General features: G+C 63.8%; 47 protein-coding genes, 1 tRNA gene and 1 pseudogene (2 of these 49 running past the window's edge). 16 read left to right on the top strand and 33 right to left on the bottom strand.

All coding sequences use genetic code 11. From position 1 onward, the window contains the following. The 10 genes and pseudogenes from eno to BLV45_RS06185 all read right to left on the bottom strand — a co-directional run. On the bottom strand, nt 1-924 hold the 5' portion of the coding sequence (gene eno / locus BLV45_RS06230; protein WP_090530388.1) for a phosphopyruvate hydratase. It extends 360 nt beyond the left edge of the window; the window shows 924 of its 1284 coding nt (coding positions 1-924); the start codon lies at nt 922-924; its stop codon lies beyond the left edge, outside the window. Between the two features lie 138 nt (nt 925-1062). Then, complete coding sequence (gene kdsA, locus BLV45_RS06225) at nt 1063-1917, bottom strand: 3-deoxy-8-phosphooctulonate synthase (protein ID WP_090530385.1); 855 nt, start codon at nt 1915-1917, stop codon at nt 1063-1065. After that, nucleotides 1914-3575, bottom strand: a complete 1662-nt coding sequence (locus BLV45_RS06220; protein WP_090530382.1) for a CTP synthase — start codon at nt 3573-3575, stop codon at nt 1914-1916. The genes kdsA and BLV45_RS06220 overlap by 4 nt, the downstream gene beginning before the upstream one ends. Before the next feature lie 177 nt (nt 3576-3752). Further along, nucleotides 3753-4556 carry an alpha/beta fold hydrolase gene (locus BLV45_RS06215; protein ID WP_090530379.1) on the bottom strand — a complete coding sequence of 268 codons (804 nt, stop codon included), beginning with the start codon at nt 4554-4556 and terminating at the stop codon, nt 3753-3755. A 121-nt stretch (nt 4557-4677) separates the two neighbouring features. Then, nucleotides 4678-7203 carry a DNA internalization-related competence protein ComEC/Rec2 gene (locus tag BLV45_RS06210; protein ID WP_090530376.1) on the bottom strand — a complete coding sequence of 842 codons (2526 nt, stop codon included), beginning with the start codon at nt 7201-7203 and terminating at the stop codon, nt 4678-4680. A gap of 87 nt (nt 7204-7290) precedes the next feature. Beyond that, nucleotides 7291-8079 carry a TatD family hydrolase gene (locus tag BLV45_RS06205; RefSeq protein WP_090530373.1) on the bottom strand — a complete coding sequence of 263 codons (789 nt, stop codon included), beginning with the start codon at nt 8077-8079 and terminating at the stop codon, nt 7291-7293. Nucleotides 8080-8153: 74 nt separating this feature from the next. Next, nucleotides 8154-8903 carry a lipoprotein-releasing ABC transporter ATP-binding protein LolD gene (lolD, locus tag BLV45_RS06200; protein WP_090530370.1) on the bottom strand — a complete coding sequence of 250 codons (750 nt, stop codon included), beginning with the start codon at nt 8901-8903 and terminating at the stop codon, nt 8154-8156. Then, the gene (locus BLV45_RS06195; protein ID WP_090530367.1) at nt 8896-10149 is read right to left on the bottom strand and encodes a lipoprotein-releasing ABC transporter permease subunit; all 1254 of its coding nucleotides are present in this window, start codon (nt 10147-10149) and stop codon (nt 8896-8898) included. Before BLV45_RS06195 ends, lolD begins: the two co-directional genes overlap by 8 nt. Nucleotides 10150-10499: 350 nt before the next feature. Next, complete coding sequence (locus BLV45_RS06190) at nt 10500-10901, bottom strand: type II toxin-antitoxin system HicB family antitoxin (protein ID WP_090530364.1); 402 nt, start codon at nt 10899-10901, stop codon at nt 10500-10502. Between the two features lie 55 nt (nt 10902-10956). Then, nucleotides 10957-11138: pseudogene (locus tag BLV45_RS06185) on the bottom strand (type II toxin-antitoxin system HicA family toxin). 150 nt (nt 11139-11288) lie between these two features. Here BLV45_RS06185 and BLV45_RS06180 point away from each other — a divergent pair. The 5 genes from BLV45_RS06180 to BLV45_RS06160 all read left to right on the top strand — a co-directional run bounded on the left by BLV45_RS06180 (nt 11289) and on the right by BLV45_RS06160 (nt 18066). Next, a complete protein-coding gene (locus tag BLV45_RS06180) occupies nt 11289-12374 on the top strand; it encodes a regulator (protein ID WP_090530361.1) in 1086 nt (361 codons plus the stop codon). 28 nt (nt 12375-12402) lie between these two features. Beyond that, nucleotides 12403-14109 carry a single-stranded-DNA-specific exonuclease RecJ gene (recJ, locus tag BLV45_RS06175; protein ID WP_090530359.1) on the top strand — a complete coding sequence of 569 codons (1707 nt, stop codon included), beginning with the start codon at nt 12403-12405 and terminating at the stop codon, nt 14107-14109. A 152-nt stretch (nt 14110-14261) separates the two neighbouring features. Continuing rightward, nucleotides 14262-15366, top strand: a protein-coding gene (gene prfB / locus BLV45_RS06170; protein ID WP_143130391.1) for a peptide chain release factor 2 whose coding sequence is annotated in 2 segments (ribosomal slippage) — nt 14262-14342 and nt 14344-15366 — 1104 coding nt in all. Because the reading frame shifts where the segments join, the coding sequence is not laid out codon by codon here. 188 nt (nt 15367-15554) lie between these two features. Next, nucleotides 15555-17084 (top strand): lysine--tRNA ligase, encoded by a 1530-nt coding sequence (gene lysS, locus BLV45_RS06165; protein ID WP_090530355.1) that lies wholly within the window; start codon nt 15555-15557, stop codon nt 17082-17084. Between the two features lie 277 nt (nt 17085-17361). Further along, the gene (locus tag BLV45_RS06160) at nt 17362-18066 is read left to right on the top strand and encodes a glycine zipper 2TM domain-containing protein (protein ID WP_090530352.1); all 705 of its coding nucleotides are present in this window, start codon (nt 17362-17364) and stop codon (nt 18064-18066) included. 116 nt (nt 18067-18182) lie between these two features. Here the strand turns inward: BLV45_RS06160 and iscX are convergent, their stop codons facing one another. From iscX to BLV45_RS06110, 10 genes are all read right to left on the bottom strand, one after another. Then, on the bottom strand, nt 18183-18380 hold the full coding sequence (iscX, locus tag BLV45_RS06155) for a Fe-S cluster assembly protein IscX (RefSeq protein ID WP_090530349.1): 198 nt from the start codon (nt 18378-18380) through the stop codon (nt 18183-18185). Nucleotides 18381-18396: 16 nt separating this feature from the next. Next, nucleotides 18397-18738: an ISC system 2Fe-2S type ferredoxin gene (gene fdx / locus BLV45_RS06150; RefSeq protein ID WP_090530346.1), complete on the bottom strand. Its 342-nt coding sequence runs from the start codon at nt 18736-18738 to the stop codon at nt 18397-18399. 116 nt (nt 18739-18854) lie between these two features. Next, nucleotides 18855-20726: a Fe-S protein assembly chaperone HscA gene (gene hscA, locus BLV45_RS06145; protein WP_090530343.1), complete on the bottom strand. Its 1872-nt coding sequence runs from the start codon at nt 20724-20726 to the stop codon at nt 18855-18857. Nucleotides 20727-20797: 71 nt separating this feature from the next. Continuing rightward, nucleotides 20798-21325, bottom strand: coding sequence for a Fe-S protein assembly co-chaperone HscB (hscB, locus tag BLV45_RS06140; RefSeq protein ID WP_090530340.1), 528 nt, complete (start codon nt 21323-21325; stop codon nt 20798-20800). A 146-nt stretch (nt 21326-21471) separates the two neighbouring features. Next, the gene (iscA, locus tag BLV45_RS06135) at nt 21472-21795 is read right to left on the bottom strand and encodes an iron-sulfur cluster assembly protein IscA (protein WP_090530336.1); all 324 of its coding nucleotides are present in this window, start codon (nt 21793-21795) and stop codon (nt 21472-21474) included. 193 nt (nt 21796-21988) lie between these two features. Then, nucleotides 21989-22405: a Fe-S cluster assembly scaffold IscU gene (gene iscU, locus BLV45_RS06130; protein WP_090530333.1), complete on the bottom strand. Its 417-nt coding sequence runs from the start codon at nt 22403-22405 to the stop codon at nt 21989-21991. Between the two features lie 70 nt (nt 22406-22475). Continuing rightward, complete coding sequence (locus tag BLV45_RS06125) at nt 22476-23699, bottom strand: IscS subfamily cysteine desulfurase (RefSeq protein ID WP_090530330.1); 1224 nt, start codon at nt 23697-23699, stop codon at nt 22476-22478. Nucleotides 23700-23784: 85 nt separating this feature from the next. After that, nucleotides 23785-24312, bottom strand: a complete 528-nt coding sequence (gene iscR, locus BLV45_RS06120; RefSeq protein ID WP_090531212.1) for a Fe-S cluster assembly transcriptional regulator IscR — start codon at nt 24310-24312, stop codon at nt 23785-23787. Nucleotides 24313-24438: 126 nt separating this feature from the next. Further along, nucleotides 24439-24921 carry a low molecular weight protein-tyrosine-phosphatase gene (locus BLV45_RS06115; RefSeq protein WP_090530327.1) on the bottom strand — a complete coding sequence of 161 codons (483 nt, stop codon included), beginning with the start codon at nt 24919-24921 and terminating at the stop codon, nt 24439-24441. Between the two features lie 112 nt (nt 24922-25033). After that, nucleotides 25034-25273, bottom strand: a complete 240-nt coding sequence (locus BLV45_RS06110) for a hypothetical protein (RefSeq protein WP_090530325.1) — start codon at nt 25271-25273, stop codon at nt 25034-25036. A 276-nt stretch (nt 25274-25549) separates the two neighbouring features. Between BLV45_RS06110 and BLV45_RS06105 the strand changes: the two genes are divergently transcribed. Further along, nucleotides 25550-26032 carry a hypothetical protein gene (locus BLV45_RS06105; RefSeq protein ID WP_090530321.1) on the top strand — a complete coding sequence of 161 codons (483 nt, stop codon included), beginning with the start codon at nt 25550-25552 and terminating at the stop codon, nt 26030-26032. 93 nt (nt 26033-26125) lie between these two features. Here the strand turns inward: BLV45_RS06105 and BLV45_RS06100 are convergent, their stop codons facing one another. Both BLV45_RS06100 and BLV45_RS06095 read right to left on the bottom strand, forming a co-directional pair. Further along, nucleotides 26126-27538, bottom strand: a complete 1413-nt coding sequence (locus tag BLV45_RS06100; protein WP_090530318.1) for a lactate utilization protein B — start codon at nt 27536-27538, stop codon at nt 26126-26128. 85 nt (nt 27539-27623) lie between these two features. Beyond that, the gene (locus tag BLV45_RS06095) at nt 27624-28346 is read right to left on the bottom strand and encodes a (Fe-S)-binding protein (RefSeq protein WP_090530316.1); all 723 of its coding nucleotides are present in this window, start codon (nt 28344-28346) and stop codon (nt 27624-27626) included. 192 nt (nt 28347-28538) lie between these two features. On the opposite strand from BLV45_RS06095, the gene BLV45_RS06090 reads away from it, so the two are divergent. Then, nucleotides 28539-29348 (top strand): IclR family transcriptional regulator, encoded by an 810-nt coding sequence (locus BLV45_RS06090; protein WP_090530313.1) that lies wholly within the window; start codon nt 28539-28541, stop codon nt 29346-29348. A gap of 111 nt (nt 29349-29459) precedes the next feature. On the opposite strand, the gene pbpG is transcribed toward BLV45_RS06090, so the two are convergent. Beyond that, nucleotides 29460-30647, bottom strand: coding sequence for a D-alanyl-D-alanine endopeptidase (gene pbpG / locus BLV45_RS06085; RefSeq protein WP_090530310.1), 1188 nt, complete (start codon nt 30645-30647; stop codon nt 29460-29462). 792 nt (nt 30648-31439) lie between these two features. On the opposite strand from pbpG, the gene BLV45_RS06080 reads away from it, so the two are divergent. Further along, nucleotides 31440-32015 carry a phasin family protein gene (locus BLV45_RS06080; protein WP_090530307.1) on the top strand — a complete coding sequence of 192 codons (576 nt, stop codon included), beginning with the start codon at nt 31440-31442 and terminating at the stop codon, nt 32013-32015. 268 nt (nt 32016-32283) lie between these two features. On the opposite strand, the gene lpdA is transcribed toward BLV45_RS06080, so the two are convergent. From lpdA to aceE, 3 genes are all read right to left on the bottom strand, one after another. After that, entirely contained in the window at nt 32284-34071 is a 1788-nt protein-coding gene (gene lpdA, locus BLV45_RS06075) for a dihydrolipoyl dehydrogenase (protein ID WP_090530303.1), read from the bottom strand. A 194-nt stretch (nt 34072-34265) separates the two neighbouring features. After that, nucleotides 34266-35900: a dihydrolipoyllysine-residue acetyltransferase gene (gene aceF / locus BLV45_RS06070; RefSeq protein WP_090530300.1), complete on the bottom strand. Its 1635-nt coding sequence runs from the start codon at nt 35898-35900 to the stop codon at nt 34266-34268. An 80-nt stretch (nt 35901-35980) separates the two neighbouring features. Further along, on the bottom strand, nt 35981-38686 hold the full coding sequence (gene aceE, locus BLV45_RS06065; protein WP_090530297.1) for a pyruvate dehydrogenase (acetyl-transferring), homodimeric type: 2706 nt from the start codon (nt 38684-38686) through the stop codon (nt 35981-35983). A 275-nt stretch (nt 38687-38961) separates the two neighbouring features. On the opposite strand from aceE, the gene fixL reads away from it, so the two are divergent. The 6 genes from fixL to BLV45_RS06035 all read left to right on the top strand — a co-directional run bounded on the left by fixL (nt 38962) and on the right by BLV45_RS06035 (nt 48168). Further along, on the top strand, nt 38962-41475 hold the full coding sequence (gene fixL / locus BLV45_RS06060) for an oxygen sensor histidine kinase FixL (protein WP_090530293.1): 2514 nt from the start codon (nt 38962-38964) through the stop codon (nt 41473-41475). Continuing rightward, nucleotides 41472-42113 carry an oxygen response regulator transcription factor FixJ gene (gene fixJ / locus BLV45_RS06055; RefSeq protein WP_090530290.1) on the top strand — a complete coding sequence of 214 codons (642 nt, stop codon included), beginning with the start codon at nt 41472-41474 and terminating at the stop codon, nt 42111-42113. Before fixL ends, fixJ begins: the two co-directional genes overlap by 4 nt. 312 nt (nt 42114-42425) lie before the next feature. Further along, nucleotides 42426-43790 carry a DUF3300 domain-containing protein gene (locus BLV45_RS06050; RefSeq protein ID WP_090531209.1) on the top strand — a complete coding sequence of 455 codons (1365 nt, stop codon included), beginning with the start codon at nt 42426-42428 and terminating at the stop codon, nt 43788-43790. 20 nt (nt 43791-43810) lie between these two features. Then, nucleotides 43811-44752: a DUF2950 domain-containing protein gene (locus BLV45_RS06045; protein ID WP_090530287.1), complete on the top strand. Its 942-nt coding sequence runs from the start codon at nt 43811-43813 to the stop codon at nt 44750-44752. Between the two features lie 184 nt (nt 44753-44936). Continuing rightward, nucleotides 44937-45800 carry a bifunctional methylenetetrahydrofolate dehydrogenase/methenyltetrahydrofolate cyclohydrolase FolD gene (gene folD / locus BLV45_RS06040; RefSeq protein ID WP_090530284.1) on the top strand — a complete coding sequence of 288 codons (864 nt, stop codon included), beginning with the start codon at nt 44937-44939 and terminating at the stop codon, nt 45798-45800. A 253-nt stretch (nt 45801-46053) separates the two neighbouring features. Next, a complete protein-coding gene (locus tag BLV45_RS06035; RefSeq protein ID WP_090530279.1) occupies nt 46054-48168 on the top strand; it encodes a M3 family metallopeptidase in 2115 nt (704 codons plus the stop codon). Nucleotides 48169-48410: 242 nt separating this feature from the next. Here BLV45_RS06035 and BLV45_RS06030 read toward each other — a convergent pair whose 3' ends face one another. Next, a complete protein-coding gene (locus BLV45_RS06030) occupies nt 48411-49697 on the bottom strand; it encodes an amidohydrolase family protein (protein ID WP_090530276.1) in 1287 nt (428 codons plus the stop codon). 243 nt (nt 49698-49940) lie between these two features. Between BLV45_RS06030 and BLV45_RS27425 the strand changes: the two genes are divergently transcribed. Continuing rightward, the gene (locus tag BLV45_RS27425; RefSeq protein ID WP_176954073.1) at nt 49941-50084 is read left to right on the top strand and encodes a hypothetical protein; all 144 of its coding nucleotides are present in this window, start codon (nt 49941-49943) and stop codon (nt 50082-50084) included. Here BLV45_RS27425 and BLV45_RS06025 read toward each other — a convergent pair. Beyond that, a tRNA-Met gene (locus tag BLV45_RS06025) sits at nt 50063-50139 on the bottom strand. The genes BLV45_RS27425 and BLV45_RS06025 overlap by 22 nt on opposite strands. A gap of 68 nt (nt 50140-50207) precedes the next feature. Further along, complete coding sequence (locus BLV45_RS06020) at nt 50208-50495, bottom strand: hypothetical protein (RefSeq protein ID WP_090530273.1); 288 nt, start codon at nt 50493-50495, stop codon at nt 50208-50210. A 195-nt stretch (nt 50496-50690) separates the two neighbouring features. Here BLV45_RS06020 and xth point away from each other — a divergent pair, with 195 nt between their 5' ends. After that, entirely contained in the window at nt 50691-51467 is a 777-nt protein-coding gene (xth, locus tag BLV45_RS06015; protein ID WP_090530270.1) for an exodeoxyribonuclease III, read from the top strand. Between the two features lie 65 nt (nt 51468-51532). Here the strand turns inward: xth and BLV45_RS06010 are convergent, their stop codons facing one another. The 4 genes from BLV45_RS06010 to glnA form a co-directional block, all read right to left on the bottom strand. Next, a complete protein-coding gene (locus tag BLV45_RS06010; protein WP_090530267.1) occupies nt 51533-53611 on the bottom strand; it encodes a prolyl oligopeptidase family serine peptidase in 2079 nt (692 codons plus the stop codon). A 185-nt stretch (nt 53612-53796) separates the two neighbouring features. Further along, nucleotides 53797-55302 carry a nitrogen regulation protein NR(I) gene (ntrC, locus tag BLV45_RS06005; RefSeq protein ID WP_090530264.1) on the bottom strand — a complete coding sequence of 502 codons (1506 nt, stop codon included), beginning with the start codon at nt 55300-55302 and terminating at the stop codon, nt 53797-53799. Nucleotides 55303-55386: 84 nt separating this feature from the next. Next, nucleotides 55387-56526 carry a nitrogen regulation protein NR(II) gene (glnL, locus tag BLV45_RS06000; protein WP_090530259.1) on the bottom strand — a complete coding sequence of 380 codons (1140 nt, stop codon included), beginning with the start codon at nt 56524-56526 and terminating at the stop codon, nt 55387-55389. Between the two features lie 206 nt (nt 56527-56732). Then, nucleotides 56733-57671, bottom strand: the 3' portion of a protein-coding gene (gene glnA / locus BLV45_RS05995; RefSeq protein WP_090530257.1) for a type I glutamate--ammonia ligase. Its footprint extends 477 nt past the window's final position; only the last 939 of its 1416 coding nucleotides appear in the window; its start codon lies beyond the right edge, outside the window; it ends in the stop codon at nt 56733-56735.

Raw genomic sequence — 57671 nt, 5'->3', positions numbered from 1 at the left:
CTGGATCTTCTTGCCCAGCTTTTCGGTCAGGATCTTCCAGCCTTCCCAGTCGCTTTCATGCATGCCGTCTTCGATCGAGACGATCGGGAACTTGTCGGCGAGCGTCGCGAGGTAGTCGGCGAATTCCGTCGACGACAGTTGCAGGCCTTCACCGGCCAGCTGGTACTTGCCGTCGTGGTAGAACTCGCTCGCCGCGCAGTCGAGCGCGAGCAGCACGTCTTCGCCCGCGCGGTAGCCGGCCTTTTCGATGGCCTGCAGGATCGTCGACAGGCATTCGTCGTTGCTGCCGAAGTTCGGCGCGAAGCCGCCTTCGTCGCCGACGGCCGTGCTCATGCCGCGGTCGCTCAGGATCTTCTTGAGTGCGTGGAACACTTCGGCGCCGCAGCGCAGCGCTTCGCGGAACGTCGGCTGGCTCACCGGCACGATCATGAATTCCTGGATGTCCAGGCTGTTGTTGGCGTGCGCGCCGCCGTTGACGATGTTCATCATCGGCACCGGCAGTTGCATCGCGCCCGAGCCGCCGAAGTAGCGGTAGAGCGGCAGGCCGGCTTCTTCAGCGGCCGCCTTCGCGACGGCCATCGAAACAGCCAGCATCGCGTTCGCGCCAAGGCGCGACTTGTTGTCGGTGCCGTCGAGCTCGAGCAGCGTCTTGTCGAGGAACGCCTGTTCCGATGCGTCGAGGCCCATGATCGCTTCGGAGATTTCGGTGTTGATGTGCTCGACTGCCTTCAGCACGCCCTTGCCGCCGTAACGGCCGGTTTCGCCGTCGCGCAGCTCGATGGCCTCGCGCGAACCCGTCGATGCACCCGACGGCACAGCCGCGCGGCCCATCGTGCCCGATTCGAGCAACACGTCGCATTCGACGGTGGGGTTGCCTCGCGAATCGAGAATCTCGCGACCGATGATATCTACGATAGCACTCATGGTTTCCTCAAGAAATGACGTTGGATTCTTACGGTGAAACTGCATCCAGCGCGCAGAAAATCCGCTCGCGCCCGGATGCTTTCGACAACCATTCGACCTGTCCGCAACGCGCCGGCTGACACGCTGCGACCACCTGCATCAGTTGAAATCGCTTTCGAGGAACGGCGCACGCTTGACCGCCTGATCGAGCGTGAGCAGCGTCTCGAGCAGATCGGCCATGCGATGCAGCGGCACGGCGTTCGGGCCGTCCGACTTCGCCTGTGCCGGATTCGGGTGCGTTTCCATGAAGAGACCGGCGACGCCCGTCGCCACGGCGGCGCGCGCGAGCACCGGCACGAATTCGCGTTGGCCGCCCGAGCTCGTGCCCTGCCCGCCTGGCAACTGCACCGAGTGCGTGGCATCGAACACGACCGGCGCGTTGGTTTCGCGCATGATCGCGAGCGAGCGCATGTCGGACACGAGGTTGTTATAACCAAACGACACGCCGCGCTCGCAGGCCATGAAGCGGTCTTCCGACAGACCGGCTTCGCGTGCGGCGTCGCGTGCCTTGTCGATCACGTTCTTCATGTCGTGCGGCGCGAGAAACTGGCCTTTCTTGATGTTGACCGGCTTGCCCGAACGCGCGCACGCGTGGATGAAATCGGTCTGACGGCACAGGAACGCCGGCGTCTGCAGCACGTCGACCACCGAGGCGACCTGCTCGATTTCGTGTTCGCTGTGGACGTCGGTCAGCACCGGCAGGCCGAGCTGCTTCTTCACTTCGGACAGGATGCGCAGGCCTTCGTCCATGCCCAGACCGCGGAACGACTTGCCGCTGCTGCGATTGGCCTTGTCGTACGACGATTTGTAGATGAACGGAATCTTCAGCTTCGCGCAGATTTCCTTGAGGCGGCCGGCGGTGTCGATCGTCATCTGTTCGGATTCGACGACACAGGTGCCCGCGATCAGGAAAAACGGCTTGTCGAGGCCGATTTCGAAGTCGCCCAGTTTCATGCTTTCTCCTCGACGCCCGCCAGATGATGCACGAGCGCGGCTTCGACGAATGACTTGAAGAGCGGATGGCCGTCACGCGGCGTGGACGTGAATTCCGGGTGGAACTGAACGCCGACGAACCACGGGTGCATGTCGCGCGGCAGTTCCATCATTTCCGGCAGATCCTCGCTCGGAGTACGGGCGCTGATGATAAGGCCGCCGGCTTCGAGCTGGGGTACGAAGCGGTTATTGACTTCATAACGGTGACGGTGACGTTCGTTCACGTCCTTGCCGTAGATTTCCGAGGCCATCGTGCCCGGCGTGATCGGGCAACGTTGCGAACCGAGGCGCATCGTGCCGCCGAGATCCGACTCTTCGTCGCGCTTCTCGACCTTGCCATCGCGGTCGTACCACTCGGTGATCAGCGCGACCACGCGGTTCTCCGTCGCCTGGTCGAATTCGGTGCTGTTCGCCCCCTTCAGGCCGACCACGTCACGCGCGAATTCGATCACGGCCAGCTGCATGCCGAGGCAGATGCCGAGGTACGGCACCTTCGCTTCGCGCGCGTAGCGGATCGCCTTGATCTTGCCTTCGGTGCCACGACGGCCGAAGCCGCCCGGCACGAGCACCGCGTCGAGATGCTTGAGGCTGTCGACACCGTCGGCTTCGACTTCTTCCGAATCGATGTACTCGATGTTGACTTTGGTCGACGTGTGGATCGACGCATGGCGCAGCGCTTCGATCAGCGACTTGTACGATTCCGTCAGATCGACGTACTTGCCGACCATGCCGATCGTGACTTCGTGCTTCGGATGTTCGAGCTTTTCGACGAGATCCGACCACATCGACAGATCGGCCGGCTTCGGCGTGAGCTTCAGCTCGTCGCAGACGATCTCGTCCATGCCCTGGTCGTGCAGCATCTGCGGAATCTTGTAGATGCTGTCGGCGTCCCACACGGAGATCACCGCGTCTTCGGGCACGTTGGAGAACATCGAGATCTTCGCGCGCTCGTCGTCCGGGATCGGGCGGTCGGCGCGGCACAGCAGCACGTGCGGCGAAATACCGATTTCGCGCAGCTTCTGCACGCTGTGCTGCGTCGGCTTGGTTTTCAGCTCACCGGCCGTGGCGACCCAGGGCACCAGCGTCAGATGCACGAAGCATGCGCTGTTGCGACCGAGGCGCAGGCTCATCTGACGCGCGGCTTCGAGGAACGGCAGCGATTCGATGTCGCCCACGGTGCCGCCCACTTCGACGATCGCGACGTCCGGCTCGCCGCACGTCGCGGACGCCGCGCCGCGTTCGACGAACGCCTGGATTTCATTCGTGATGTGCGGGATGACCTGCACGGTCTTGCCGAGATAGTCGCCGCGGCGTTCCTTGCGGATCACCGATTCGTAGATCTGGCCCGTCGTGAAGTTGTTGGCCTTGCGCATCTTCGTGCTGATGAAGCGCTCGTAGTGGCCGAGGTCGAGGTCCGTCTCCGCTCCGTCTTCCGTCACGAACACTTCGCCGTGCTGAAACGGGCTCATCGTGCCGGGGTCGACATTGATGTAGGGATCGAGCTTGAGGAGGGTGACTTTGAGACCGCGCGATTCGAGGATCGCGGCGAGGGAAGCGGCGGCAATACCCTTGCCGAGGGAAGAAACTACGCCGCCGGTGACGAAAACATATTTGGTCATCGCTGGATGCTCGCGGGAAAAACGGATTATACCGTAAAGCAGGGCCCCAACCCAGCAATATGCGCCGACGCGGCATCAATCCCGCATCGTTTTCCGTTGCGCCCCGTCGCCGCCCACCCCGCTCGCACAGGTTGGGATACGGGGCGCCCGAACGTTGCCGTCAGCGTGATGCGACGCTCATGCGCCGCGCGCCAGTTCGTGCAGCATCCGCTGCAGCGCGCGGGCGGTTTCGAGCGGCCTTTCCATCGGGTAGAGATGGCTGCCCTCGATCCATTCGAGATGCTCGCCAGTCGCCCGGCGGGTTGCATCGAGACCGACCTGGCGAATCTCCCGCGAATGCGTACCCGCGATGAAACCGGCCGGCACCGGCGCGCCGTGCGCGAGCCGCGCGCCGAGCGTATGCGGCAGGGTCCGGTAGATCAGATATTCGGTGCGACGATCGAACGCGAGCGTGCGGCCGCCATCGACGGCGGTTTGCGGAATGCCGAAGTCGACGTAATCGGAGAGCATGCGCTCGTCCCAGCGCGCGAACGCGGGCTTCGAATGAAAGTGCCGCCACGCCTCGTCGCGGCTTGCCCAGTGCGTGCGGCGCGCGCGCGTCGCGGCGGCGGGGGAGAGTTTCTCGTCGAGCCCCGTCCATTGCGACACGCGTAGCATGCTGCTGCGCCACCCGGCGATCACCGGCGAATCGAGCATCACGACGCCCTTCACCCATTGCGGCTTTTTCAGCGCGGCCATCATCGACAGATAGCCGCCGAGCGAATGGCCGACGAGCCACACCGGCCGCTCATCGCGCCGGCCGATATCGGCGAGCAGTTCCTCGACGAGATGCGGCCAGTCCTGCGTCACCGGAAAGCGCGCGTCGTGGCCGATGCGCTCGATAAAGCGCAGTTCGTAGTCGTCCGCGAGTTCGGCGAAGATCGTGCGGTACGTCGATGCCGGAAACCCGTTTGCGTGCGAGAAGTGGATGATGTCTTTCAAGCGGCGTCATCTCCTGTTTTTGCTTTTGCCGGGAAGCGCCGCGGTTTGCCGCGGCCACTGTCCGTGTTGATTGTGCTGCCCGTGCGACGCGTTTGCGACGTTCCGGGGAAAGAGCCGCCGGTCATCGATCCATCCAGTAGCGCCGGTGCGTCTCGCGATACCGTTCGAGCGACAGCGCCGGCCCCGTGGTTGCGATACGCACCGCGCCGTCGGTATCGCTGCGCGTCAGTTCGATGTGGCGCGCCAGATACCGCGAAAAGACGCCCGGATGCGGATGGTGAAAACGGTTGCGATAGCCTACCTGAAATACCGCCACAAGCGGATCGACCGAGTCGAGGAACGGCTCGGTCGACGATGTCTTGCTGCCATGATGCGGCACGACCAGTACCTCGGCGCGTAGCGCTTCGGGATCGCGTTGAAGCAGCACGCGCTCGACGGACGCCTCGATATCGGCAGCCAGCAACGCAGTAAACGACGGATGCGGCTCACGCGCCTGTCCCGAGAAACCGGTCTCTCCGGAATCCGCGCCAGCGCCCGTCGCGCTCACGCGCAGCACGCAGCAATGCGCGTTCGGCTTGCCCTGCAACGGGCCCGCATCCGGCCAGAGGACGGCGAAGTCGACGCCGTCCCAGCGCCAGTGCTGGCCCGCCGCGCAGGGCACGGCGTCGGCGCGGACCTCGCGGGCGGCGGCCCAGAGCGGATTGGACGGCGCCAGCGCGGCCAGCAGCTGACGCACCTCGATGCCGGCCAGCACCGCAGGCGCTCCGCCCGAGTGGTCCGAATCCGCGTGACTGATCATCAGCGTATCGAGCGCGTTCACACCGTTCGCATACAGATATGGCACGACCACCCGCTCGCCTGCGTGCGTCGATTCCGGCCCGGGTCCGGCGTCGAAGAGCAACGTGTGATGCGCGGTTTCGATCAGGATCGACGAACCCTGCCCGATATCGAGCGCGGTGAGCCGGAACGCGCCGGACGGCGGACCCGATGGCGGCGGCAACAGCAACGGAAGCCACGTCAACGGCGCGGCCCAGCGCAACGGCCAGCCGCGTGGCGCGAGACACCATGCGACGCCGACAGCCGCCGCGGCCAGCGGCCACGCGCCCGGCTGCGGGAGCCTCAGGAGCGCCCACGGCAAACCGGCCATCGTCTGCATTCCACCGATGAGCACATCGAGCAACGCATGCGCGCCGCGAAACGCCCACACATCGAGCGGCCCGGGCAACGCGACGCCCGCGAGCACGGCCGGCGTCACGAACACGCTGACCCATGGAATGGCGAATGCATTGGCCACGGGCCCAACCAGCGGAATCTGCGCGAACCAGTAAACCGTGAGCGGCGCGAGCGCGATCGTGACGGCGAACTGCACATGAGCGCTGCCGACAAGTCGCTCCTTCAGGTTCGACAACCGTCGCAGACAGGCGTTACGCAACCGCACGAAACGCGTCGCATCCGGTTCGGGATCGCGCCGTTCGTGGTCGTGCATGCGAAGCCGTCCGGACATCGCGAACAGGATCGCCGCGACCGCGCAGAACGAGAGCCAGAAACCAGCGGACACAATCGCCCACGGATCGAGTAGCAGCACGAGTCCAAGCGCCCAGGCCAGCACGAGCGAAGGCGCGAGGCTGCGCCCGCTGATCGTTGCCAGCGCAACCACGGCCAGCATCCAGAGCGCACGTTGCGCCGGCACGTTGAATCCCGCCAGCGCCGCGTGACCCGCCGCGAACAGCGCGCCCGCGACAAGCGAGATTTTCTGCGCCGGTATCCACAACGGCCAGTCGCGTCCGATGAAGCACGAGCGCCGCCACAAGCCTCCCGCGAACCATGCCGCCAGCCCTGCAACGAAGCCGATATGCAATCCCGATATCGCCACCAGGTGGCTCGTGCCGGTGTTGCGCATCAGAAGCCAGTCGGCGGCACTGACGGCGTCCTGCGCACCAATCGCGAGCGCGATAACAATGCCACGGTGTGGCGCGTCCGCCAGCGCCGCGTCGATCCGCGCGCGCACCGCGGCGCGCCAGCGGTCGATCGCCACGCCTACGCCGCCGGCCGAACCGGTCAGTCGCCCAGCGGTCATTGATGCGGTGACATAACCCGTCGCGCGGATGTCCCGCGCCAGCCGCGATGCCTCGGCATCCCGAACGCCGAAGTTCGCGTTGCCGTGCGCGCGCTTCAGACGCACCGTCAGCCGCCAGCGCGCGCCTGCTTCGAGCGCGGGCGGCTGTGTGCCTTCCGCGATCCATGACAGTTCTATCGTGCGTGGGAAGCGCGTGATATTCGCGTCGTTCGATTCGACGGCGAGGAGAAAGCGTGCGCCATGCGCATCCGCGACGGGCAGCCCCTTGATGTAGCCCTGCACGACGATATTGCGGCCTTCCCACTCGACGGGAAGCGAACGGGCAAGCCGCATCTCGGCACGCCACGCTGCATAGCCGAACCCGGCGCACGCAGCCAGCAGCCATACCGCGCACCACACAATCGCCGGTCGAAAACGGAGCGTCCCGCCACGCAAACGCATGCCGGCGATACACGTAGCCGCACTGCCCGCCAGCAGCAGAAGCAGCAACCACGCGCGCCAGTCCGGCAACACGGCCTGTTGCTGCAGCCACACCACGCCTGACGCGAATCCACACCACACTGCCCGCATGCGCCCTCCCCGACTGACGCCGGACGCATGCGGCAGACGCACTCCCGCCGGGCGCATGATCCGCCCGGCGGGAACCATCGGGGTTAATTATGCAGAGGAAAGCGCGAGCCGCGGCAGCGCGACATGAGCGTTAGCCGTTGTGCCAAGGGCAAGCTCGGTTTCGCTGATGCCGCGCTGTTCGGCGAGGCTTCGTCCGATGCGCGGAATCTGGTCCGGCGTGTTGCGTTCCTTGTACAGCCAGGAGGGAGAAATATCGGGCGCATCGGTCTCGACGACGATCGCATCGAGCGGCAATTGCTGCGCGAGCCGACGGATCTGCAACGCGCGCTCGAACGTCACGTTGCCGCCAAAACCAAGATGCATGCCGTGATCGATGAATGCCTGCGCCTGCTGGAAGCTGCCATTGAACGCGTGCGCGATGCCGCGATGCACCGCATGCCGCCGCAGACCCTTCAGCACCTGGTCCTGCGACTTGCGCACATGGCAGATCACCGGCAGATCGAATTCATGCGCGAGCTTTAGCTGACCGGTGTAGAAGAACTGCTGGCGTTCCTCGTCGAGGCCCGGCACGAAAAAGTCGAGACCGATTTCACCGAGGCCAACGAACAGCGGATCGTCGAGACTTGCTTCGATTTCCATCCGCAGCACGTCGAGATCGGATTCCCGCGCGCCCGGCGTGAAGAGCGGATGAATGCCGAGCGCATAGGCGCCGCCTTCGACACGATGTGCGAGTTCACGCACCCTTGCGAAATTCTCGCGCGCGACGCCCGGAATCACGATGCGCGACACGCCCGCCCGACGCGCCGCCGAAGCGACCGCGTCGCGGTCCGCGTCGAATTCCGACGCGTCGAGATGGCAGTGCGTGTCGATCCACATGCGCGTGCCCCGGTGTGTGGCTCAGTGATCCAGCGGTTCAGTGTTTCAGCGGAAATTGCCGCGGTGCTGTGGCGTCAGACGGGAACCGACGGCTCCTCGTACAGCACGCCGTCGCGCAGACGCATCGTCCGGTCGCAGCGGGCCGCGAGATCGGGATCGTGCGTGACGATCACGAAGCTCGTTTCCATTGTCTGCGAGAGTTCGAGCATCAGGTTGAACACGGTGTCCGCGGTGCCGCCGTCGAGGTTGCCGGTGGGCTCGTCGGCGAGCACGCACGCCGGTTTCGTGACAAGCGCGCGCGCGATCGCGACGCGCTGACGCTCGCCACCCGACAGCTCGCCCGGACGATGCTTCGCCCGATGCGCCATGCCGACGCGCTCCAGCACGGCAAGCGCCTCGTGCCGCGCGGCTTCGGTCGTCATGCGACGGATGCGCAGCGGCATCGCGACGTTATCGAGCGCGGAAAACTCCGGCAGCAGATGGTGAAACTGATAGACGAAACCGAGCGCGCGATTGCGCACGTCGTTGCGTTCGCGCTCGGAGAGCTTCGTGAACGGCTTGCCCATCACGGAAACTTGACCGGCCGTCGGATCGTCGAGGCCGCCGAGCACGTGCAGCAGCGTGCTCTTGCCTGAACCGGACGCGCCGACGATCGCGAGCTTCTCGCCGCGACGCACCGAAAGCTGCGTGTTGTTCAGCACCTGAACGTTGAGGCCACCCTGCACGAAGGCCTTCGAGATGCCGGACGCTTCCAGCACGTAGGGATACGGCGCGCTTTCGCCGGACATATCGGACATCACCTGGGAGACGGGACGATCATTCATAACGCAGCGCCTCCGCCGGACGGACCTTCGCGCCGCGCCAGCTCGGATAGAGCGTCGCCAGCGCCGACAGCCCGAACGCGATCAGGCCGATGCGGACCACGTCGCCTGGCACCAGTTCGGACGGCAGTTCGCTGATGAAATACACCGACGGCGGCAGGAACTGCACGCCGAACGCATGCTCGATCATCGGCACGAGCCACGGAATGCTCCACGCGATCAGGCAGCCGAGCGCGACGCCCGTCGCCGTGCCGATGAAGCCGATCGTCACGCCCTGCACGACGAAGATCTTCATGATCGAGCCGGGCTGCGCGCCGAGCGTGCGCAGGATCGCGATGTCGGCCTGCTTGTTGGTCACCGTCATCACGAGCGACGACACCAGATTGAACGCCGCCACCGCGATGATCAACGTGAGGATGATGAACATCATGCGTTTTTCGATCTGCACGGCGGAGAACCAGGTCTTGTTCTGCTGCGTCCAGTCGCGGATATACAGGTCGCCGGAGAGCGTGCGCGCGAGTTCATGCGCCACCTGCGGCGCGCGCTGCATGTCTTTCAGACGCAGGCGCACGCCCGTCGGCGCGGGCAGCCGGAACAGCACCTGCGCATCGCGGATGTTGATGAGCGCGAGCGTGCTGTCGTATTCGTAGTGCCCCGACTCGAACACGCCGACCACCGTGAACTGCTTCAGCCGCGGCAGCATGCCGGCCGGCGTGATGGTGCCCTCGGGCGCGACGAGCGTGATCTTGTCACCGGTCCGCACGCCGAGGTTGGTCGCGAGATCAGCGCCCAGCACGATGCCGAAGTCGCCCGGCACCAGATCCGTCAGCTTGCCGGAGCGCATGTCCTTGCCGATGTCCGACACTTCCGGTTCGAGCGTCGGCTCCACGCCGCGCAGCGCGACGCCGCTCACGGCGTCCTGGCGCGTCAGCAGCGCCTGCGCCTCGACGTAGGGCGCGGCGCCGATTACTTCCTTGTTGCGCCGCGCTTCCTTGGCGGTCAGCTGCCAGTCGGGCATCGAGCCGGTCGGCGAAAAGATTTCGACGTGCGCGAGCACCGACAGCATGCGGTCGCGCACTTCCTTCTGGAAGCCGTTCATCACCGACAGCACGACGATCAGCGCCGCGACGCCAAGCGCGATGCCCGACATCGATACGAGCGCGATGAACGAGATGAAGCCGTTGCCGGTCGTGCGTTTGCCGGCGCGCGTGTAGCGCCAGCCAATCTGCCACTCGTAGGGAAATTTCAAGCGAATCCTTTTCTGTGTTGCTTCGACTTCTTTTCAGCGTGTGCTGGCAATGCAGACGCTTCAGTCACTTCGGTGCGGCCCGATGCCGTGAACGTTGGGTCCCGGCCACCGCCGTTTGGTTCCGCCAGGGGGTCCGCCGGCTGCTTTTTGCCGTGCCGGCCGGCCCGGTCAGTCATCGACCAGTTAACCGCGAAGTTTGCCATACATTCCGCAGCAACTCCGCGAGGGCGAGTCCCGAACGGACCGGGAGAAAGAAGTTTGTAACGTCACTGAACATCCACAATAAAAGAAGGCCTGCCGGACAGGCAGGCCTTCGATATTTCCAGATATTGCAGTTCCCTCAGGGCCGATCAGCCATGTGCCAGCATCTCCAGGGCAGCACGCGCCAGAAAACCACTCCGGGTTTCGTGCCGCGCCTCGACGTAAGCATCGATCTTGTGCAAAACAAAGCGCGGAAGACTAACGTTGATTCGTTCGGGCTTTGAATCAAGCCGGGACAGGTCAACATCGACCAGCGCCCAGATTGCGCCAGCATACTCAGGCTTTCCAGCCAGATATTCCACGGTAGAACACGTGAAACCGACATCCTCACCTAGTTCAACCAGGGTCGAAACATGGCCGACGATCGCCTCTTTCGCGTTTCTGATTGCGTCATCGATGGTATCGCCCCAGGAGTGGACGCCCGGAATATCCGGAATGGTCACGCCGTAGACGCTCCCATCATCCTTATGGACAGCGATGGGAAAATCCATTTCTGATCCTCCACAAATTGCAAATGCATCCAGGCCGGTGACAAATCGCGGGTCATCACAGACCGGCGGCCTTCAGGATGCTCTTCGCGGTGCCAGCCGGGGAAGATCCTTCTTCGGGTGCGGGACCGTCACAAGGCCCTTCTTTTCGGCATGTTTAAAGTGATGATGGCTACCCGTGACGCGTACTTCATACCATCCATCTTTTTCGAGCATCCGGATCAGCTTCGATGAATTCATCCGGCCCCCGCATGCCTGTGTGTAAATATACACACCATATCAGAATACATCAATAAATTTGTGTATTTGTGTGTATTTCTGCACGCTACTGTATGTTTGCACAGCCCCCGCTACAGAGCATGGGATTTTCGCCATACAATGCCCGGCATCATGCACGTCACCCGTCTCCAGCTCCTCCTGCCCTTCGCGCTGCCCTCGGCCGCCGACGCCTCCACCGCGCTGTACAACCTGGCCATTCCCGCGCTGGAGAGGCTCGTCGCCCGCGCGACGCTCGTCGAGCGTGTGATCGGCGAGGATTTCCAACGCACCCTGCCGCACGAACGCTGGGTCGCGCGGCAGTTCGGCGCCGTGTCGCCCACGCAGCCGGCCGCCGAAGAGGCGCCGCTCGCGCCTTACATGCTGCGCGCCGACGGCGGCGAGCCCGGCGAGGCGACGTGGGCCTGCGTCCAGCCCGTCCACGTGCGGATCGCGCACGACCACCTCGTGCTGATCGATCCCCATGCGCTCGACCTCCAGGACGACGAGGCCGCCACGCTGCTCGCCGTCGCGCGGCCGCTGATCGAGGAACTGGGCGTGCGCATCGAGGCGCCGAAGCCGTCGCGCTGGTATCTGTCGAGCGACGGCTTCGGCTCGCTCGCGGGCGCTTCGCCGCTGCGCGCGAGCGGCCGCAACATCGAAATCTGGCTGCCGCACGAGGCGCATACGGGCGAGCGTTCGCGGGCGTGGATGAAGCTCCAGAACGAAGTGCAGATGGCGTGGTTCGAGCATCCGGTCAACGAGGCGCGCGAGGCGCGCGGCCTGCCGACGGTGAACTCGATCTGGTTCCACGCGCAGGGCGTGGCGCAGCCGGTGACGAGCCCGTTCACGCGTGTCATGTCGAACGCCGCCGCGACGCGTGGTCTCGCGCTGTCCGCGGGCGTGAAAACCGGGGCACCGCCAGCGTCGTACGCGGCGCTTGCCGCGACCTCGCCCGAAGGCGAAGGCGACACGCTGGTGGAAATCGATCCGTTCTCCGCGCCGTACGTCGAGCAGGACTGGGCACGCTGGAACCAGGCGTTCGCCGCGCTCGAAGCCGACTGGCTCGCACCCGCGCTCGGCGCGCTGCAATCGGGCGCACTCGGCGAACTCGGTTTGACGCTGTGCGGCGACACCGGCTCGGTGACGCTCACGGTGACCCGCGGCGACCTGCGCAAATTCTGGCGACGGCGCGTGTTCGCCTCGCTCTTCATCGAATGATCCACCGTCCTTCTTCCGGCCTGACCGCATGACCCGAATCGTTACGCGCGCCTGTTCCCCCGCCGATGCCGAAGCGCTGATCCGCCACGGCCTGCATCCCGTTCTCGCGCGCCTCTATGCGGCGCGCGGCGTGTGCATGCCCGACGAGATCGAAACCGGCCTCGCGCGACTCGTGCCCCCCGCCGCGCTGAAAGGCTGCGAAGACGCGGCCGCCCTGCTCGCGGATTCGATCGAAGGCAAGCGCCGCATGCTCGTCGTCGCCGACTACGACTGCGATGGCGCGACAGCCTGCGCCGTCGCCGTGCGCGGCCTGCGGATGTTCGGCGCGCAGATCGACTATCTGGTGCCGAACCGCTTCGAATATGGCTACGGCCTGACGCCCGAAATCGTCGCGCTCGCCGCGACGCGCAAGCCCGATCTGCTGATCACGGTCGACAACGGCATCGCGAGCGTCGACGGCGTGGAAGCCGCGAATGCGCTCGGCATCGAGGTGCTCGTCACCGACCACCATCTGCCCGGCGACGCGCTGCCCGCCGCGCGCGCCATCGTCAATCCGAACCAGCCGGGCTGCACGTTCCCGAGCAAGTGCATCGCGGGCGTCGGCGTGATGTTTTACGTGCTGCTCGCGCTGCGCGCGGAACTGCGGCGCCGCGGCGCGTTCGGCGACGCGCGTGCGGAGCCGCGTCTCGATGGCCTGCTCGATCTCGTCGCGCTCGGCACGGTCGCCGATGTCGTGAAGCTCGACGGCAACAATCGCGTGCTCGTCGCGCAGGGTTTGCAGCGCATCCGCAAGGGCCGGATGCAGCCGGGGATCGCGGCGCTCTTTCGCGCCGCCGCGCGCGACGCGCGTGCCGCGTCGGGCTTCGATCTCGGCTTCGCGCTCGGCCCGCGCCTGAACGCGGCGGGCCGGCTTTCGGACATGTCGCTCGGCATCGAGTGCCTGACCACCGACGACGTCGGCCGCGCGTGGGAACTCGCGCAGCAGCTCGACACGATGAACCGCGAACGACGCGAAATCGAAGCGGGCATGCAGCAGCAGGCGCTCGCCGACCTGTCCGCGATCGATCCGGCCGGTTCGACCACGATCACGCTCTTCAACGAGACGTGGCATCAGGGCGTGATCGGCATCGTCGCGGGCCGGCTGAAGGAAAAATTCCACCGGCCGTCGTGTACGTTCGCGCTCGCCGACGGCAGCGGCACGCTCGTCAAGGGCTCGGGGCGCTCGATTCCGGGCTTTCATCTGCGCGACGCCCTCGATCTGGTCTCGAAGCGCGAGCCCGGGCTCATCAGCAAGTTCGGCGGTCACGCGATGGCCGCGGGCCTCACGCTCGCCACCGCCGACCTGCCGCGCTTCACCGCGGCGTTCGAAGCCGTCGGCCGGGAGTGGCTGAGCGAGAACGCGCTCGCCCGCGTGGTCGAAACCGACGGCGACCTGGAAGACGCGTACTTCACGCCGCAATTCGTCGAGATGATCGACGCCGCGGTCTGGGGGCAAGGCTTTCCGGCGCCCGTTTTCTCGGGCGAATTCGACGTGGCTTCGCAGGCGCTCGTGAAGGACAAGCATCTGAAGCTGCAGCTTCTGCGCGGCCGGCAGCGCTTCAACGCGATCTGGTTCAACCATACCGACACGCTGCCTGCCCGCACGACGCTCGCCTATCGCCTCGCGAGCGACACGTGGAACGGCGTGTCGCGCGTCCAGCTGATTGTCGAACACGCGGCCGGCGACGCGCGGTAGCGACGCGCGACGTTTTGCTGCCGCAAGCCGCAAAAGCGGCCCAGGCTGCGTGAAAAGCGCCCGAAAACCCGTGCCGGATCGCGTATCGGCGTCCGGCGGGGGGCGCCAATCGGCTATAATTTCCCCTTTTTACGAAGCCACACAAGATCGACATGGAAGCGGAACGTCTCAACGCGATCGAAGCCTCTCTGGCAGACCTGCGCCATCGCGCGGGCGAGCTACGGGGGTATCTTTGACTACGACGACAAGTCACGTCGCCTGATCGAAGTCAACCGGGAACTCGAAGATCCCGACGTCTGGAACGACTCGAAGCACGCCCAGGCGCTCGGCCGGGAAAAGAAACTGCTCGATGACGTCGTCGGCAAACTGACGACGCTCGACGCCGACCTGCGCGATACGCAGGATCTCTTCGACATGGCGCGCGAGGAAGACGACGAAGAAACGCTCGTCTCCTGCGAAACCGACGCGAGCGCGATCGAACAGCGCGTGGCCGACATGGAATTTCGCCGGATGTTCTCGAACCCGGCCGATCCGAACAACGCGTTCCTCGACATCCAGGCAGGCGCCGGCGGCACGGAAGCGTGCGACTGGGCCGCGATGCTGCTGCGCCAGTACCTGCGCTACTGCGAGCGCAAGGGCTTCAAGACCGAAGTGCTCGAAGAATCCGAAGGCGACGTCGCCGGCATCAAGAACGCGACGATCAAGATCGAGGGCGAATACGCGTACGGCTTCCTGCGCACCGAAACCGGCGTACACCGCCTCGTGCGCAAGTCGCCGTTCGATTCGTCGGGCGGACGTCACACGTCGTTCACGTCGGTGTTCGTGTATCCGGAAGTCGACGATTCGATCGAAGTGGACATCAATCCGGCCGATCTGCGCATCGACACGTACCGCGCGTCCGGCGCGGGCGGCCAGCACATCAACAAGACCGACTCCGCGGTGCGGATCACGCACATGCCGTCGGGTATCGTCGTGCAGTGCCAGAACGACCGCTCGCAGCACCGCAACCGCGCCGAAGCAATGGCGATGCTGAAATCGCGTCTGTACGAAGCGGAAATCCGCAAGCGCCAGGCCGAGCAGGACAAGCTCGAAGCGGGCAAGACCGATGTGGGCTGGGGGCACCAGATCCGTTCGTACGTGCTCGACAACAGCCGTATCAAGGACCTGCGCACCAACGTCGAAATCAGCAATACCAAGAGCGTGCTCGACGGCGACCTCGACCCGTTCATCAGCGCGAGCCTGAAACAGGGCGTGTAAGCACCCGCGGCGCGGCGACACCTGCCGCGCCGCGTCGTTTCCGGCCGTTTCCGGTGGTGACGGGTTTTGCCACCGGATCCGTCGCCAGGTTTATCGCCGTACCTGTTTTCCGTGCCTGCTGCCCGCGCTTCCGACGTCCTTGCAGTCACACCGTCAGCCTCATCCGACCACCCCGAATACGAACCATCATGACCGAACCGACCCAGACGACGACCGCCGTTCCTGAGATCGACGACAACCAGATCATCGCCGAGCGCCGCGAAAAGCTGCGCGCGCTGCGCGAACAGGGTGTCGCCTATCCGAACGACTTCCGTCCGACGCATCACGCCGCCGCCCTGCAATCGCAATACACCGGCACCGACAAGGAAACGCTCGAAGCCAATCCGCTTCAGGTCGCCCTCGCCGGCCGCATGATGCTCAAACGCGTGATGGGCAAGGCGAGCTTCGCGACGGTGCAGGACGGCTCGGGACAGATCCAGTTCTTCATCACGCCCGCCGACGTCGGCGAGCAAACCTACGACGCGTTCAAGAAGTGGGACCTCGGCGACATCGTCGCCGCACGCGGCGTGCTGTTCCGCACGAACAAGGGCGAGCTGTCGGTGCGCTGCACGGAACTGCGTCTGCTGTCGAAGGCGCTGCGCCCGCTGCCGGACAAGTTCCACGGTCTCGCCGACCAGGAAATGCGTTACCGCCAGCGCTACGTCGACCTGATCGTCACGCCGGAAGCGCGCCAGACGTTCGTCGCGCGCACGAAAGCGGTGTCGTCGATCCGCCGTTTCATGTCGGACGCGAACTTCATGGAAGTCGAAACGCCGATGCTGCATCCGATTCCGGGTGGCGCGGCGGCCAAGCCGTTCGTCACGCATCACAACGCGCTGGATATGCAGATGTTCATGCGCATCGCGCCTGAGCTGTATCTGAAGCGGCTGATCGTCGGCGGCTTCGAGCGCGTGTTCGAGATCAACCGCAATTTCCGGAACGAAGGCGTTTCGCCGCGTCACAACCCGGAATTCACGATGATGGAGTTCTACGCCGCGTACACCGATTACACGTGGCTGATGGACTTCACCGAACAGCTGATCCGTCAGACCGCCATCGATTCGCTCGGCACGGCAACGATCACGTATCAGGGCCGCGAACTCGATCTCGCGAAGCCGTTCCATCGCCTGACGATCACGCAGGCCATCCAGAAGTTCGCGCCGCAATACACCGGTGAGCAACTCGCGGACAGCGCGTTCCTGCGCACGGAGCTGAAGAAATTCGGCGTCGATGCTTCGCAGCCGCAGTTCCTGAATGCGGGCGTCGGCGCGCTGCAACTCGCGCTCTTCGAGGAAACGGCCGAGTCGCAGCTGTGGGAGCCGACGTTCATCATCGACTACCCGATCGAAGTGTCGCCGCTTGCGCGCGCGTCGGACAAGGTCGAAGGCATTACCGAGCGCTTCGAACTGTTCATCACGGGCCGCGAAATCGCCAACGGCTTCTCGGAGCTGAACGATCCTGAAGATCAGGCCGCGCGCTTCAAGAAGCAGGTCGAACAGAAAGACGCCGGCGACGAAGAAGCCATGTTCTACGACGCGGACTACATCCGCGCGCTGGAATACGGCATGCCCCCGACGGGCGGCTGCGGCATCGGCATCGACCGCCTCGTGATGCTGCTCACCGACAGTCCGAGCATCCGCGACGTCATTCTCTTCCCGCATCTGCGTCGCGAAGACTGACCGTTTTTTTAGAATCGCCGCGCCCGGTGCAACGCCGGGCGCATCCGATGGTTTGTAACTATCGGTAAAAGCTGCGTGCCGTGCGCGGCGCCATCCGCGGTCCATCCCGGTCGCTTCCTTGCAGACGCCCGACACCACTTCCCTTCCAATACGGGTACGCGCCGCGGCTCGCGCTGGGCTTCGCGCAGATGGTTACAAGTTGAAACACCCGCGCGTTTGAATTGTCGGACACTCAGGTTCAACAAAACTGTCGACTCTGCCCAGACGGAGGTCATACATGGACAATCCCAACACGCAACCCACGCAAAAAAACCGCCTTCACCCGCTGGTCGCGACCGCGGCAGGCGCTGTCATCGTCGCCGCCCTCGCCGCTACCGCCGCTGTGACGGGCGTGTTCCCGAAAGCCGGTGGCAACACCGTCGAGAGCGATCAGACGCAGGCCGCGCAGGTGGGCAACCAGCCGCCCGTGGTCGATTCCGCGCAACCCGCCAATCCGGCCAACTACGCGCAGCAACAACAGCCCGCCCAGCAACAACAGGCTCAGGCACAGCCGCAAACTGCCCCGCAGGCGCCCCGGGCTCCCGCTCCGGTGCAGCAGCCCCAGTACGCGCAGCAACCCGCCCAGCAGGCGCCTGCGCAACCGGCGTACTGCCAAAGCTGCGGCACGGTCGAAGCGATTTCGGCGGTCAAGACCGAAGGACACGGCACGGGTATCGGCGCAGTCGGTGGCGCGGTGGCCGGTGGCGTCGTGGGCAACCAGTTCGGCAGCGGCAACGGCCGCACGGCGATGACGCTGCTGGGTGCGCTCGGCGGCGGTGTGGCCGGCAATTCGGTCGAAAAACATATCCGCAGCACCACCAGCTACTCGGTGCGCGTGCGGATGGAAACCGGCAAGACCCGCTACTTCACCTATCACGATGCACCGCCCTTCCAGCAAGGCCAGCCCGTGCGGATCGAAAACGGCACGCTCGTCGCGGGTTAAACCCGCTCTTTTCTGACGCGGCCGGCGGCCGGCATCCGGCGGCACCAGAAGCAAAAAAGGCGATCCACCCCGTGGAATCGCCTTTTTTTGCGCAGAAACAGCCCGGCTAGATGCGTTCAATAATCCGCATCTTCGATCCACGCCGCCTGGATCGCTTCGAGGATTTTTTCGTTCGAGCGGTTGGGATCGTCATCGAATCCGTCCAGCTCCATCACCCAGCGGTGCAGATCGGTGAAACGCACCGTTTGTGGATCGACGGCCTGATGCTTGTCCGTCAGGGCCATCGCGATTTCCTGCGTGTCGGTCCATTTCATGGCTGCTCGCCTCCTCTCAGTGATTTTCCTTCGCGTGGTTGATCGAATACCGCGGGATTTCGACGACGAGGTCCTGGTCGGCCGGCGCCAGCGCCTGGCACGACAGCCGTGATTCCGGCTCGAGACCCCATGCCTTGTCCAGCAGATCGTCTTCGTCTTCTTCCGACGGCACGAGCGCGTTGAAGCCTTCGCGCACGAGCACGTGACACGTGGTGCAGGCACACGACTTCTCGCACGCATGCTCGATTTCGATGCCGTTATCCAGCAGATTGTCACAGATGCTCTTGCCCGGCACAGCTTCGATCACCGCGCCCTCAGGACACAGTTCGACGTGAGGCAGCACAACGATTTGAGGCATACAGTTTCCGTTCGTTCTCTGGGCACGCCGCCGTCAGTCAGGCTACGCACCATTTTACCGGTGACGCGCGCTTTTTTGATATCGACGCGCGTCACGTGATCCGGGGTTGAAGCGGCTTAGATCTCGTCGAGCTTGCGCCCCGCCAGTGCGCGCCGGATACCCTTGTTCATGCGGCGCGCGGCGAATTCGTCCGTGCCTTCGGCAAGAGCCTGGGTTGCCGCTTCGACGGCGTCGCCGTTCTCGCTCTGCGCAACCGCGCGCAACGCGGCGAGCAGCGTGTCGAGCTGCGCGCGTTCGTCGTCGTCGAGCAGTTCGCCGTCGGCGGCAAGCGCCGCATCGGTGGCCTCGATGAGACGTTGCGCCTCGACCTGCGCCTCGCGCAGCGCGCGGGCGCGCATGTCGACTTCCGCGGTCTTGAAGCTGTCCTCGAGCATGCGCGCGACGTCGTCGTCGGCGAGACCGTAGGACGGCTTCACCACCACCGAAGCCTCGACGCCCGAATGCTGTTCGCGCGCGAACACCGAGAGGAGACCGTCCGCGTCGACCTGGTACGTCACGCGAATCCGCGCCGCGCCGGCCACCATCGGCGGAATGCCGCGCAGCTCGAAGCGCGCGAGCGAGCGGCAATCGCTCACGAGTTCGCGTTCGCCCTGCACCACGTGGATCGCCATCGCGGTCTGGCCGTCCTTGAACGTCGTGAAATCCTGCGCGCGGGCGACCGGAATCGTCGAATTGCGCGGGATGATCTTTTCGGTCAGGCCACCCATCGTCTCGACGCCGAGCGATAGCGGGATCACGTCGAGCAGCAGCCAGTCGTCGCCATCGGCGCCGCGGTTGCCCGCCAGCAGATCGGCCTGGATCGCCGCGCCCAGCGCGACCACCTGATCCGGATCGAGATTGATGAGCGGCGGCTGGCCGAAGAACGCCTCGACCGCGCGGCGGATGACCGGCATGCGCGTCGCGCCGCCCACCAGCACCACACCCTTGATGTCGGCGGGCGCGACCTTCGCGTCGCGCAGCGCCTTCTTCGTGGGGCCGAGCGTGCGCTGCACGAGCGCCTGCGTGATGGTTTCGAAGGTGGCTTCGTCGATCGTCAGGTCGAGCTTCGTGCCGTTCGACAGCGTGGCTTCGAGCTTCGCGACGGGCGCGCTCGAGAGCGCTTCCTTCGTCACGCGAACGTGATCGAGCAGCAGACGGACGTCTTCCGGCGTCAGCGCCTGCGGCGCGATGCGCGTCTGTGCGAGTACATGGCGATACAGCGCGTGGTCGAAATCGTCACCGCCGAGCGCGGAATCGCCGCCCGCGGCGAGCACTTCGAACACGCCTTTCGTGAGCTTCAGGATCGACAGATCGAACGTGCCGCCGCCGAGGTCGTACACGGCGTACAACCCTTCCGAACCGTTATCGAGCCCATACGCGATCGCCGCGGCGGTCGGCTCGTTCAGCAGACGCAGCACGTTCAGGCCGGCGAGACGCGCGGCGTCTTTCGTCGCCTGGCGCTGCGCTTCGTCGAAATAGGCCGGCACGGTGATCACCGCGCCGACGAGTTCGTCACCCAGTGTATCTTCGGCGCGCTGGCGCAGCGTCGCGAGTATCTCCGCCGACACTTCGACCGGACTCTTCACGCCATCGATCGTACGAATCTGCACCATGCCCGGCGCATCGACGAAATCGTACGGCGCGTTCTCGGCGCCTTCCACTTCGCTTTTGCCACGGCCCATGAAGCGCTTGGCCGACACGATCGTGTTGCGCGGATCGCTCGCCGCCTCGGCCTTCGCCGCGCGGCCGATCCGGCGGCCGCCCTTTTCCAGATAACGCACGACGGACGGCAGCAGCACATGGCCGTCCTCGTCGGGCAGTACGTCGGGCACGCCGCTGCGCACCGCCGCGACGAGCGAGTTCGTGGTGCCGAGATCGATGCCGACGGCGAGACGCCGCTGATGCGGCGCGGGCGCCATGCCGGGTTCGGAGATTTGCAGTAAAGCCATCTGTGATCTTCTTCGGGTGTCGTTCGACCCGTTAATGATTGAATCGTCTGGTTTGCGGCCAGCGCGCTGGATCAGTTGTCGAGTTTCTCGATCTGCACGCCGATTTCCGACGCGACGCGCTCGATGAACATCAACTGGCGCACCGCCTCGCCGGCTGCCTGGTTCGCGCCGCTGTCGAGCAGCGCGCCCAGTTTCGTGAAGCGCACGCGCTCTTCGTCGCGCAGCCCGGCGAGGAGTGCATCGAGCGCGTCGATGTTCTTCGCGGCGGCCGCGTCTTCGATACCTTCGCGCCACTCCATCTGCTGCATCAGGAACGCCGGTTCCATCGCCGTGTTGTTTTCCGCGCCGACGTCGATCCCGCGAAGCGACAGCAGATACGTCGCGCGCTTAAGCGGATCGCGCAGCGTCTGGTACGCCTCATTGGTGCGCGTCGCCCACTGCATCGCGATGCGCTTCTGCGCGTCGCCGGCGGCCGCGAAACGGTCGGGGTGAACCTGCGCCTGAACCGTGCGATACGCGTGATCGAGCGTGCTGCTATCGATCGCGTATTGCACCGGCAGGTTGAACAGGTCGAAGTGGCTGTCGGTCAGCGAGGCCATCGGATTACGTCGTCCGTCGATGAGAGCGTGGGAGGCGCGTGAAGCGTGTGGTGTGCGGCGAAACATGGAGCGATGCACGGGGCGAAAAACACGGGACGGAAATTAAAAAGGCGGCCCGCGCCGCCTTTTTCCCGCTTCTCGCGGAGCTACACGCGAAACGATTCGCCGCAGCCGCACTCGTCCTTCACGTTCGGGTTGTTGAACTTGAAGCCTTCATTCAACCCTTCGCGTGCGAAGTCGAGCTCCGTGCCGTCGATATAGGCAAGGCTCTTCGGGTCGACGATGATCTTCACGCCGTTGCATTCGAACACTTCGTCTTCCGGCGCGAGTTCGTCCACATATTCCAGCTTGTAGGCAAGACCCGAGCATCCCGTCGTGCGCACACCGACGCGCAGGCCGACGCCTTTACCGCGCCGTGTCAGGTATCTCTGGACGTGCTGTACTGCCTTTTCGGTCAACGTAATTGCCATAGCGTTTCTCATTACGCGGTGACGCGTGTGATCGCGCCCCCGCTACCCTGCCTGCATCCCGTATCGTTCACGCCGGGCGCTTCGTTCCACGTTGCCGTGTCGTCAAACCGCCCGCTGCCTGCTGCTTCGCCGAGAATCCGCGCGCGCCTGGCGCGTGCGGATCATCGTGCTTCCAGCCCGCCACTCAGTCCATTCAGGCAGCGTGCTGCTTTTCGCCCGCTTCCGCTGTTTCGCCGTGACGCTGCTTGTAGTCGGCCACCGCTGCCTTGATCGCGTCTTCCGCGAGGATCGAGCAGTGGATCTTGACCGGCGGCAGCGCCAGTTCTTCGGCGATCTGCGTGTTCCTGATCGTCATCGCCTGATCGAGCGTCTTGCCCTTCACCCATTCGGTGACGAGCGAGCTCGACGCGATTGCCGAACCGCAGCCGTACGTCTTGAACTTCGCGTCTTCGATGATGCCGTCCGCACCCACGCGGATCTGCAGCTTCATCACGTCGCCGCACGCCGGCGCGCCGACCATGCCGGTGCCGACCGCGTCGTCGTCTTTCGCGAACGAGCCGACGTTGCGCGGGTTTTCGTAATGGTCCAGAACCTTGTCGCTGTAAGCCATGATGTCACTCCTTGATTCGTTTCAAACTGCGTTCGATTTTCAGATCGACGCCGATGTCAATGCTGGCGCGTCAGTGCGCGGCCCACTGGATGGTCGAGATATCGATACCGTCCTGATGCATTTCCCACAGCGGCGACAGATCGCGCAGCTTGGCAATCTTGTTCTTCAACAGGTTGATCACATAGTCGACGTCCTGCTCCGTCGTGAAACGGCCGACCGTGAAGCGGATCGAACTGTGCGCCAGTTCGTCGTTGCGACCAAGCGCGCGCAGCACATACGACGGCTCCAGCGAAGCCGACGTACACGCCGAACCCGACGACACCGCGACGTCCTTCACCGCCATGATCAGCGACTCGCCCTCGACGAAATTGAAGCTGATGTTCAGGTTGTGCGGGACACGCTTTTCCATGTCGCCGTTCACATACGTTTCCTCGATTTCCGACAGGCCGCGCAGCAGACGGTCGCGCAGCATGCGGATGCGCTCGTTTTCCGTCGCCATTTCCTCGCGCGCGATGCGGAACGCCTCGCCCATGCCGACGATCTGGTGCGTGGCCAGCGTGCCCGAACGCATGCCGCGCTCGTGACCGCCGCCGTGCATCTGCGCCTCGATCCGGATACGCGGCTTGCGACGCACGTACAGCGCGCCGATGCCCTTCGGACCGTACGTCTTGTGCGCCGAGAACGACATCAGGTCGACCTTCAGCTTTTGCAGGTCGATTACGATCTTGCCGGTGGCCTGCGCCGCGTCGACGTGAAAAATGATGCCCTTTTCGCGGCAGATTTCGCCGAGCGTCTCGATGTCCTGCACGACGCCGATTTCGTTGTTCACCGACATCACCGACACCAGGATCGTGTCCGGGCGCAGCGCGGCCTTGAACACGTCGAGATCGATCAGGCCGTCGTCTTTCACGTTCAGATACGTGACTTCAAAGCCTTCGCGCTCGAGCTCGCGGCAGGTGTCGAGCACGGCCTTGTGCTCGGTCTTCACCGTGATGATGTGCTTGCCCTTGCTCTTGTAGAAGTGCGCGGCGCCCTTGATCGCGAGGTTGTCGGATTCGGTGGCGCCCGACGTCCAGATGATCTCGCGCGGGTCGGCGTTCACGAGCGCGGCGACGTTCTCGCGCGCTTCCTCGACCGCACGTTCCGCATCCCAGCCATACGAGTGGCTGCGCGATGCCGGGTTGCCGAACTGCTCGCGCAGATACGGAATCATCTTGTCCACCACACGCGGATCGACCGGCGTCGTCGCGCTGTAGTCCATGTAAATGGGCAGGTGGGGAATGTCGTTATTCATCAATCGCTCCGGGAAATCTATGTACTGGCTCTGGCGCTCGACCCGATGGCATTCTGTCGTGCCCTTCGCGTCTGCCCTGCTGGCATCAGCCGGCCAGGTTGAAAACGGAATTCGGACCTTTCGGCGTTACACGGGCAGGTTCCACGGCCGGGGCCTCGCTGCGCCGGTCGCGCAGCACCGCGGGCGAACCTTCGCGCGCGCGTTGCTGGTCGACGAGGTCTTTCAGCGAGACGGAATCGAGATACTCGACCATTTTCTGGTTCAGCGTCGACCACAGCTCGTGGGTCATGCAGTGACCATCGTGCTGTTTCGTGCCTTCGCACGTGCCCTTCCCGCCGCACTGGGTGGCGTCGAGCGGCTCGTCAACCGCGATGATGATGTCGGCGACCGTGACCACCTCGGCGCGACGCGCGAGGTTGTACCCGCCGCCCGGCCCGCGAACGGACTCGACGATCTCATGGCGACGCAGCTTGCCAAACAGCTGCTCGAGATAAGACAGGGAGATGTGCTGGCGCTGGCTGATACCCGCAAGCGTCACCGGGCCCTGCTCCTGGCGCAGTGCCAGGTCAATCATCGCCGTGACGGCGAAACGGCCTTTCGTGGTGAGTCTCATGATGTATTGGGAACCGCAATTCTCGACAATTTTCGTCAAGTATAAATACATGACGAATTTAGTCAAGTATCCCTATCCCTGTTCCGGTTATCTAAAAGATAGAAGACTGCGCGGTCCGCGGCGCCGTCACGTGGTCAATTGGGGCCGCAGCGCCGCGATCAGGCCACGGCAGGCTGCTTCACACTGGTCCAGCACACGCTCGAAGCCCGCATCGCCGCCAAAATACGGGTCGGCCACCTCGCGGGTATCGGTTGCGGGCGCAAATTCCATCAGCAGACGGATCCTGTCGCGCTGCGCCGGCGGACAGATGGCCTTCAATGCGGCGACGTTCGCGTCGTCCATCGCGATCAGCAGATCGAACCGCTCGAAATCTTCCAGTGCGACCTGGCGCCCGCGTAGCGCCGACAGGTCGTAGCCCCGCTCGCCAGCGGCCTGCTGCGCGCGCCGGTCGGGCGATGCGCCGACATGCCAGTCGCCGGTGCCCGCGGAGTCGATCAGGATGCGATCGGACAATCTTGCTGCTTCGACCTGATGCCGCATGACGCCTTCGGCCGTCGGCGAGCGACAGATATTTCCGAGGCAGACAAAGCAGACGGAGATCGTTTTCATCGGAGCGTTGCTACGTACGCAGACGGTCATGGAGCCGCGTTGCGCAGCGAAGTGGCGATTATACAAAGGCCCGCGAAATCACGCTGGGGACGACCCCGCCCCAGCACCCGTTTTACAGCGCTGTGCGCACCGGCAGCAGCGTGGCTTCACGCAGGCTTTTCGCCGGCAGGCTGGTGTCGTCGCCGACAAGGCCGTACGATACGGCCCGCGCCAGTTCGGCGGTGACCTGGCCGGCGGCGAGCGGCGTTTGCGTTGCGCGCGAAGCGGCTTCGCCGCAGATGTGGAAAAAGGCGGCGATGGCAAGCGGCAGGACGATGGCGAGTGGCCAGTACATCGATATTGTCTTTTTCATGATGCGTTCCTTGTGTAGGGGCGGTGAGCTCGTGACCCACTTTGCCCAGTGAGCATCTTAAATTGAGACGCAATCGGGAAAAACCCATCCCCGCAAGAAACAGCGTTGTCCTGCAGGAAACAGTGAACGGTTCCGTGTCCGCGATCCGGGCAGCTCTCACACGCGCCATGCCTACAAACGGGTGAAAGAAATCCTTACAAAATCGCACAACGCAAACGCGACAAGCCCTGTAAAACGCTGTCTTACCGATATGAAAGGCTTGCGAGTCACCTTCCTATGAAACGCTTTGCATTGATGGCTGGTCTTGCAGCCGCAACCGTCCTCTCGGGTTGCGCCGTTTATCCGGATGGCACGCCCGCCTACGGCGGAGGCTATGACGGCTACGAACAGACCTATCCCACTTATGGCTACGGTGGCGCGCCCGCGCCGCAGACAAACGTGTATCTCGGCTTCGGCAATTACTCCGGCCCGGGGTATTACGACCGGGGTCACTACAACAACCGCGACAACTACGGACAGGGACGACCACCTCCCCCGCAGGCCGGACGACCGGGTGGCGGCGCCCGGCCGGGTGGTGGCGGTGGTCCGCCGCCTCAGGCAGGCGGACAAGGTGGCGATCACGGCGGAGGACATCCGCCTCCGCAAGCCGGCCGCGATAACAACGCGCGCGGCGGCGGAAACGGCGATGGCAACGGGCGTGGCTCCGGACGCGGCGACAACCGGGGCAACGGCACCATGAGCTGGCAAGACCGTCGTTAAGCGCTCCGCGGACGTCCGCCAGATCGCTCTAATGAAAACGGCGCGTCCTTTACGGGGCGCGCCGTTTTCACCTGTGCCGGCAGTTGCGCCGGATCAGCCGATATGGGTACGTTGCGCCGCGTACAGCTCGCGGAACGTGCGTCCGACGGGCGCGGGCATATCGCGCGTATTGGTCCAGCCGGACCCGAGCGGCAGACGGGCAATCATCCGTTTCTTCCCGCCCATCCTTTCCATTACGCGTACCGCGAGTTTCGTGAACAGCGCATAGGCCCCGGGATGAAGCGCGAAATAGCCCCACACGGCAAGTCCGACACGCTCCTGCCACGGTCGCAGGTGGCGCTCTGTCTGTTTTTCACGAAGCTTGCGCAACAGGTCGGACAGCGGGATGCCGACCGGGCAGACGCTGTTGCATTCGCCGCACAGCGTGGCGGCTTGCGGCAGGTCGAGCGCCTTGTCGATGCCGACGTAGGCCGGCGTGAGCACTGAGCCCATCGGCCCCGGATACACCCATCCATACGCGTGGCCGCCGACTTTCTGATAGACCGGGCAGTGATTCATGCAGGCGCCGCAACGGATACACCGCAGCATCTCCTGAAAGTCACCACCGATGAGCCCGGTGCGGCCGCCGTCGACCAGCACCACGTACATATGCTCCGGACCGTCCTGATCACCCGCGCCACGCGGGCCGGTCAGCACGGAAAAATAATTCGACGTCGACTGCCCCGTCGCCGAGCGCGGCAACAGACGCATCGCCGTAGCGAGGTCTTCCAGCGTCGGCAGAATCTTTTCGATGCCGGTCACCGCGACATGCACGCGCGGCATGACCGTACACATGCCTTCGTTACCCTCGTTCGTCACCAGCGCGACCGAGCCCGTTTCGGCCACGAGGAAGTTGCCGCCGGTCACGCCCATGTCAGCGGTCATGAAATGCGGACGCAGCACCTCGCGGGCCTCGCGGGTCATGTCGGGAATTTCGGTCAGGCGCGGCCGCTGGTGCGTACGGGCAAAGAGGTCCGCGATCTCTTCCTTGTCCTTGTGGACAACCGGCGCGATGATGTGGCTCGGCGCCTCGTGATCGTTGATCTGCAGGATGTATTCGCCAAGATCGGTTTCGATCGACTGCACGCCCATTTCGCCAAGCACGGCGTTCAGGCGCATTTCCTCCGTCACCATCGACTTCGTCTTGATCACCTTCTTCACGCCGTGTTCGAGCGCGATATCGGCAATCAGGCGCGCGGCGGCCTGCGTCGTTTCGGCATACAGGACCGTGACGCCGCGACGGGTTGCCTCGCGCTCGAACGTCTCGAGCCACACGTCGAGCGTGTCGAGCGCGCGATCGCGGCGCGCCTTCAGTGCCTCGCGTGTGGCCGGAAAATCGATCTCAGTGATTGCAGCGGCCCGCGCCGACACGAATTTCGTCGAGAGTTTGGTGAGATTCTGCTGCAGACGCTGGTCGGCGAGCTTCTGGCCGGCACGCGCCTTGAACTGCATCGATTGAACCTGCATGGCGCCCCTGAATCCGGTAAATGAACGGCTTGTGTAACTGATCGTGACGCCGGCCCCGCGGACTGCGGACCGGTACACGCGACAATCAGGCGTCGCCGGCCAGCACCTGCGCGATATGCAGCACGCGCGTGGTCGTGTCGCCCGTGCGACGCAAACGCCCTTCTATATTGAGCATGCAGCCAAGGTCGCCGAGCACGACAGCCTGCGTGCCGCTTGCCTGGATGTTCGCGCATTTCTCGTCGACGATCGCCGTGGAGATGTTGCCGTACTTGATGGCGAACGTGCCACCGAAGCCGCAGCAGTGCTCACAGTCCTTCATTTCGTTGACCGGCACGCCGACCTGGGCAAGGAGTGCCCGCGGCTGCGCCTTGACGCCGAGTTCACGCAGGCCGGAACAGGAATCGTGGTAAGTCACGGGCCCTTCGAATTCGCCGGGCGTCAGCTTGATGTTCGCGACGCCGGCAAGAAACTCCGTCAGCTCGAACACCTTCGGCTGGAGCCGCGCGTAGCGGCCCATCAGCTCGGGATCGTCGCGAAACAGGTCGCCGTAATGCGCGCGGATCATGCCGCCGCACGACCCGGACGGCACGACGATGTAATCGAACTGCTCGAATTCACGCAGCGTCTTTTCGGCGAGATCGCGTGCGATGCGACGCTCGCCCGAGTTGTACGCGGGCTGCCCGCAGCAGGTCTGCGCCGGCGGCACCACGACCTCGAAACCCGCCTGTCCGAGCAGCTTGATAACCGAAAAACCGATCTCCGGACGCATCAGGTCGATCAGGCACGTGACGAACAAACCGACTCGCATAGGGGCTCCTTCGGGAAAACGTCCCCGATTATCCGCTGTCTGACGTGCAAATCCAACGCTGCCAGCCATCTGGACAAGCATCACCCGAAATTCGAACCCGGCCTCCAGTCTGTCTCAAATGGCGTTCGCTTCTTTCACAATACGAGATACAATCGTTTTTCCGCTGTTTGACGCGTCAACCGATTTCACCTCATGAGCGACAAGAACCCGGATCCCAAGACTTCGATCCAGGTGATCGAGCGCATGATGCGCCTGCTGGACGCCCTTGCTGCGCATAGCGACCCGGTCAGCCTGAAAGAGCTCGCACAACGCACCGAGCTCCACCCTTCCACTGCCCACCGTATCCTGAACGACATGGTGACGTGCCGTCTCGTCGACCGTTCCGACCCGGGCACGTACCGGCTCGGCATGCGTCTGCTGGAACTCGGCAATCTGGTGAAGGCACGCCTGTCGGTGCGCGACGCCGCGCTGACGCCGATGCGCGAACTACACCGCTCGACCGGGCAGACCGTGAATCTGTCGGTGCGCCAGGGTGATGAAATCGTCTATATCGAACGGGCCTATTCCGAACGCTCGGGCATGCAGGTGGTGCGGGCGATCGGCGGCCGGGCGCCGTTGCATCTGACTTCGGTCGGCAAGCTTTTCCTCGCCGCCGACGAATCCACCCGCGTGCGCGCCTATGCGACGCGCACCGGCCTGTCCGGCCATACGCAGAACAGCATCACCGATCTGGCCAAGCTCGAGCGCGAACTGCTCAACGTACGCCAGCAGGCCTGTGCCCGCGACAACGAAGAGCTCGAACTCGGCGTGCGCTGTATCGCAGCGGGGATTTACGACGACACGGGGCATCTCGTCGCCGGGCTTTCGCTCTCGGCTCCGGCCGACCGTCTGCAGGACTCCTGGCTCGGACAACTGAGCCAGACGGCGCTGTCGATCTCGGCGTCGCTCGGCTACCGGCCGCAGCCGCAACCGGGTGGCGCACCGGCCCAGAAGACCGCCTGACCCCGCGTCCGCGGAAGCTGCTCCAGCGTATACAAAGGAAGCACTAATGCAAAAGCCCCGCAGATGCGGGGCTTTTGCATAACTGGCCAATACAGGCCACCAACAACGCGATCAGGTACCCGAGCCGCCGTTGTCCGCGCTGGTGATATGCGTGTCGCCGCCACCGTTATCCAGCCACTTGCGCAGACGCGCCGCGTCCGCGAAACGCGAGTACTTGCCCGCCGAATCGAGCAGCACCATGATCACCGGACGACCGTTGATCGTGGCCTGCATCACAAGGCACTCGCCCGCTTCGTTGATGAAGCCCGTTTTCTGCAGGCCGATATCCCACGTTGGGTTGCGCACCAGCGCGTTCGTGCTGTTGTACGCGATCGACCGCTTGCCGGTGAACACCTCGTAGCTGCGATCGGTCGAGAAGCGGCGGATCATCGGGTACTGGTACGCCGCGTTCACCATCTTCACGAGATCACGCGCGCTCGACACGTTCTGGCTCGTGAGGCCGGTCGAATTCTCGAAGTGCGTGTCGTTCATGCCGAGCGCCTTCGCCTTGGCGTTCATCGCCGCGAGAAAGCCAGGACGGCCGCCCGGGTAGTAGCGCGAGAGCGCCGCTGCCGCGCGGTTTTCCGACGCCATCAGCGCGATATGCAGCATGTCTTCACGCGAAAGCACCGAGCCGACGCTCAGGCGCGAGCCCGTGTTCTTCTCGTAATCGCGATCTTCGTCGGTGACTTCGATCGGCTCGGTCATCGGCGCTTTCGAGTCGAGCACGACCATCGCGGTCATCAGCTTCGAAATCGAGGCGATCGGCACGATGGCGCGCGAGTTCTTGTCGAACAGCGGCTCGGACGAATTCTGGTCGACTACGTACGCGACGCTCGAACGCAGCATCAGCGCATCCGGCGTTTCGTGCAGGCCAAACGCCTCGCCGGCGCTCGGCTGGCGCGGTTCGAAAGCAACCCGGCGCACGCCCGGATGGCGGCGACCGTTCATCGAGTACGAAACGCGATGCTTCTTCGACGTGACGCGCGATGTGTCGCGATCCTCGCCTTTCGCCGCGACCGTCTTCACAGCCTTCGACGACTTCGCGACCTTCGACGGTTTTGCAGCCGTCGAAGCAGATTTTCTGGACTTGCCCGATTTCGCCGGACTGGCGTGAGCGGTGGCGGTGGCGGACGCAGCGAACGCGTCGACCGGTACAGCAAGCGCCGCAGTGAAGACCAGGGAGGCGGCCATCGACAGAGCGGTGCTGACAGCCGCGCCGTGGATCACTTTGAGCGACGAAAACAGGTCGGTTTTCATTGGTGTTCTGTATGGAGCGGCAAGAGTTGTCCGCAAGTGTAGTAAAACCACGAAAAATTAGCAATATTAAGCACTTAAAGGCCCTCCTTAAACCTGCTTGTCAGGTTCGATTGTAGAAAGCCAATAAATATGGCGCGCCGGATCGATAAAAACGATCGACGTGCCAGACAGTCTGTTGATGAGCGGCGCATGGGACCGATGCCCTTTACCCGCTTAACGGCAGTTGCACGGCAAGCTTGATGAGGAGAAACACGATCCGCGCGGTGCCGTGGCGCAAGCGTCCCGGCTGGATTCCGCCATGTGTCCTGCTTCGAGCCGCAATGGCCCCAATGGTCCTTCACGCATCGCCGCATGGCTGTTAAGCACATGCTGCGGAAAAACCGCTGCCGCATTCGACCACATTAGTCGTCTAACGTTCTGTGACAGTTTCCGGTTTACCGCGAGGTCAGGGATTTTGACATCGTTTGCCAGATCCTGCTGACAGTAGATGAGCCACAACGGGCCTGAATGCGATCATTCCAGGACGCACTGCAATAGTGCAACCGTTTTTTCCGGCACTTCATCCGAATGTCATAGGCACTTCATAACCTTTTGTTTTATCGAGATTTTATCGACATTGTGCGGCGCACAAAAACCTCTTGACTTTCGAGATAGCTTCCCTAAAATGGGAACCATTGCTGCGACGCACAAAAGATTGTTTCTAGTGCGAACCGACAGTTTTTGCCGCTTATCTTGCCCTTATTAACCCAACGCGGTCCGCATCCAGACGAGCCGCATTCCAGGAGCGTAAACATGACACTGCTGACCCCTGAGCAATTCGCCGCAGCCCAAAAGGCCAACCTCGAAACGCTGTTCGGCCTGACGGCCAAGGCTTTTGAAGGCGTGGAAAAGCTCGTCGAACTGAACCTGCAAGTCGTGAAGTCGACGCTCGCGGAAAGCCAGGAAAATGCACAACGCGCGCTGTCGGTGAAGGATGCGCAGGAACTCCTCGCGCTGCAAGCCAGCCTCGCCCAGCCGGTCGCCGAAAAGGCGCTGTCGTATGGCCGTCACGTGTATGAAATCGCCTCGGCTACGCAAGCTGAATTCGCCCGCGTCGCGGAAGCCCAATATGAAGAGCAGAACCGCAAGGTGCAATCGCTCGTCGAAAACGTCGCGAAGAACGCACCGGCTGGTTCGGAAACCGCCGTCGCCGTGATCAAGTCGGCCATCACCGCCGCCAACACGACGTACGAAACGGTTCACAAGGCTGCAAAGCAGGCCGTCGAACTCGCCGAAAGCAACTTCAACGCAGCCACGACGGCCGCTTCGAAGGCTGCCTCGCAAGCTGCGGCACAGGCATCGCGCACGACCCGCAAGGCGACCGTCTAAGGTTTTATTGGACGTCGGCAGCCTGTAGTACCGCACGCGAACACATCAAGCGGGTACAGCACGCAACAGCGCCGGGCAGCCCCCGCCGTGTCTCACGGCAGCTGCCGGGCCCGACGCTCCGATACGTTCGAACAGTACGTATCGTTTCCCCGGCCACCGCCGGGATTTTTTTGGGCGTCGATTTTGTAGCAACCCATGCTGAGACGAAAAACGGCGCGCCCCGCAAAGGGCGCGCCGTTTTTCCTTGATCCGACCGAAGCGCGGAACGTTACTTCTTTTTCTGCGGCGGCAGGTCGGTACAGACGCCTTCGTACAATTCAGCCGCCATGCCGATCGACTCGCCGAGCGTCGGGTGCGGATGGATTGTCTTGCCGATATCCGTCGCGTCCGCGCCCATTTCAACGGCGAGGCACACTTCGCTGATCAGGTCGCCGGCGTTCAGCCCGACGATGCCGCCGCCGATCACGCGATGCGTCTCTTCGTCGAAGAGCAGCTTCGTGAAGCCTTCGTCGCGGCCGTTGGCGATCGCGCGACCCGACGCGGCCCACGGGAACACCGCCTTGCCGTACTTGATGCCTTCGGCCTTGAGCTGGTCTTCCGTCTTGCCGGCCCACGCCACTTCCGGATCGGTGTAGGCCACCGACGGAATCTGCAGCGCGTCGAAGTACGCCTTCTCGCCATGCGCCACTTCGGCGGCGACGTGCGCCTCGTGTACGGCCTTGTGCGCGAGCATCGGCTGGCCGACGATATCGCCGATCGCGAAAATGTGCGGCACGTTCGTGCGCATCTGCTTGTCGACGTTGATGAAGCCGCGATCGGTCACCGCGACGCCCGCCTTGTCCGCGCCGATCTTCTTGCCGTTCGGGCTGCGGCCCACGGCGACCAGCACGAGGTCGTAGCGTTGTGCTTCGGCCGGAGCCTTCTCGCCTTCGAATGAAACGTAGATGCCGTCGGCCTTCGCTTCGGCGTTCGTCGTTCGGGTCTTCAGCATGACGTTCGCGAAACGCTTGCTGTTGTACTTCTCCCAGACCTTGACGAGATCGCGGTCGGCGCCCGCCATCAGGCCGTCGAGCATTTCGACGACGTCGATCTGCGCGCCGAGCGTGGCGTACACCGTCGCCATTTCCAGACCGATGATGCCGCCGCCGATCACGAGCATGCGCTGCGGAATCTGGCGCAACTCCAGCGCACCGGTCGAATCGACCACACGCGGATCTTCGGGAATGAACGGCAGCTTCACCGCTTCCGAGCCCGCGGCGATGATCGCCTGCTTGAACTTGACGACCTTCCTGCCGCCCTCGGTCTGCACTTCCATGTGATTCGGCCCGACGAACGCGCCGGTGCCGGTCACGACCTCGACCTTGCGCATCTTCGCCATGCCGGCAAGGCCGCCTGTCAGCTTCTTGACAACGCCCGACTTGAAGTCGCGCAGCTTGTCGAGATCGATCTGCGGCTTGCCGAACGTGATGCCGTGCGAGCCGAGCGCCTCGGCTTCGTCGATGACGAGCGCGGTGTGCAGCAGCGCCTTCGACGGAATACAGCCGACGTTCAGACACACGCCGCCGAGCGTCGCATAGCGCTCGACGAGCACAGTGTTCATGCCGAGATCGGCCGAACGGAACGCGGCCGAATAACCGCCAGGACCTGAACCGAGCACGAGCATGTCGCATTCGATGTCGGCGCTGCCGGAGAAGCTTGCGGCTTGCGGCGCGGCGGCCGGCTGTTTTGCCGCCTCCGCGGGCGCGGCCGCAGCAGCAGCCGGCGCGGGCGCTTTCTCAGGTTCTTTCGCGGCCGCTTTGGGCGCGCCGGCACCGGCGCCTGCCGATTCGACGATCGCGATGACCGTGCCCTGCGAGACCTTGTCACCGGCCTTGACCTTGACTTCCTTGACCGTGCCGGCGGTGTCGCTCGGCACCTCGATGGACGCCTTGTCCGATTCGAGCGTCATGAGCGCCTGCTCGACCTCGATGGTGTCGCCCGGCTTGATATTGACTTCGATGACATCGACGTCCTTGAAATCGCCGATGTCCGGCACCTTCACTTCGACGAGACTCATTAGTGTCCCCTTCTCTTATTGACCGTGTGATGCGGGAAAGCGAAATCCGTCGAACGAGCTGTGTGGAAGGCGTGAAAGCAGAAGTGACACACCCTTTGCCGCCCGCCGGAAAGCGACGCGGACAGACCGACGCGAAAGCAGGTTCGACGGAAGACGTGAATCACCTGTATCAGATGACCCACGCCCCGCGGATATCAAAGAATCACACGCCGGAAATCGGCAAGCACCGCAGCGAGATAAGCGTTGAACCGGGCCGCTTCCGCGCCATCGATCACGCGATGGTCATACGACAGCGACAGCGGCAACGTCAGGCGGGGAACGAACTGCTTCCCGTCCCATACCGGCTTCATCGCACCGCGCGACAAGCCGAGAATCGCGACTTCGGGCGCGTTGATGATCGGCGTGAAATGCGTGCCGCCAATGCCGCCAAGCGACGAGATCGAGAAGCAGCCACCCTGCATCTGGTCCGGCTTCAGCTTGCCTTCGCGCGCGGCCTTCGACATCTCGGCCATTTCCTTCGCGATCTCGACGAGGCCTTTCTTGTCGGCATCGCGGATCACCGGCACGACCAGGCCATTCGGCGTATCGGCGGCGAAACCCACGTTGTAATACTGCTTGAAGACGAGGTTATCGCCATCGAAGCTCGCATTGAACGTCGGGAATTTCTTCAGCGCGTAGACGACCGCCTTGATCACGAACGCGAGCATCGTGAACTTCACGCCCGCCTTCTCGTGTTCCTTGTTCAACTGCACGCGCAGCGCTTCGAGCTCGGTGATATCCGCTTCGTCGTTGTTCGTGACGTGCGGAATCATGACCCAGTTGCGATGCAGGTTCGCACCCGAAATCTTCTTGATGCGCGACAGCGGCTTCGGATCGACCGGACCGAATTTCGCGAAGTCGACCTTCGGCCACGGCAGCAGGTTCAACTCGCCACCACCCGCGGCGGCCGGCGCGCCCGCCGGCGCAGCACGCTGACCGGACATGACGCCCTTCACGAACGCGGTGACATCGTCTTGCGTGATACGGCCTTTCGGTCCCGTACCCGGCACGCGTGACACGTCGACGCCGAGTTCGCGTGCGAACTTGCGTACGGACGGCGACGCGTGGCTGGGGCGGACACCGCCGACACCCGCCGGGATCAGCGGAGCCTGGGCAAGCGCGGACGGCGAAGCCGGCGCCGGTGCGGGCGCCTGCGGCGCGTCGGCCGGCTTTTCGACTTCGCGCTTCGGCGCCGCTGCAGCCGGCGCCGCGGCGGGAGCCGCGCCTTCCGTCTCGAGCAGCACGATCACCGAGCCTTCCGACACGTTGTCGCCGACCTTGACCTTCACTTCCTTCACGACGCCGGCAGCCGAACTCGGCACATCCATCGTCGCCTTGTCGGATTCAAGCGTGACGAGCGACTGTTCCTTCTCGACGCGATCGCCCACCTTGACCGCGACTTCGATCACAGGGATGTCCTTGTAATCGCCAATATCCGGAACCTTCACTTCCTGCACGCCGCCGCCTGCGGCAGGCGCGGCAGCGGGGGCCGCTGCCGGTGCCGCTTCCTTCGCCGGCGCGGGGGCAGCGGCTGCTTGCGCACCGCCGGCCTCGCCTTCCAGCACGACGATCAGCGAGCCTTCCGACACGTTGTCGCCGACCTTGACCTTCACTTCCTTCACGACGCCGGCGGCCGAACTCGGCACGTCCATGGTCGCCTTGTCGGATTCCAGCGTGACGAGCGACTGCTCTTTTTCGACGGTGTCACCCGCCTTCACCAGCACCTCGATCACAGGAATGTCCTTGTAATCGCCGATGTCCGGCACCTTGACTTCGATCGCTTGACTCATTGTTAGTGTCTCCTGGGCCGCACGCGCCTTCCCGCCCCTTCGGGCGGCAAGGCACGCGCATGGCACACGGGGGCGATGCCTTAGACGGTCATCGGGTTGGGTTTAGCGGGATCAAGGTTGTATTTCTTGAGGGCATCGGCCACAACCTTGCGCTCAATCGTACCTTCATCTGCGAGCGCATTCAGCGCGGCGACGGTGACCCAGTAACGGTCGACTTCGAAGAAGTGACGCAGCTTCTCACGCGTATCCGAACGGCCGAACCCGTCGGTGCCGAGCACGACGAAACGTTGCGGCACGAACGCGCGGATCTGCTCGGTCAGCGCGCGGATGTAGTCGGTCGAAGCGATGACCGGGCCCGGCGCATCCTTCAGCAGCTTCTCGACGTGCGAGATCTTCTTTTCTTCCGTCGGGTGCAGCAGGTTCCAGCGCTGCACTTCGTGACCTTCGCGGGCCAGTTCGGTCAGGCTCGGAACGCTCCACAGGTCGGCTGCGACGCCCCAGTCGTTCTTCAGCAGATCGGCTGCGGCAATCACTTCGTTGAAGATCGTGCCCGCGCCCATCAGCTGGACGCGCGGCGCCTTCCTGTCGGCTTCAGCCTTGCGGAAGGCGTACATGCCCTTGATGATGTCGGCCGCCACGCTCTCCTGGCCCGCGCCCTGCGGCATCGCAGGATGCTCGTAGTTTTCGTTCATCACCGTGACGTAGTAGTACACGTCTTCCTGCTCCTGCACCATGCGGCGCAGACCGTCCTGCATGATGACGGCGAGTTCGTAGCCGAACGTCGGGTCATAGCTCACGCAGTTCGGCACCGAAGCCGCCCACATGAGCGAGTGACCGTCTTCGTGCTGCAGACCTTCGCCGTTCAGCGTCGTGCGGCCAGCCGTGCCGCCCAGCAGGAAGCCGCGCGCGCGCATGTCGCCCGCCGCCCAGGCCAGGTCGCCGATACGCTGGAAGCCGAACATCGAATAGAAGATGTAGAACGGGATCATGATCTCGCCGTGCGTCGAATACGACGTCGCGGCTGCGATCCAGTCACACATCCCGCCGGCTTCGTTGATCCCTTCCTGCAGGATCTGGCCGGTTTCCGATTCGCGGTAGAACATCAGCTGGTCGGAATCTTCCGGCACGTACTTCTGGCCGTCCTGATTCCAGATGCCGATCTGACGGAAGAGGCCTTCCATGCCGAACGTGCGCGATTCATCCGGCACGATCGGCACGACGCGTTTGCCGAGCGCCTTGTCCTTCAGCAGGATGTTCAGGATCCGCACGAACGCCATCGTCGTGGAGATCTCGCGGCCTTCGCCCGTGCCCTTCAGGAGCGGCTCGAACGCGCTCAGGTCCGGCACCGGCAGCGATTCGGCCTTCTGGCGACGCGCCGGCAGGTAACCGCCCAGTTCCTGGCGGCGGCTGCGCATGTATTCGAGTTCCTTCGAGCCTTCCTCGAACTGCAGGTAAGGCACATCGACGATCTGGTCGTCAGGAATCGGCAGACGGAACTGGTCGCGGAATTTCTTCAGCTGGTCCACCTGCATCTTCTTCTGCTGGTGGGTGATGTTCATCGCCTGGCCGGCTTCGCCCATCCCGTAACCCTTGATCGTCTTCGCGAGGATCACGGTCGGATGGCCCTTCGAATTCGACGCTTCGTGGAATGCCGCGTAGATCTTGTGCGGATCGTGGCCGCCACGATTCAGGTTCCAGATGTCCTCATCGGACCAGTCGGCGACCAGCGCCTTCAGTTCCGGCGTATTGAAGAAGTGCTCGCGAACGAACGCGCCCGACTCCGACTTGTACGTCTGGTACTCGCCGTCGACGGCTTCCATCATGCGGCGCATCAGCGCGCCCGACTTGTCGCGCTGGAACAGCGCATCCCAGCGGCTGCCCCAGATGACCTTGATGACGTTCCAGCCCGCGCCGCGGAATTCGCTTTCGAGTTCCTGGATGATCTTGCCGTTGCCGCGCACCGGGCCGTCGAGACGCTGCAGGTTGCAGTTGATCACGAAGACGAGGTTGTCGAGGCGTTCGCGGCCGGCCATGCCGATCGCGCCGAGCGATTCCGGTTCGTCGGTCTCGCCGTCGCCGAGGAACGCCCACACCTTGCGGCCGTCGGTCTTCGCCACACCGCGCGCCTGCAGGTACTTCATGAAGCGCGCCTGATAGATCGCCATGATCGGGCCGAGGCCCATCGAGACGGTCGGGAACTGCCAGAAGTCCGGCATCAGCCACGGGTGCGGATAGGACGAGATGCCCTCGCCGCCCACTTCCTGACGGAAGTTGTCGAGCTGGTTTTCGGTCAGGCGGCCGAGCAGGAACGCGCGCGAGTACACACCCGGCGAAGAATGGCCCTGCACGAACACGAGGTCGCCGCCGTGCTGGTCCGACGGCGCGTGCCAGAAATGGTTGTAGCCGACGTCATACAGCGTGGCCGCCGAGGCGAATGACGCGATATGGCCGCCGACGTTGGTGTCCTTGCCCGCGCGCAGCACCATGGCAATGGCGTTCCAGCGCGTGTACGAACGGATGCGGTGCTCGATATCCTGGTCGCCCGGGATCTGCACCTGATTCACGACGGGAATCGTGTTGATGTACGGGGTGTTCGCGGAGAACGGCAGATGTTCGCCGTGTACACGGGCGAATTCGATCTGCTTTTCGATCAGATAGTGAGCACGGTCCGGACCGACCGCAGAAATCACGCCATCCAGCGCTTCCAGCCATTCGCCGGTTTCCTGGGGATCGTCGTCTTTTTCGGCGGCGACATATTTCATCACTTCGTCGGGTACAGCGGACATACTCGTCTCCTGGATATGAGGAACGCTCTTTGAACAGACGACGCGGACGAGGTCCGACCGCGGCAGCTTTCCGGAGATTGTAATGAAGCGCGAGACGTCTCCGCAACCAAAATTTCAAATCGCGAGATTAATTCTCATAATGCGGAAAATTGTTGCGGCGCACACAGAATTCACTGAAGAGTCGCGAATACGTCGGCTAGTTTGCGCCGATCAGCGCCACTTTCGAGCGTTTTTTGCGTTAATTTGCCAGGACACGCTGCGCTACAATGCCACGCATGTTGACCGAACGCCTTTTTGCACGCTCGGCGCGACCGTCCGGCTCGCCGGCGGATACGGCGCCGTCCCGCTGGCACCATGGACCATGGTGGTCGAACTCCTATTTGCTCACGCCGCTCCTGTCGATCCTCGTGTTCCTGATCGTCATGAGCCTGATTCTCTGGAGCCTGAACCGGCGCGAGCAGCAGACCCAGGAAGACACGCTCTACCGTAACGTCGCGTGGGCGCAGCAGCAGATCCGCCTGTCGATGACCGGCGCGCAGGAACAGGTGCAGGCGCTGTCGCGCGATCTCGTCGCCGGCCACGGCGATCCGCATTCGTTCCAGGTGTCCACCACGGACATCATGCAGGGGCATCCCGAAATCCTCTACATGAACTGGTACACGAGCCAGCAACAGCCGCGCTGGCCCAATACCGCTCTGCCGGTGTTCGGCCAGCGTCTCGCCAAACCGAGTGACAACCAGATGGACGAGGCCGTGAAGGCCGCGTTCGCCGAAGCGCGCGACACGCGCCGCCAGGTGTATTCGCCGCTGATCTACGACGACGTCGGCAACGGCTACATCACGCTGCAGACGCCCGTGTATCGCGACCGCGAGTTTCTCGGCACGATCGCCGCGGTGTTTTCGGTCGAGGGGATACTCAAGCACGACATCCCGCCCGAGCTTTCGGCGAAGTACAAGATCTCGATCATCGACGTCAACAACCACGAGCTGGCCACGACGTCGACGCGTCCGCGCCTGCCGCGCGACGCGTTCTACGACCTGCCGCTCGATCCGCCCGGCCAGGGCGTGTCGGTGCGCGTGTACGCGTATCCGCAGATGACCAACTTCACGAACAACACGCTCGTCTGGCTCGTCGCCGGGCTGTCGTGTTTCGTGCTGTGGAGCCTGTGGAGCCTGTGGAAGCACACGCGCCAGCGCTTCGAGGCGCAGCAGGCGCTGTACGCCGAGGCGTTCTTTCGCCGCGCGATGGAAAACTCGGTGCTGATCGGCATGCGCGTGCTCGACATGCACGGCCGCATCACGCACGTGAACCCGGCGTTCTGCCGCATGACCGGCTGGGACGAAAGCGACCTGAACGGCAAGACCGCGCCCTTCCCCTACTGGCCGCGCGACGCCTACCCGGAAATGCAGCGCCAGCTCGACATGACGCTGCGCGGCAAGGCGCCTTCGTCTGGGTTCGAGCTGCGCGTGCGCCGCAAGGACGGCTCGCTGTTCCACGCACGCCTGTATGTGTCGCCGCTGATCGACAGCTCGGGGCGCCAGACCGGCTGGATGTCGTCGATGACGGACATCACCGAGCCGAAGCGCGCCCGCGAGGAGCTCGCCGCCGCGCACGAGCGTTTCACGACCGTGCTGGAAAGCCTCGATGCCGCCGTGTCCGTGCTCGCCGCCGACGAAGCCGAACTGCTGTTCGCGAACCGTTACTACCGGCACCTGTTCGGCATCCGCCCGGACGGCCATCTGGAACTGGCGGGCGCGGGCTTCGACAACGCGCAGGCTTCGTCCGACTCGATCGACATGGTCGACGCGTACGCCGGGCTGCCAGCCGCCGCGCTGACGGAAAGCACCGCCGACGCGCAGGAAGTCTATGTGCAGGGTATCCAGAAATGGTTCGAGGTCCGGCGCCAGTACATCCAGTGGGTGGACGGCCATCTGGCGCAGATGCAGATCGCGACCGACATCACGACGCGCAAGCAGGCACAGGAACTCGCGCGCCAGCAGGACGAAAAACTGCAGTTCACGAGCCGCCTGATGACGATGGGCGAAATGGCCTCTTCGCTGGCTCACGAACTGAACCAGCCGCTCGCCGCGATCAATAACTATTGCTCAGGAACCGTTGCGCTGGTTAAATCTGGCCGGACGACTCCGGACAACCTGTTACCCGTTCTCGAAAAGACCGCGCAACAGGCTGTGCGGGCCGGCATGATCATCAAGCGGATTCGCGAGTTCGTGAAGCGCAGCGAGCCGAAGCGCCAGGCCACCCGCGTGTCGGATATCGTCGCGGATGCCGTGGGTCTGGCCGAAATCGAGGCTCGCAAGCGCCGCATCCGCATCGTGACCGACATGCGTTCGCGTCTGCCCGTGATCTACGTCGATCCGGTGCTGATCGAGCAGGTGCTCGTGAACCTGCTGAAGAACGCCGCCGAAGCGATGCACGACGCGCGGCCGAACGCGGTCGATCCGGTGATCCGCGTGGTTGTGCGCACGGAGAACGGCTTTGTCAGCATCAACGTCGTCGACCAGGGGCCGGGCGTCGACGAAGGCACGGCCGAACGCCTTTTTGAACCGTTTTACAGTACGAAGTCCGATGGCATGGGAATGGGGCTCAACATTTGCCGTTCCATTATCGAATCCCATCGCGGCCGCCTGTGGGTGGTGAACAACGTCGAATCCGACGGCCACATCACAGGCGCCACGTTCCATTGCAGTCTGCCTATTGGAGAGCCCGACGGCCCGAGCAACGGCGGGTCAGAGGCGCCGACACCACAAACCGTTACGGGAGAGACATGAACACGCCAGTCACCACACAGGAAACCGTCTTTGTCGTCGACGATGACGAGGCCGTGCGAGATTCACTGCGCTGGCTACTGGAGGCGAACGGTTATCGCGTGCAGTGCTTCTCCAGCGCGGAGCAGTTCATCGAGGCCTACCAGCCCGCCCAGCACGCCGGCCAGATCGCGTGCCTGATTCTCGACGTGCGGATGCAGGGCATGAGCGGTCTCGAGTTGCAGGAACGCCTGATCGCCGACAACGCGTCGCTGCCGATCATCTTCGTGACGGGTCACGGCGACGTGCCGATGGCCGTGTCGACGATGAAAAAAGGCGCGATGGATTTCATCGAAAAGCCGTTCGACGAAGCCGAACTGCGCAAGCTGGTCGAGCGCATGCTCGACAAGGCGCGCAGCGAAAGCAGCAGCGTGCAGCAGCAACGCGCGGCGGCCGAGCGTCTCGGCAAGCTGACGGCGCGCGAGCATCAGGTGCTCGAGCGGATCATCGCGGGGCGCCTGAACAAGCAGATCGCCGACGACCTCGGCATCAGCATCAAGACCGTCGAGGCGCACCGCGCCAACATCATGGAAAAGCTCAACGTCAACACCGTCGCCGATCTGCTGCGACTGGCGCTGTCGAACAAGCCGCAACCGCAGTAAGTCGGCCATTGACGCATGCCGGAGAGCCCTTCGACGGGCTGTCCGGCATGCGTGCCCCTCCCCTTTGTTGTCCATTGCCTCCCGCCATGGGCTGCGCACGCGTCGAAAGTCGACGGTCTTCGCTTTGTTAGTTATCCGATTGATCGACCATTCGGCGATGAGCGTTTCATTTCGCGAAACGTCACATTTCATCATGATGATTGACAGTGTCATGCTGCCCCCTTAATTTAGGCAGACTTGACGCGCGCCGACGACGCGGCATTCGCCGCTGAAAACCTATGCACGTGTCATAAAAGCCGGGAGGACTTCATCGTGAAACTGTCCGGAGCACATCATCGACGTGTGCTGGTTCTGTGTGCCACGCTGGCTGGCGCGCCCATGCTGGCTGGGCTCGCGCCCACCGCAGCACACGCGCAGACGCAGGCGCCCCCGGCGGCGAAGCTGTCGAACCAGCAGCTCGACTCGCTGACCGCGCCGATTGCCCTTTACCCGGATGCGCTGCTCGCGCAGGTGCTGATGGCGTCCACGTATCCACAGGACGTGAATGCGGCTGCCGCGTGGTCAAAGGCCAATTCGAAGCTCTCGGGCGATGCGGCCGTGACGGCCGTCGCCTCGCAGCCATGGGACCCGAGCGTGCAGTCACTGGTCGCGTTTCCGCAGGTGCTGGCCACGATGGCGTCGAAGCCAGACTGGGTCACGCAGCTTGGCAACGCCTTTCTCGCGCAATCCAGTGACGTGATGGATTCGGTGCAACGGCTTCGCAAGCAGGCGCAGCAGGCCGGCAACCTGAAATCGAGCGAGCAGCAGAAGGTCGTGGTCGAACAGAACACGATCCAGATCCAGCCCGCCAGTCCGCAGGTCGTCTATGTGCCGACCTACAACCCGACGGTCGTCTATGGCGCATGGCCGTATCCGGCGTATCCGCCCGTCTATGTGCCGCCGCCTCCCGGCTACGCGGTGGCGACAGGGCTCGCAGCGGGGCTCGCGTTTGGCGCGGGCGTGGCGATCACGAATTCGCTGTGGGGCGGTTTCAACTGGAACAACCACGACGTCAATATCAACGTTAATCGCTACAACAACATTAACGTCAACAACCGCATCAACGCGAATTCCAGCACGGCGAACTGGAACCACAACGTCAATCGCAACACGAACAACCTGAACCGGACGCAGAACAACCTCGGCGGCGTCAACCAGGCGCAGCGCGACCAGTTCCGCGGCCGGGACAATTCGCGCGATCAGGCACGGCAGACCTTGCAGGCGCGCACGGGCCAGAACGTCAACGGTCCGGCGAGCCAGCGGGTTCAGGACATCCATCAGGGTGGCAACGCGGGCGCCCGCAACGGCGCCAATGCGGGCACCCGTCCCGGAGCGAACGGCGGCGGCGTGAGCAACAACGACCTGCGCAACCGTGCGCAGAACACGAACCGCGACAACGCGCTACGCGGCGCGGGCGACGGCAACGGCGCACGTCAGGACGCCCAGCGCGGCCAGGCAAGCCGCGATGCGCTGGCGAGCCGCTCCGGCGGCGGCGGTGGCGGTCTCGGCGCCAATGGCGGTGGTCAGCAACGCGCGGGCGGCGGTCTCGGTGCCAACGGTGGCGGCCAGCGCAGTGGCGGCGGTGGTGGATTGCGAGGCGGCGGCGGTGGTGGCGGCCATATCGGCCGGCATCGTTGAACGGTCAAAAGGAGTTTCTGATGATTCGCTTACCTGCACGCGACACATGGCGCGCCTATGCAACCGCGGCCGCCCTCGCGCTCGGCACGACGTCCACGATGCTGGTGGCGCCGGTGCTGCTGCTCGGCACGACATCGGCTCATGCACAGGCCGTCTACGCGACGCCCGACGCGGCGGCCAATGCCTTCGTCGACGCCATCGCCCGCAACGACCACACGGAGCTGCAACACGTTCTCGGCAACGACTATCCCCGCTTCATCCCGACTGAGTCCATCGATCAGGATGACATCCTCGCGTTCCTGGGGGCATGGGCGAAGGAGCACCAGATCGTCACCGAGGCCGCGCCGCAGAACGGCCACACAACGGCCCATCTGGCAGTCGGCACCGACGGCTGGACGCTGCCGATCCCGCTTGAGCAGACGGCGAAGGGCTGGCGTTTCGATCCCCCTGCCGCGCGGGACGAGATCCTCACGCGACGCATCGGCCGCAATGAGCGCGCGGCCATGCTCACGTCGCTCGCCTACATCGACGCGCAGAACGACTACCACAACGTCACGCAGCACTACGCGCAGAAGTTCGTCAGCGCGTCGGGCAAACGCGACGGCCTGTACTGGGACAGCGCGCCGGGTGAACCGGAAAGCCCGCTCGGGCCGCTCGCCGCCACGATGCCGGGCGGCATCCATCCCGACGAGGCGTATCACGGGTATCACTACCGGATCCTCACCGCGCAGGGTTCGCACGCGAAAGGCGGCGCGCAGAGCTATGTGGAAGGCGGCGAGATGGAGAAGGGCTTCGGCCTCGTCGCGTGGCCGGCGGAGTACGGCAAGACGGGCGTGATGAGCTTCATCGTCAATCAGGACGGCCAGCTCTACCAGAAGAATCTCGGGCCACGGACGCCGCGCGCCGCAGCGTCCATCAAGTCCTTCGATCCTGATTCTTCCTGGCAGGCGACCCAGCCCTGAGCGGCCGGTCCCGCAGGGCGCGACGGTATAATGTGAGACTTCGCAGCGGCGCGGATTCCGCGCCGCGCGCTTTTCGTCACGCCGCATCACGTGCCGGCAGGCGTCACGACGCACTCATGTGCTCGAACACCTGTCACGCGTCCAGCGCGCGCTCGCATTCCGAACCGCCCATTCTCGACCGACCATGACAGCCACCCTCATCGACGGCAACGCCCTCTCCCGAACCTTGCGCGCCGACGTCGCCACACGCGCCGCCGTCCTCGCCGCCCGCGGTCATCAGCCGGGCCTTGCCGTCGTACTCGTCGGCGACAATCCGGCGAGCGAGGTCTATGTGCGCAACAAGGTGAAGGCGTGCCAGGACAATGGCCTTTTCTCTTCGTATGACCGGTATCCGGCCTCGCTGTCGGAAGACGATCTGCTGGCCCGCATCGACGAACTGAACGGCGATCCACAGATTCACGGCATTCTGGTCCAGCTACCGCTGCCGCCGCATATCGACAGCCACAAGGTCATCGAGGCAATCGCGCCGGAAAAGGACGTCGACGGCTTTCACGTGGCCAACGCCGGCGCGCTGATGACCGGCAAGCCGCTGTTTCGTCCATGCACGCCGTATGGCGTGATGAAGATGTTCGAGGCGTTCGATATCGACCTGAAAGGCGCTGAAGCCGTGGTGATCGGCCGTTCGAATATCGTCGGCAAGCCGATGGCGCTGCTGCTGCTCGCAGCCGGCGCGACCGTCACGATCTGCCACAGCAAGACCCGCGATCTCGCCGCGCATACGCGTAACGCCGACGTGGTCGTCGCGGCCACGGGCCTGCGCAACATCCTGACGGCCGGCATGGTGAAACCAGGCGCGACGGTCATCGACGTCGGCATGAATCGCGACGATGCCGGCAAGCTGTGTGGCGATGTCGACTTCGCGGGCGTGAAGGAAGTGGCCGGCCACATCACGCCGGTGCCGGGCGGCGTCGGGCCGATGACGATCACGATGCTGCTCGTCAACACGATCGAAGCGGCCGAACGCGCGGCGGACGCGGCCGCTGCCTGAAGTTGCCCGGTGGTCACCCGCCGGTCGCCCGGCGCGATCTCGCACCGGAACGCGCTGCATCGTGCGGACACGGATAACGCGCTGAACCGCGCCGGGTCGCTCAACTTCTGATAATTTGTTTCCTGACGGCTGGAAACGGCGGGTTGGAAACTGCGTCTCTGCCCCAATAACATTGATGACGGGCGCGGGACGCCTTGCCACGCCCGCCGCCCGCGCGTAGCCCTTTTTTGATCCGCGACAGACAGGAAGCCTTATGTCATCTTCGTCAGCCAACACCCGCCCGGACGCGGACAATCCGCTCCTCGACTTCACCGATCTGCCGCGATTTGGCGAGATCCGTCCTGAACACGTCACCCCCGCGCTCGATGTGCTGCTCGCCAGTGCGACCGCTGCCGTCGAGCGCGCGAGCGCGCCGGTCACGCCGGCTTCGTGGGCCGACGTCGTCGAGCCCGTCGAACGCGCGACCGAACCGCTGTCGCGCGCCTGGGGCGTGATCGGCCATTTGAACGCGGTTGCCGATACGCCGGAACTGCGCGCGGCCCATGGTGAAAATCTGCCGCGCATGACCGAGTTCTGGTCGAGCGTCGGGCAGAATCTCGCGCTTTACGAGAAATACAAGGCGCTCAATGCCAGCGCCGATTTCGCGTCGCTCACCGGCGAGCGCAAGAAGATTCTCGGCAACGCGTTGCGCGACTTCCGTCTGTCGGGCGCCGAGTTGCCCGAAGACCAGAAGCCGCGCTTCGCCGAACTGCAGGAACGCCAGGCCGGGCTCTCGAAATCGTTCTCCGATCACGTGCTCGACGCAACCAACGCATACACGTACATCGCCACGACCGATGCGGAACTGACCGGACTGCCGGAAGACGTCGTCGAAGGCGCACGTGAAGCGGCCCAGCGCGACGGCAAGGAAGGCTGGAAATTCACGCTGCATTTCCCGTCGTATTTTCCGGTGATGCAGTATTCGGAAAACCGCGCGATGCGCGAGACGATGTACCGCGCCTATTCGACGCGCGCATCGGAACTGGGCGCCGCGTACGGCAACGGAAAGGCCGAGTGGGACAACACGGCCGTCCTCGCCGAAGAACTGAAGGTGCGCGCCGAAGAAGCGAAGATGCTGGGTTTCAGGAATTTCGCGGAAGTGTCGCTCGCGCCCAAGATGGCCGAATCGCCCGAACAGGTGATGGCGTTCCTCGAGGACCTCGCGACCCGCGCGCGCCCGCACGCGGAAGAGGACTGGAAGTCGCTGCGCGAATTCGCGGCCAGCGAGCTTGGCCTGACCGACATGCAACCGTGGGACATGACGTTCGCCGCTGAGCGGCTGCGTCAGAAGCGCTATTCGTTCTCCGAGAACGAGGTCAAACAATACTTCCCGGAAGACGCGGTGCTGAAGGGTCTCTTCAAGGTGACGGAGACGCTGTTCGGCGTGCGCATCCGCCGCGACGAGGCCACGACGTGGCACCCGGACGTGCGCTTTTTCCGCGTCGAGAATCAGGACGGCGGGCTTGTCGCGCAATTCTATCTCGACCTGTACGCACGCGAAGGCAAGCGCGGCGGCGCCTGGATGGACGACGCGCGCACGCGTCGCAGGCGCGCCGAAGGCGACGTGCAGACCCCTGTCGCGTATCTCACGTGCAACTTCTCGGCGCCGGTCGGCGGCAAGCCGGCGTGCTTCACGCACGACGAAGTGATCACGCTCTTCCACGAGTTCGGCCACGGCCTGCATCACATGCTGACGCGCGTCGATGAACTGGGCGTGTCGGGCATCAACGGCGTCGAGTGGGATGCCGTTGAACTGCCGTCGCAGTTCATGGAGAACTTCTGCTGGGAGTGGGACGTGCTGAGCGACATGACCTCGCACGTCGAAACCGCCGCCCCGCTGCCGCGTCCGCTGTACGACAAGATGCTCGCCGCGAAGAATTTCCAGAGCGGCCTTGGCACGCTGCGGCAGATCGTCTTCTCGATGTTCGACATGTCGTTGCACGTCGACTTCGATCCGTCGGGCGAAAAGAGCGCGAACGACCTTGCACGTGAAATCAACGAGCGCTTCCACGTGATTCCACAAGCTTCGTTCTCGCGCTGGCCAAACACGTTCAGCCATATCTTCGCCGGTGGTTACGCGGCTGGTTACTACAGCTACAAGTGGGCAGAAGTGCTGTCCGCCGACGCGTACGCCGCGTTTGAAGAAGCCGCCCAGGCGAAGAACGGCAGCGTGCTCGACGTGGCAACCGGCACGCGCTATCGCAAGGAGATTCTCGAGGTTGGCGGCAGCCGGCCGGCAATGGAATCGTTCAAGGCGTTCCGCGGCCGCGAGCCGAATATCGACGCGTTGCTGCGTCATAACGGCATGACGCCGGGCGCCGGGCATTAGCACGCTGTCGCCGGCACGGGGCGTGCGGGTTGGTTGCCCGCCTGATGCCTGATGCCTGATGCCTGATGCCTGATGCCTGATGCCTGGCGGCAGTGGCACTGTGCGCTTATGTGCGCCAACAGGCGTTGACGCGTGCTGCATTGTTTCCCATACGCACGTCATGCGTTTTCTGGAAAGCCTGTGATTGCTCACGCCATCACAGGCTTTTTCTTTATCCGCGAGCGCCCGCTCAAAACGCTCGCTCAACGATGCAGCTTGAAGTCGACCGACGACGGCCGGTTTTCGAGCGTGAGCGCCGCTGTTGCGGCCGGCATGCGGCTGACCACCTTGCCGCGCCGGATCACCGCGAGGCGCGCTGCCCGCAGACGGATTGCCTCGGCGGGATCGCGCGCATCGAGGACGACCAGATTCGCCTCGCAGCCAGGTTCGATGCCATAGCCTTCCAGCCCGAGAATACGTGCTGCGTTGACCGTCACCGCATCGAAGCACGCGCGTATGCCGTCCTGACTGGTCATCTGCGCGACGTGCAGGCCCATGTGCGCGACTTCGAGCATGTCGCCGGAACCGAGGCCGTACCAGGGGTCCATCACGCAATCGTGACCAAACGCGACGTTGATGCCGGCCGCGAGCATCTCCGGCACGCGCGTCATGCCGCGCCGCTTCGGATACGTGTCGCTGCGGCCCTGCAACGTGATGTTGATCAACGGATTGGCGATCGCGGCAACGCCCGCTTCGCGCATCAACGGCAGCAACTTGCTCACGTAGTAGTTGTCCATCGAATGCATCGACGTCAGATGCGAGCCGGTAACGCGTCCGTGCAAACCGAGACGATGCGACTGCGCGGCGAGCGTCTCGATGTGGCGCGACATGGGATCGTCGGATTCGTCACAATGCATGTCGACGCGCAACCCCTGTTCAGCCGCGTATTCGCACAGAATGCGTACCGACTCCGCGCCATCGGCCATGGTCCGCTCGAAGTGCGGAATGCCACCGACCACATCCACGCCCATCGATATCGCGCGCTTGAGGTTGTCAAATGCGCCTACGCTACGCAGCACGCCGTCCTGCGGGAACGCGACCAGTTGCATGTCCAGATACGGCGCGACGCGGCGCTTCACTTCGAGCAGCGCTTCCACGGCAAGAAGACGTGGATCGCAGATATCCACGTGCGTGCGAATGGCCAGCAGCCCGCGCGCGACCGCCCAGTCGCAATACTGTAGCGCGCGCTCGATCAGCGCCTCCTGGGTGAGCTGCGGCTTGAGCTCGCCCCAGAGCGCGATGCCCTCCAGCAACGTACCCGACGCGTTCACGCGCGGCAGGCCATACGACAGCGTCGCGTCCATATGGAAATGCGGATCGACGAAAGGCGGCGTGACGAGCGCACCCGCGGCATCGATTTCTTCCGGCGCGGTGGCGGCAAGGCGCGGTTCGACGGTACGAATGCGACCCGCCTCGATGCCGATATCGACAGGTTCATTGCGCCCCGGGAAGTGATCCGGCAGGACAGCACGACGAATGATCAGGTCCATCAGCGGCTCCTTTGATTGCCTTCGATTCTATCGACGTCAGAAGGTGGATGGAACCCGTTTAGCCATCTGGACAAGGCCGCTGCGCGCATCGAAATGTGGACTGGCGAAACACGCACGGACGCAGCGGCAAAACGAGGACGCGGAATACATACTCGCTCATGCCGCGCGTCGGCCACGCGGCCAACCTGCGGAAGCCAGCATTCAGGCTTTACCGCATCAAACGAGTGCCGATGAACTGAACGTATGGAAGGAATCGCGGCAACGTATCCGCAGAAAAACAAAAACCCGCCGAAGCGGGTTTTTGCAGCCGACAGAATCGCCGGATCGATGCATTGTCTTGACGATGAAACCGGCAAGATGATGTTTGGTTGCGGGGACAGGATTTGAACCTGTGACCTTCGGGTTATGAGCCCGACGAGCTGCCAGACTGCTCCACCCCGCGTCAGAGGAAGCGAATTGTACTGGCGCACCCATGGAACGTCAAACACTCATGCAAATTATTTTGCATGCTCACAGATCGGCTACGGTCGCACCGTCGATTTTTCCATCGATGATGTCCTCGCCATACTGGCTTGCGCTGCGTTTGGCCACGCCGAAATCGGAAAACGTCAGCGATCGCGAGAGCCGGAACACGCGACTTGCCTTCGAGCCGCTGATGGCACCCGGACGGCAGACGCGCACTGCGACGTCATACCCTTCCGCGTTTTTCTTGTGGCCGTCGAACTTGTTGAATTCCCGCGAAAAAACGAGCGGATGCACTTCGAAATCCTTGTAGATGGCAGGATAGAGCTCAGCCATGATGCGCCTCTGAAACGTGTGTGTCGCCCCACTATACGCCGCACGCTGCCAGGCCCCGACAATTATTTACCCTGATGAAGGCGCGTTCTTGCCGGATCTGCGGGCCACCCGCTCCGACGCGCAGCGGGAGAAGTCCAGCCGCGCCCTACCTTCATGTAAACTCCCCCTCATCGCGCCCGAACTCTCCGACATCGAATGAAAATCGCCACCTGGAATGTGAACTCGCTGAAGGTTCGCCAGCAGCACGTGACCGACTGGCTCGAAACGAGTCAGACCGACGTGCTGTGCCTTCAGGAACTCAAGCTGCCCGACGAAAAATTTCCGCGCGCGGAACTCGAGGCCAAAGGTTATCGAAGCTGGTTCGCCGGCCAGAAAACCTACAACGGTGTCGCCATCCTCGTGCGCGAGGGCCTCGCTGTCGATGAAACCTCGATCGTGCGCAACATCCCTGGTTTCGAGGACCCGCAGCAACGCGTGATCGCCGCGACCATCGAAGGCGTGCGCATTATCTCCGCGTATTTTCCGAACGGCCAGGCGCCGGGCACCGACAAGTTCGCCTACAAACTGCGCTGGCTGGACGCGCTTCACGACTGGGTCTCGGCTGAGCTCACCCGGCATCCGAAGCTCGCCCTGCTTGGCGACTACAACATCGCCCCCGAAGACCGCGACGTGCATGATCCGAAGGCATGGGAAGGACAGAATCTTGTCTCGCCAGAAGAGCGCGCGCAATTCGTGCGGCTCGTCGAACTCGGTCTGGTGGATGCCTTCCGGAAATTCGAACACCCGGAGAAGACCTTCACGTGGTGGGACTACCGGATGCTCGCATTCCGTCGTAACGCGGGCCTTCGCATCGACCATATCCTGCTCTCGCACGTGCTCGCCGATTCGTGCACGTCATGCGACGTCGATCGCGTTCCCCGCAAATGGGACCAGCCGTCAGATCACGCGCCGGTTGTCGCGCAAATCGGCTGAACGAACACGCGCGCGCTGTGGCCCACGTTTCGCGGCACGCGTCGGCTGAAAACCGGCGCTGAGCGTTACGACGCCAGCCGCGACGACAAAAATCCGAACACCATTGCATCGTAAGCGGCACGCTCCAGCGCGTCGGAGCCTGAGCCGTGTCCGCCGTCGGTGTCCTCCCAATACCAGACGTCCGCGTGACCCGCCGCCTGCATGCGCGCCACCATCTTGCGTGCGTGCCCAGGATGCACACGATCGTCGCTCGTCGATGTCGAGAACAGCACGGGCGGATACTTCACGTCCGCCGACACACGGTGATACGGCGAGTACGCCGCCAGCGCACGTGCTTCGTGAGGATCGTCGGGGTCGCCGTATTCGTCCATCCACGACGCGCCCGCGTGCAACAGGTGATATCGCTGCATGTCGAGCAGCGGCACTTCGCAGACGACAGCGCCGAAGAGTTCTGGACGCTGCGTCATGCACGCGGCGACAAGCAGGCCGCCGTTACTGCCACCCTGAATGCCGAGCTGCGCCGCCGTTGTCACGCCACTCGCGATCAGCGCTTCGGCGACCGCGATAAAGTCGTCGAACGCGCGTTGCCGATGTTCGCGCTGCGCGGCCAGGTGCCATTGCGTCCCGTACTCGCCGCCGCCACGGATATGCGCCACCACATAGACGCCGCCCTGCTCCAGCCAGCCGATACCCGGACTCACGAGATAGTCCGGCGTGAGCGGGACCGCAAAGCCGCCATAGCCCGTCAGCAGACACGGACTCGCAACCGCCGCCGGCGCATCCAGAATGCGCCGCGCGCCGACCACGGTATACGGCACCCGCGTGCCGTCTTTCGACTGCGCGTATTCGCGTTTCACCGTGAGCGGTGCGGCGTCGAACTGCGTGGGCCAGCGATCCAGCACGGTCCACGCAGTCAGGTCTTCCTCCGCGAGATCGGCAAGACAGTATTCGGGCGGTTGCAGATAATCGTCGACGTCGACATAGACTTCGTCGTTGAGCGTGGCCTCGATCGGCGAGACATCCACCTGCGAGGTTTCGCGCGACGGAAACGTGCGCGCTTCCCAACGCCACTCGCCATCGCCCGATTGCAGCGGTTGCCAGAGCAGCGTACGGCTCTCGACATCGTCGAGGTACGACACGATCAGCATGTTGAGCGAATGCGTCCACTCGCAGGCGGACGTGAGCGGTGTCGGCGTGAAGAGCGGTACGAACTGCCGGTTGCCGGCAAGAAATGCGCTCTCGCGAATCGCGAGCAACGCGCCACCCGCATGGATCACGCCGCCGCACTTCCAGTCGAGACGCGGTTCGAGCAGCAGCCAGCCGTGCCATCCGCCCACCGAAACGTGCGACGGCACGTCGTAGCGTTGCCACGCACCCTTCGCGTCGGGCCAGTACGTGTGCGAATCGAAGAAATCGACGTCACGCACCGCGGAATGACGCTGCTCCACGGGGTCGTAATGCGCCTCCACGCCGATGTCGTCGAATTCACCGGCAAAGACAACCGGCGCATTGTCGAGCGCCGTGCCTCGCACCCAGCGGCGAACCTCACGCGGATAACCCGAGCGCGTGAGCGTTACTTCGCCATTGTCCCAGCCGACATACAGCGTGTCCCGATCGATCCACGATGCCGTGTGCTTGCCTGCCGCCGCAATCATGAAACCGTCTGACACGAAACGCTGGTTGTCGATGTCGAACTCGCGCACGATCGTCGCATCGGATCCGCCCGGCGACAGGGCGATCAGCGCGCGGTCACCGTCCGGATACAGGATGTCGATGTCAGCGCAGACCCACGGCGTGGCTTCGGCCTCGCCCAGCGCGTCGAAGTCGAGCAGGTTCTGCCATTGTGGTGAACCGTTGCGCCAGCTTGCCCAGGGCGTGCGTCGCCAGAGACCCTTCGGGTTGCGATCGTCCTGCCAGAAGTCATAGGCCCAGTCTTTCCAGCGGCTCGGAATAACTGGCCGCTCGCGCGGCAGATACGCGCTTGCCAGGCGCTGCGTCAACGCATCGAAACGCTCGCCGTTGCGCCATTCGGCACGGGTGCGCGCATTCTGTTCGCCGACCCACGCCATGGACGCGGAATCGTGAAGTGCTTCGAGATGGATAAACGGATCGGTACTGCGAGGCCAGGAACGCGCTGCGGGCATGGTGAGCTGTCAAAAGAGGAACAGCACCGATTATGCCCTGCCGCCAGATCGCGCCGCGACCTGTCCGTTCGGCCGGTCAAACCAGCAACGCCCCCGGAGAACGTCACCATCAGAAACAGAACGGCCGTTCCACGCGCGGCAACACGCGTGGAACGGCCTTCGATGCGGTTGGCCCCGTCGAACGGCTATTCCAGGTTCAGCTCCTGGATCTTGCGCGTAATCGTATTGCGTCCGATACCAAGACGCTCCGCCGCTTCGACCTTACGCCCACGCGTGAAGTCGAGCGCTTCGCGAATCACCGCGGCTTCGAAGCGGCGCGACAGTTCGTCCATCACATCGGCCGAATTCTCGCGCAGCATGCGGGCCACTTCCGTTCGCAATCCGCCCTCCCACAGGCTCACCGGCGTGCTTGCCGGCACACCCGGCACGGCGGAGAGCGGCGACGGCGCGCCGTTCGTTCCAGCCGCGGCCATTGTATTGCCCGCTGCGTCGGCGGAGAATCCCGCGCCCGCCACAATATCTCCGTGACCCGATACCGGGGGCACGAGATCCGGCGGCAGATCCTTGATCTCGATCGTCTGCGCCGGCGCCATGACCGTCAGCCAGTTAGCCAGATTCTCAAGCTGCCGCACGTTGCCGGCAAACGTGAGCGACGCCAGATACGCGAGCGCTTCGTCGGACACGCGCTTCGGTTCGACGCCCAGGTCGCGCGCGCTCTTCTGCAGAAAATGACGCGTGAGCAGCGGAATGTCCTCGCTGCGTTCGCGCAACGCCGGCAGTCGCAGACGGATGACGTTGAGACGGTGATACAGATCCTCGCGGAACAAACCCTGGCGCACGCGCGCCTCGAGATTCTGGTGTGTCGCCGCGATGACCCGCACGTTGGCACGCAACGGATTGTGGCCGCCGACACGATAAAACTGACCGTCCGACAGCACGCGCAACAGACGCGTCTGCAGATCGAACGGCATGTCGCCGATCTCGTCGAGGAAAAGCGTGCCGTTCTCGGCCTGCTCGAAGCGGCCCTGCCGCATCGCCTGCGCGCCGGTGAACGCGCCGCGCTCGTGGCCGAACAGTTCGGATTCCAGCAGGTCTTTCGGAATCGCCGCCGTGTTGAGCGCGATGAACGGACCGTTCGCGCGCGGGCTATGACGGTGCAGCGCGCGTGCAACAAGCTCCTTGCCGGTGCCTGATTCGCCGGTGATGAGCACGGTTGCCGCGGAATGGGACAGCCGCCCGATCGCGCGGAACATGTCCTGCATTGCCGGTGCCTGGCCGAGCATTTCCGGTGCATCGGCGAGGCGGTCGTCCCACGTCTGTTCGCCGCGCATGCTTTCGTCGACCGCGCGGCGAATCAGTTCGACCGCCTTGTCGACGTCGAACGGCTTGGCGAGATACTCGAACGCGCCGCCCTGGAACGCCGCCACCGCGCTATCCAGATCGGAGAAGGCCGTCATGATGATGACGGGCAGACCCGGCACGCGGTCGCGCACGGTCTGCAACAGCTCGAGACCGGAGCCGCCCGGCATCCGGATGTCGGACACCAGCACCTGTGGGCTGTCGTGATCCAGCGCGCCCGCCGCCTCGCGCACGTTCGCGAAACTGCGCGTCGCGAAATTTTCCCGTGCGAGGGCTTTTTCGAGCACCCAGCGAATCGATTGATCGTCGTCTACTATCCAGATCGGCTTCATATGCTCGTTCGAAAGTCTTGAGGTGCGTCAGCGTGTGTGCTGTCTGTGCTGCCTTTCCAGTGCCTGCCCGTCATGAACGGGCGATTACTCGAGCGGCAGCAGGATCTGAAACTCAGTGTGACCCGGCCGGCTTTCCACTTCGATCAGACCGTCGTGCTGTTGTACGAATGTCTGCGCGAGCGTCAGGCCAAGACCGCTTCCATCCTCGCGCCCCGAAACGAGCGGATAGAAGATGCGGTCCCGGATGTCCTCGGGAATGCCGGGGCCGTTATCGATGATATGCAAGTCCAATGCCAGCTTACAAAGACGTTTCGCAATCGTGACCTTGCGCGCGACGCGCGTGCGCAATTCAATGCGCGCATCGCCCTGCGCGATACGTTCACGTAACGCTTCGGCCGCGTTGCGCACGATGTTCAGGAGCGCCTGGATCAGTTGCTCCTTGTCGCCGCGCAAGTCGGGCACGCTCACGTCGTAGTCGCGCTCGATGGTGAGGCCGCGCGGAAACTCCGCGAGGATCACCGCGCGCACGCGCTCGCACACTTCGTGAATGTTCACGTCGCCGACGATATGCGGGTGACGGTGCGGTTCGAGCAGCCGGTCGACGAGTGTCTGCAGCCGGTCGGATTCCTTGATGACGACCTGCGTGTACTCACGCAACTCGTCGCGCTCACGCGCACTCAACTCGAATTCGAGCAGTTGCGCGGCGCCCCGGATGCCGCCCAGCGGGTTCTTGATTTCATGCGCGAGATTGCGGATCAACTGCTTGTTCACCGCGGTCAGATCCTGGATACGCTCTTCGCGATCGGTGCGCAGATGTCGTTCGTTCTCGAAGAGTTCGAGCAGCACGTAGTCAGGCGCACTCTCGAGAAAGCCGACGATCGCATGCACATGCAGCGGTTCGTGGCCGGGCCGCTCGAGAACCGCGTCGAGATGGGTCGCATGAAAACGGTGTTCGGCGATCGAGGCGATCGTGAGCAGCAACTCGTCCGCGCTCGAAAAAATATCCGGCCACCTCATTTGCGTGAGTTGCCGGCGCGACAGATCGAACATCGATTCAGCGGAAGGATTCGCGAACGCGACGCGCAACGTGCGCTTCTCCAGCACGAGCACGACCGTCGGCAACGCTTCGAACCCTGGCAGCAGACCGGATTCGAGGAGCTGGGCCTCGCTCGACAGCGGTTCGGCCTGCCCTTTCCTGGCCTTGATCAGATTCTTCAGATCCATCTTGTATCAATCTGGTCGGTATGAAACGGTGATGACGCGAACACGGCTAACCCGGAGTACGGCAACAGCATCGACAGCATTGAAAACGGTCCCGCAACGCTGCGCGAACGCTCAACAAAAAAGGGACGGCGCCGCCGTCCCTTCGTGACCGATCGCGAACGTTCGGACGCGCGCTTCGCCTTCCTCCGGCGAAGCGCCATCGCCACTTACAGCGAGTAGTACAGTTCGAACTCGACCGGGTGCGTGGTCATGCGCACACGTTGAAGTTCCGCTTCCTTCAGTTCCAGGTAAGCGTCGATCATCGAGTCCGTGAACACGCCACCGCGCGTCAGGAACTCGCGGTCGTTGTGCAATGCGTCCAGCGCCTGGTCGAGGCCGGCACACACGGTCGGGATCTTTGCATCTTCTTCCGGCGGCAGGTCGTACAGGTTCTTGTCCGCTGCTTCGCCCGGATGGATCTTGTTCTGCACGCCATCGAGACCCGCCATCATCAGCGCCGAGAAGCACAGGTACGGATTGGCCATTGGATCCGGGAAGCGCGTTTCGATACGGCGGCCCTTCGGGTTCGACACGTGCGGAATGCGGATCGATGCCGAGCGGTTGCGTGCCGAGTAGGCCAGCTTCACCGGTGCTTCGAAGTGCGGCACGAGACGCTTGTACGAGTTCGTCGTCGGGTTCGTGATGGCGTTCAGCGCACGGGCGTGCTTGATGATGCCGCCGATGTAGAACAGCGCGAATTCCGACAGGCCCGCGTAGCCGTTACCCGCGAACAGGTTCTGGCCGTCCTTCCAGATCGACTGGTGAACGTGCATGCCCGAACCGTTGTCGCCGACGACCGGCTTCGGCATGAACGTCGCCGTCTTGCCGTACGTGTGCGCGACGTTGTGGACGATGTACTTCAGTTGCTGCGTCCAGTCCGCGCGCTGCACGAGCGTCGAGAACTTCGTGCCGATTTCGTTCTGGCCTTGACCTGCCACTTCGTGGTGATGCACTTCGACCGGGATGCCGATCTGTTCGAGCAGCAGACACATTTCCGAACGGATGTCCTGGAACTGGTCGACCGGCGCGACCGGGAAGTAGCCGCCCTTCGTGCCCGGACGGTGACCCGTGTTGCCGCCTTCGAATTCCTTGCCCGACGACCACGG

The organism is Paraburkholderia sartisoli (assembly GCF_900107685.1).
Taxonomy (GTDB): Bacteria; Pseudomonadota; Gammaproteobacteria; order Burkholderiales; family Burkholderiaceae; genus Paraburkholderia; species Paraburkholderia sartisoli.
The sequence above is the reverse complement of the archived record's forward strand: the minus strand, read 5'-3'. Positions and strand labels throughout refer to the sequence as shown.

What these genes read in the sequence shown, in the direction of transcription:
- kdsA (WP_090530385.1), bottom strand. Translation starts at nt 1,917, where the DNA reads ATGAAACTGGGCGACTTCGAAATCGGCCTCGACAAGCCGTTTTTCCTG.
- BLV45_RS06220 (WP_090530382.1), bottom strand. Translation starts at nt 3,575, where the DNA reads ATGACCAAATATGTTTTCGTCACCGGCGGCGTAGTTTCTTCCCTCGGC.
- BLV45_RS06210 (WP_090530376.1), bottom strand. Translation starts at nt 7,203, where the DNA reads ATGCGGGCAGTGTGGTGTGGATTCGCGTCAGGCGTGGTGTGGCTGCAG.
- BLV45_RS06205 (WP_090530373.1), bottom strand. Translation starts at nt 8,079, where the DNA reads ATGTGGATCGACACGCACTGCCATCTCGACGCGTCGGAATTCGACGCG.
- lolD (WP_090530370.1), bottom strand. Translation starts at nt 8,903, where the DNA reads ATGAATGATCGTCCCGTCTCCCAGGTGATGTCCGATATGTCCGGCGAA.
- BLV45_RS06190 (WP_090530364.1), bottom strand. Translation starts at nt 10,901, where the DNA reads ATGGATTTTCCCATCGCTGTCCATAAGGATGATGGGAGCGTCTACGGC.
- BLV45_RS06180 (WP_090530361.1), top strand. Translation starts at nt 11,289, where the DNA reads ATGCACGTCACCCGTCTCCAGCTCCTCCTGCCCTTCGCGCTGCCCTCG.
- recJ (WP_090530359.1), top strand. Translation starts at nt 12,403, where the DNA reads ATGACCCGAATCGTTACGCGCGCCTGTTCCCCCGCCGATGCCGAAGCG.
- lysS (WP_090530355.1), top strand. Translation starts at nt 15,555, where the DNA reads ATGACCGAACCGACCCAGACGACGACCGCCGTTCCTGAGATCGACGAC.
- BLV45_RS06160 (WP_090530352.1), top strand. Translation starts at nt 17,362, where the DNA reads ATGGACAATCCCAACACGCAACCCACGCAAAAAAACCGCCTTCACCCG.
- iscX (WP_090530349.1), bottom strand. Translation starts at nt 18,380, where the DNA reads ATGAAATGGACCGACACGCAGGAAATCGCGATGGCCCTGACGGACAAG.
- fdx (WP_090530346.1), bottom strand. Translation starts at nt 18,738, where the DNA reads ATGCCTCAAATCGTTGTGCTGCCTCACGTCGAACTGTGTCCTGAGGGC.
- hscA (WP_090530343.1), bottom strand. Translation starts at nt 20,726, where the DNA reads ATGGCTTTACTGCAAATCTCCGAACCCGGCATGGCGCCCGCGCCGCAT.
- hscB (WP_090530340.1), bottom strand. Translation starts at nt 21,325, where the DNA reads ATGGCCTCGCTGACCGACAGCCACTTCGACCTGTTCAACCTGCCGGTG.
- iscA (WP_090530336.1), bottom strand. Translation starts at nt 21,795, where the DNA reads ATGGCAATTACGTTGACCGAAAAGGCAGTACAGCACGTCCAGAGATAC.
- iscU (WP_090530333.1), bottom strand. Translation starts at nt 22,405, where the DNA reads ATGGCTTACAGCGACAAGGTTCTGGACCATTACGAAAACCCGCGCAAC.
- BLV45_RS06125 (WP_090530330.1), bottom strand. Translation starts at nt 23,699, where the DNA reads ATGAATAACGACATTCCCCACCTGCCCATTTACATGGACTACAGCGCG.
- iscR (WP_090531212.1), bottom strand. Translation starts at nt 24,312, where the DNA reads ATGAGACTCACCACGAAAGGCCGTTTCGCCGTCACGGCGATGATTGAC.
- BLV45_RS06115 (WP_090530327.1), bottom strand. Translation starts at nt 24,921, where the DNA reads ATGAAAACGATCTCCGTCTGCTTTGTCTGCCTCGGAAATATCTGTCGC.
- BLV45_RS06110 (WP_090530325.1), bottom strand. Translation starts at nt 25,273, where the DNA reads ATGAAAAAGACAATATCGATGTACTGGCCACTCGCCATCGTCCTGCCG.
- BLV45_RS06105 (WP_090530321.1), top strand. Translation starts at nt 25,550, where the DNA reads ATGAAACGCTTTGCATTGATGGCTGGTCTTGCAGCCGCAACCGTCCTC.
- BLV45_RS06100 (WP_090530318.1), bottom strand. Translation starts at nt 27,538, where the DNA reads ATGCAGGTTCAATCGATGCAGTTCAAGGCGCGTGCCGGCCAGAAGCTC.
- BLV45_RS06095 (WP_090530316.1), bottom strand. Translation starts at nt 28,346, where the DNA reads ATGCGAGTCGGTTTGTTCGTCACGTGCCTGATCGACCTGATGCGTCCG.
- BLV45_RS06090 (WP_090530313.1), top strand. Translation starts at nt 28,539, where the DNA reads ATGAGCGACAAGAACCCGGATCCCAAGACTTCGATCCAGGTGATCGAG.
- pbpG (WP_090530310.1), bottom strand. Translation starts at nt 30,647, where the DNA reads ATGAAAACCGACCTGTTTTCGTCGCTCAAAGTGATCCACGGCGCGGCT.
- BLV45_RS06080 (WP_090530307.1), top strand. Translation starts at nt 31,440, where the DNA reads ATGACACTGCTGACCCCTGAGCAATTCGCCGCAGCCCAAAAGGCCAAC.
- lpdA (WP_090530303.1), bottom strand. Translation starts at nt 34,071, where the DNA reads ATGAGTCTCGTCGAAGTGAAGGTGCCGGACATCGGCGATTTCAAGGAC.
- aceF (WP_090530300.1), bottom strand. Translation starts at nt 35,900, where the DNA reads ATGAGTCAAGCGATCGAAGTCAAGGTGCCGGACATCGGCGATTACAAG.
- aceE (WP_090530297.1), bottom strand. Translation starts at nt 38,686, where the DNA reads ATGTCCGCTGTACCCGACGAAGTGATGAAATATGTCGCCGCCGAAAAA.
- fixL (WP_090530293.1), top strand. Translation starts at nt 38,962, where the DNA reads ATGTTGACCGAACGCCTTTTTGCACGCTCGGCGCGACCGTCCGGCTCG.
- fixJ (WP_090530290.1), top strand. Translation starts at nt 41,472, where the DNA reads ATGAACACGCCAGTCACCACACAGGAAACCGTCTTTGTCGTCGACGAT.
- BLV45_RS06045 (WP_090530287.1), top strand. Translation starts at nt 43,811, where the DNA reads ATGATTCGCTTACCTGCACGCGACACATGGCGCGCCTATGCAACCGCG.
- folD (WP_090530284.1), top strand. Translation starts at nt 44,937, where the DNA reads ATGACAGCCACCCTCATCGACGGCAACGCCCTCTCCCGAACCTTGCGC.
- BLV45_RS06035 (WP_090530279.1), top strand. Translation starts at nt 46,054, where the DNA reads ATGTCATCTTCGTCAGCCAACACCCGCCCGGACGCGGACAATCCGCTC.
- BLV45_RS06030 (WP_090530276.1), bottom strand. Translation starts at nt 49,697, where the DNA reads ATGGACCTGATCATTCGTCGTGCTGTCCTGCCGGATCACTTCCCGGGG.
- BLV45_RS27425 (WP_176954073.1), top strand. Translation starts at nt 49,941, where the DNA reads ATGGAAGGAATCGCGGCAACGTATCCGCAGAAAAACAAAAACCCGCCG.
- BLV45_RS06020 (WP_090530273.1), bottom strand. Translation starts at nt 50,495, where the DNA reads ATGGCTGAGCTCTATCCTGCCATCTACAAGGATTTCGAAGTGCATCCG.
- xth (WP_090530270.1), top strand. Translation starts at nt 50,691, where the DNA reads ATGAAAATCGCCACCTGGAATGTGAACTCGCTGAAGGTTCGCCAGCAG.
- BLV45_RS06010 (WP_090530267.1), bottom strand. Translation starts at nt 53,611, where the DNA reads ATGCCCGCAGCGCGTTCCTGGCCTCGCAGTACCGATCCGTTTATCCAT.
- ntrC (WP_090530264.1), bottom strand. Translation starts at nt 55,302, where the DNA reads ATGAAGCCGATCTGGATAGTAGACGACGATCAATCGATTCGCTGGGTG.
- glnL (WP_090530259.1), bottom strand. Translation starts at nt 56,526, where the DNA reads ATGGATCTGAAGAATCTGATCAAGGCCAGGAAAGGGCAGGCCGAACCG.